The following is a 57,446-nucleotide window of genomic DNA, read 5'->3' on the forward strand; positions in this document are numbered from 1 at the left end:
TTCCAGATCAGTCCCTGCTTGCGGCCACCACCCCACCCGAAACTTCATGGCCTTGCCCTTTGGGGTGCTGCCTCAACGGTGACAATTGGGCGGCGACGCTGTCCAACAGCATCTCCAGGGCCGTCGGATACGCGCTCTCGACCATGCGGGTCGCCAGGAGCGGAGCCGCCTCCGCGATGCGCGGATGGGTGCTGCGGGGCAGGCGGGCGTACGTCGAGCGCCACATCGCCTCGTCGGCGTGCAGGGACGCGCTGGGCAGTGCCAGGGACGCGGCGTCGAGGGCGGCGAAGGCCAGGGTCTGGTCGATGAACGCGTGGTAGATCCGCACGGTGTCCGGCAGCGGGAGGCCGGCCGTGCGCAGGACGTCGAGTACGGCCTCGTCGGCGGCGAGTTCGTTGGCCCGGCCGGTGACGCGGCTCGCCGTGAGCTGGGCGGCCTGCGGGTGGGCCACGTAGGCGGCGTGGATGCGCAGGCCGATCGCGCGCAGGTCGGCCCGCCACTCCCCCGTCCGCTCCCAGCCCCGCAGCGCCTGTCCTACGAGGGCGTCGCCGATGGCCAGGGTCAGTTCGTCCATGCCACGGAAGTAGCGGTAGAGCGTGCTGGGGTCGGCGTCCAGGGCTAGACCGAGGCGGCGGGCCGTGAGACCGGCGCTGCCGTGTTCGCGAAGCATGCGCAGGGCCGTGTCGACGATCAGTTGCTCGGACAGGACGGTCCCGCTCTTGGTGGGACGGCGCCGCCGCCGTTTCTCCTCGGACACCACCGGTTTCGGCATCGCGGCCTCCCTCGCACACTCTTATGCCAACGCCATTGACCTTATCCGGAGGACCGGCGTTGTATCACCGGTGAGATATCGGGCACTGAAGGAGTTCTTGCCATGCGTGTACTGCTCGTGGGAGCCGGTGGTGTGGGTGGCGCGATCACCCGGATCGCGGCCCGGCGTCCGTTCTTCGACGCGATGGTGGTCGCGGACTACGACCTGTCCCGGGCGGAGGCGGCGGTCGCCGCGCTCGGGGACACCGGCGCCCGGTTCCGTGCCGAGCGGCTGGACGCGAACGACGAGGAGGCCGTCGTGGCGGCGCTGCGCGCGCACGAGTGCGACGTGCTGCTCAACGCGACCGACCCTCGCTTCGTCCTCCCCCTCTTCCGCGCGGCACGGGCCGCGGGGGCGAACTACCTCGACATGGCGATGTCGTTGTCCCGGCCACATCCGGACCGGCCGTACGAGGAGTGCGGGGTCAAGCTCGGGGACGCACAGTTCGAGGACGCGGCCGAGTGGGAGAAGGCGGGCGCCCTGGCGCTCGTCGGGATGGGGGTGGAGCCGGGTCTCTCGGACGTGTTCGCGCGGTACGCCGCCGACGAACTCTTCGACGAGATCGAGGAGATCGGCATCCGCGACGGCGCCAACCTCACCGTCGACGGCTACGACTTCGCGCCCTCCTTCTCCATCTGGACCACGATCGAGGAGTGCCTGAACCCGCCGGTCGTCTACGAGGCCGGCCGCGGCTGGTTCACCACGGAACCGTTCAGCGAGCCCGAGGTGTTCGACTTCCCCGAGGGCATCGGCCCGGTGGAGTGCGTGAACGTGGAGCACGAGGAGGTGCTGCTGGTCCCGCGCTGGGTCGACGCGAAGCGGGTCACCTTCAAGTACGGGCTCGGCAACGAGTTCATCGACACCCTGAAGACCCTGCACCTGCTGGGCCTCGACCGCACCGAGCCGGTCACCGTGCCGAGCGCCTCGGGCCCCGTCGCGGTGTCGCCGCGTGACGTCGTCGCCGCCTGTCTGCCCGATCCCGCGACGCTGGGCGACCGGATGCGCGGCAAGACCTGCGCGGGCGCCTGGGTGCGCGGCACCAAGGACGGGGCGCCGCGCGAGGTGTACCTCTACCACGTGGTCGACAACGAGTGGTCGATGGCGGAGTACGGCTCCCAGGCCGTGGTGTGGCAGACCGCGATCAACCCGGTGATCGCCCTGGAGCTGCTGGCCACGGGTGCGTGGACCGGCTCGGGTGTACTGGGCCCGGAGGCGTTCCCGGCCGGACCGTTCCTCGACCTGCTGACGGAGTACGGCTCGCCGTGGGGGCTGCGCGAGCAGTGACCCTGCTCAACTCCCTTCTGGCGAGGGCGAGTCGGGAAGCCTCAGGGTGAAGACGGAGCCCGTGCCGGGTTCGCTCGTCGCCTCGACCGTGCCGTCGTGGGCGGCCGCCAGGTCGCGGACGATGGACAGACCCAGGCCGCTGCCCCCGGTGCGCCGGCTGCGGGACTGGTCGGCGCGCCAGAACCGCTCGAAGACGTGCGGGAGGTCCTCGGGGGCGATGCCGGTGCCGGTGTCCGTGACGGTCAGGACGGCCCGGTCGTCCTCGCGCCAAGCGGTGAGGGTCACCGTGCCGTCGGCCGGTGTGTGGCGCAGCGCGTTGGACACGAGGTTGCCGAGGACCTGGCGCATGCGTACCGGGTCCGCGTCCAGCCAGAGGGTGCGGTCCGCCTTGGTGAGCAGGACGACCCCGGCCGTGTCGGCGGTGACCCGGTACGCGGCGGCGACCTGGTCGAAGAGGTCCTCGACGCGCACGGGTTCGCGGTGCAGCCGCAGGGTGCCGGCGTCCGCGGCGGCGAGGTCCTGGAGGTCGTCGATGACGCGCTGGAGGACCATCGCCTCCTCGTGCAGCGAGCCGAGGAGCGCCGGGTCGGCCTCGACGAAGCCGTCCCGGGTGACCTCCAGCCAGCCCCGGATGTTGGTGAGCGGGCTGCGCAGTTCATGGGCGATGTCGCTGACCATGGCCTTGCGCTGGGCCTCCATGCGTTCGCGGCGATCGGCGAGGTCGTTGAAGGCCTCGGCCAGGATGCCGGTCTCGTCCCGGGTCTTCACCGGTACCCGGACGTGCAGTTCCGGCGGCTGCTGGGCCGCCTCGGTCAGCACGCGCAGGGGTCGTACCAGGCGGGTGGCGACCACGGCCGTCACCAGGACGGTGAGGGCCAGCACGGCCGCTGCGGCGCCGACGACCTTGGCCTTGTTCGCCGGTGAGACGTCGAAGCGGGGCGCGGTGGTGTCGCCGCCGCCCAGGAACAGTTCGGCCACCGGCGCGACGTAGGGCTCGAGTTGAGCGCGGCGGGCGCTGTCGGTGCAGGCCTCCGCCTTGCGGATGTCGGCCGTGTCGCCCAGCTTGGTGTACGCGCCCGTGATGTAGCGGGAGCCGAGGCTCTTGTCGAAGACGTCGACGCCGAAGTAGGGGACCGCGAACTTCAGGCCTTCCTTTTGATAGCAGGGCTGGGCGCGCACGATCAGGTCCTTCAGCGCCTTGCTCTCGGTGACGGTCGGGGCGTTGAGCTTCCCGTCGGCGCATGTCTCGGGCACATAGCCGTTGGCGTCGTTGCCGTCCCCGTCGGTGAGGACGGGGCGGCCGCTCGGCGTCATCGTGATGGTCGTGTCGATCCCTGCCTGGACGAAGCACCGATGCCGGTCCTCGGCCAGCACCTCCAGGCGGGCGCGTTCCTTCGCGGGCAGCCGGTAGGGCCCCACGACCCGGGGGTCGATGCCGCTGAGCTGTGCGCCGGGCTGCGTGTACGTGTCGGTGTGCAGCGGGTCGACGCTCGCGGCGGCGCGGGGCGGCAGTGAGGTGCCGTGCGCCGCGGAGTCGGCGATGAGGGTGCGGTCGGAGGTGGTGAGGGCGATGCGGCGGCCCATCTTCTTCGACAGGGCGACGAGCGTGGGCCGCACGCCATTCCACTCGGGGTGGGTCGCGGCGTATCCGCTCAGCTGCGCGAGGATGCGCATGTCGTCGGCGAGATCCTGGCCCTGTTCCTCCCGGATGGCCCGGGTGGTGGTCTCCACCGCGAGCCATGCCGTCGCCCCGACCGAGCAGAGGGCGATCAGCACGGTGGCGACGAGCAGCCGGACCAACAGCCGCTTGCGCAGCGGTATCCGGGGCCTCACGCGCGACCGCCGCGCAGCTTGTAGCCGACGCCGAACACGGTCAGCAGCCGGGCCGGTTTGCGTGGGTCGGCCTCTATCTTCCGGCGCAGGTTCATGATGTGGACGTCGACGGCCCGTTCCGTGGACGCCCGGTCCAGGCCCCGGGTGTACTGAAGCAACTGCCGCCGGGAGAAGACCCGTTCGGGCTCGGCGGTCATCGCGAGCAGGATCTCGAACTCGGCCGGTGTGCAGTCCACCGGTGTCCCGTCGCAGCGCACCTCGTGCCGCGCGGGATCGACGGAGAGACCTGCCGCCCGTACGACGGTGTCCTCCTGTCTGCTCTCGGAGTTGCGGCCGCTGCGCCGCAGGACCGTGCGGATGCGGGCCATCAGTTCGCGCGGGCTGTAGGGCTTGGTCATGTAGTCGTCGGCGCCGAGTTCCAGGCCGAGCAGGACGTCGTCCTCGGTGGAGCGGGCGGTCAGCATCAGGACGGGGACGTCGTCCTCGCGCAGCGCCCGGCACACTCCGAAGCCGTCGATCACGGGCAGCATGAGGTCGAGCACCACGAGGTCGGGCCGGAGTTTCCGAGCCGCGGCGATGGCGGCGCCCCCGTCGTGGACCACGGTCGCGGTGTGGCCCTCGGTCAGCAGGGAGCGTCGTATCAGCTCGGCCTGCATCTCGTCGTCCTCGGCGACCAGCACATGTGCGCACATTGGGCGGATCCTAGGCGGTCAGCGCGAGAGGGAGACGGCGTCGCCCATGAGGACGACGGGATGCCGGGCCGGGTCGAGGGTGCGCAGCAGTTCCTTCATGTGGCCTTCGGCGATGCTGACGCAGCCGTGGGTGGGGCCGCCGTGGTCGACGTGGATCCAGATGCCGCCGCCCCGGGAGGAGCCGAGGGGGCGGGTCCAGTCGAGGGGGGAAGTGCCGGGCTGCCGGTTGTAGTCGATGGCGATCACGTAGTCGAAGGAGCCGGCCAGCGACTCGCCCTCGAAGCCGGTGCCGGGCGAGACGAAGCCCGAGCCCTGGTCGTACGACAGCTTGGTGCCGGGGTCCTTGAGCAGTCCGCCCGCGTCCGTGAGCGAGTAGACACCGATCGGTGAGCGCAGGTCACCGGCCACGTGGTGGTCCGACCAGCCCTTGAGCGCGTTGTGCGCGGCCCACCTCGCGGTCTGCTGCCAGCCGTCGTCGGTGCGCTCGTACAGGGCGAGGGAGGAGACGGAGGAGTTCGCGCCGCGGCCGGTCACCAGGACGGCCTGTTCGCTGTCGGCCGGTATCTGGGCCAGCATCTTGGGCCCCACGCCCGGGAGTTGGCGGGGTGCGGCCTCGGCGGATATCTCCGACGAGGGCGACGGAGAGGCCGAGGGGGCAACGGCGGGGGCGGGGTCGGACGAGTGGCCCGTCGCCGCCACCGCACCGCCGCCGCATCCCGTCAGAAGAAGAGACACGGCGACGAGTGCGACCGGGGACATACGAGTGATCATGAGTCGACGATGACCGACACATGTGAGGAACTCGTCAGCTCCTACGGCTTGGCCGGCTTGCCTTTCGTGTAGAGCCAGGTGTGGAAGAGGGCATCGAGTCGTGTGCCCGATTTCTGCTCCGCCAGACTGACGAACTCTGCGGTGGTTCCGTGCCCGTAGCGGTGTCCGGCCGCCCAGGCGCGCAGGATCGCGAAGAAGGTCTTGTCGCCGACGGCCAGGCGCAGTTCGTGCAGTGCCATGGCGCCGCGGGCGTACACGGGCGTGCCGAAGATGTTGGCGCCGCTGCCCGGGTCGCCAGGCGGGAAGGCCCACAGGTCGTCGGTCGCCGCGCGGGCGTACAGCGCGTCGAAGGTCTGCTGGGCGGTCTTGCCGCCGTGCTGCTCGCTGTAGAGCCACTCCGCGTAGGTGGCGAAGCCCTCGTTGAGCCAGATGTCCTTCCAGCTGGTGAGGGAGACGGAGTCCCCGAACCACTGGTGGGCGTTCTCGTGCACGAGGGTGCTGAGGTCCGGCGCCGAGTCGTAGATCGGCCGCCCCTGCGTCTCCAGGGCGTAGCCGACGTCCGGGGCGTGGTCGACGATCGACCCGGCCGAGCGGAAGGGGTACGGGCCGAACAGCTTGCTCTCCCACTCCAGTACGGAGGGCAGCTTCTTCAGCACGGGCTCGGCGGCGGTGGCCTCGCGGGGGTCGACGGCGTTGTACACCTTGACGCCGTCCCGGGTGGTGTACTGCTCGACCTTGAACTTCCCGACCGTCGCGGTGGCGAGGTAGGCGGCCATCGGCTCGGGCGCGTGCCAGCGGAACGTGGTCTTCCCGTGAGCCGTCTTCTGGCTCTGGAGAACGCCGTTGGCGACCGCGGTGCGCCCCTGCGGGACGGTGATCGTGAAGTCGTACGACGACTTGTCCTTGGGGTGGCTGTTCGCCGGGAACCAGGTCATCGCGCCCTGTGGTTCGCCCGCCACGAAGGCGCCGTCGTCGGTGGCGATCCAGCCGTCCGCCGAGCCGTCCGGGTCGGTGACCTGCTTGGGTACGCCGTTGTAGGTGACGGCGATCTGGAACTCCTGTCCCTTGCGCAGGGCTTTGCGCGGGGTGACGACGAGTTCCTGTCCGTCGCGGCGGAAGCCGGCCTTGACGTGGTCGACCGTCAGGCCGGTGATCGTCAGGCCCTTGAAGTCGAGGTCGAAGCGGGTGAGCTTCTCGGTGGCGCGGGCGGTGAGGACCGCCTTGCCGTCGAGGTGGCGGCTCGCCGGGTCGTAACGGAGCGTCAGGCCGTAGTGGGCGACGTGGTAGCCGCCGTTGCCGGAGAGCGGGAAGTACGGGTCGCCCACGCCGGACGAGCCGATCGTGGTGGCTCCGGCCGGCGCGGCGGCGGCGAGCAGGGCCGCGACGGCGACGGGGACGGTGGCCACGACGGCGCTGCGGCGGAGGACGGCGGTGCGTCTTGTGGACGGCTGCCGGAGGTGCGTCACATGCGCTCCTACAGAGTGAGGGGTGATCATTCGTCTCAGAGACTAGGCCGCCCGCTCCCTCGGAATCCCTCTCGTAGAGGCAAAGTCGTACAACGGCGTGTCCACTCGCCCGGACCCACCGGACACCGGCCGCGCGCCGGTCCTCGTCCCGGGGACGACGGTCAGTCGCCGAGTACGAGCCGGCTCGTCTCCCCCGGTTGGAGGCAGACCGCGCGGCCGGGCAGCCGCACATCGATCGGCGAGGCCTCGGAGGACGGTACGTCGATGTCCAGCCGGCCCCGCTCCAGCCGCAGCCGCACATCCCAGTGGCCCTGGTAGCGCAGCGCGAATCCGTACGACGACAGTTCCGGCAGCGGCACCGGATCGAGCCACAGTGCCCCGCTGCGGGTCTCCAGTCCGGTCAGTCCCCGCTGCACCAGATCGAGGGTGCCCGCCATGGCGCCCAGGTGGATGCCCTCGCCCGTCGTGCCGCCCTGTACGTCGGCGATGTCACCCTGCAGGGCCTCCTGGCAGAACTTCCAGGCCTCGGCCCGCCGCGCCCGCGCCAGCACCCAGCCGTGGACGAGTCCGCTGAGGGTGGAGCCGTGGCTCGTGCGGCCCAGGTAGTGGTCGACCGTGCGCCGCCAGGTGTCCTCGTCCAGCCGGAGTCCCAACCGGCCGAACAGGCCCTGGAGTTCGGCCGGGGAGAACAGGTAGCCCAGCATCAGGACGTCGGCCTGTTTGGAGGCCCGGTAGCGGTTGACGGTGTCGCCCTCGGCCTCCAGGATCCGGTCGAGGCGCCGGATGTCGCCGTACCGCCGCCGGTATCCCTCCCAGTCGAGTTCCTCCAGGTCGCCGTAGCCCTCGAACTGGCTGATGACGCCGTCGTGGAAGGGGACGTGGAGGGTACGGGAGACGTCCTCCCACTGCTCCATCTCCCCGCCGTCCAGGCCGGTGCGCTCTACGAGTTCGCGTTGCCGCGCCTCGGGCAGGGACCGGAGCAGCTCCAGCGTGCGGGTCAGTACCCAGGCGGCGGTGACGTTGGTGTACGCGTTGTCGTCGAGTCCGGGCGACGCCGCACCGGGATACGCGTCGTGGTACTCGTCGGGTCCGACCACGCCCTTGATCCGATGGCGCCCCAGGCCCTCGTCGTAGACGGCCGCGTCCGCCCAGAAGCGGGCGATCTGCAGCAGCATCTCGGCGCCCTTGGTGTGCAGGAACTCGGTGTCGCCGCTGGCCTCGCAGTACTGCCAGACGTTGTAGGCGATCGCGGAGCCCACGTGGTGCTGGAGGTGGGAGTGATCGGGCAGCCAGCGGCCGGAGTTGGGGTTGAGGTGGAGCCGCTGGGTCTCCTCGCGTCCGTCGCTGCCGCTCTGCCAGGGGTACATGGCGCCCTTGTGGCCCGCTTCCCGGGCTGCGGTGCAGGCCTGTTCGAGGCGCCGGTGGCGGTAGCGGAGCAGGGCGCGGGAGACCTCGGGGAAGTGCAGGTCGAGGTAGGGCAGGACGAACAGTTCGTCCCAGAAGACGTGCCCGCGGTAGGCCTCGCCGTGCAGTCCCCGGGCCGGTACGCCGACGTCGAGGTCGGCGGTGTGCGGGGACAGGGTCTGCAGCACGTGGAAGAGGTGCAGCCGCAGGATGCGGCCGGGCTCGCCGTCCACGTCGAGGGCGGAGCGGCGCCAGAGCTGGTCCCAGGCCGTCAGATGGTCGTCGAGCAGATCGTCGAAGCCGGGTGCCCGGCCGACCCGGTCGACCGCGGCGCGCAGCGGATCGCTGATCGCGGGGTCGCGGGAGGTGTGCAGCACGATCGTCTTGTCCACGGTGACCGTGCGGCCGTCCGCCAGGCTCAGCCGCACGTGCTGCGAGGCGCGCGGCCCCTCGTGGGTTGCCGTCACGGGCGCGTCGGCGTTCAGCCGGGCCGCCATGGCGAGCCTGATGTCCGAGGTGCGGGTGCGGCAGCGCAGCCACACCGTGTCCGGGGCGGCGGTTCCGGTGTGGACGTGGGTGAGATGGCGTCCGTCCAGGTCCCGGTAGCGCGCCACTCCCGCGTTGGTGACACCGCCGTCCAGTGCCGCCTCCACGTCGAGTTCTCCGGAGAAGCCCTCGGCGGTGAACTCGGTGCGCAGCGCGGCCACATGGGGGTCGCCCATGTGCACGAGCCGCTGCTGCCGTACGGACAGCGTCCGTTCCCCGCCGAGGTCGAAGCGGGTCCGCCGCTCCAGCAGCCCGGAGGCCAGGTGCAGGCACTGGCGGTGCTCGATCACCGGCGTGGTGTCCGGGGTGAGCCATGGCCCGCCGCGCAGCCGGAACCGCAGGGGCAGCCAGTTCGGCACGTTGACCATGTCCTCGTTCTCGACCCGGCGGCCGGCCACGTCCGAGGTGAGCCGGTTGTAGCACCCCGCGACATACGTCCCCGGGTAGTGCACCTCGTCCGCGTCGCACTCCGGAAGGGCGCCGCGGGTGGCGAAGTAGCCGTTGCCCAGCGTGCACAGCGACTCCCGCAGACGCTCGTCGGCGGGAACGTAGCCCTCGTACTCCCAGGTCCAGTCCGTCACTTCGGCGATTCCTCCGTGCAGAGCTCTCCGAGATCCCGCACGACGATGTCGGCGCCGTGCCTCAGCAGCCTCTCGCCCGTGCCGGGATCGGCCGCGCGGTCCACGCCGACGACGAGGGCGAACCCACCGAGACGGCCCGCCTCCACGCCGGCCACGGCATCCTCGACGACGGCGGCACGAGAGGCGGGGACGCCGAGACGGCGGACCGCCTCCAGGAAGAGGTCGGGCCGCGGCTTGCCCGGGAGGCCCAGCCGGGCCGCCTCGCCTCCGTCCACGAGCACGTCGAAAAGGTCCAGCACCCCGGCCCGGGTGAGCAGTTCACGGGCGTGCCGGGACGCGGAGGCCGCGGCACGGGGAACACCGGCCCGGCGCAGCGCACGCACCAGCCGCACGGTTCCGGGATACGCGTCGACCCCGTGCCTGCTCAGGTGCTCGGTGAACAGCCGCTCCTTGTCGTCGGCGACCTCCCGCACCGTCCGCGGCGACGGCTCGATGCCGCGCGAGGCGAGGAACGCGGCGGCGCCGTCGGAGCGGGACTTGCCGTCCACGTGACGGAGGTAGTCGTCGCGTACGTCGAACGGCCCGCGCAGGGCCGGATCCTCGGGCGGATGCTCGCGCAGGAACGCGTCGAACGCCGTCTTCCAGGCCGCGGCATGCACTCTGGCCGAGTCGGTGATCACTCCGTCGGTGTCGAAGACGACGGCCCGCACGTCCCCCAGCACGGGGGACGGCAGGTCCTGGAGCGTGGGGGCGGTGGGTGGGCGGCCCATCGTCACACCAGCTGCGGTACGACGGCCACCGGGCACTCCGCGTGGTGCAGCAACGTGTGTGCCACGCGGCCCAGTTGGAGGCCGAAGTGACCGGTCCGGCGCTTGGCTCCGACGATCACGAGGTCGGCGGCGGCCGTCCGGTTCAGCAGCACCCTGCGGGCCGGGCCCTCCACCGTGCCGCGGCGCACCCGCACACCGGGGTGGTCCGCCGCGGGGTCGTGCAGCAGGGCGTCGAGCAGGGCGGACGCCCGCTCCTCGTGGTGGTGCGCCGGGTCCTCGGCCAGCCGCGGGTCGTCGGCGGTCTCGTGCGCCGGGCAGCGCCAGGCGCGTACGACGTCGAGGGTGCACTTACGGGCCTCCGCCTCGCGGAAGGCGAAACGCACGGCTTCCCCGCCCGTGGCGGGTTCACCGGCACCGAGGAGGATCCGTTCGTGGGTACTGTCCAGCGCGGCCCTGTCACCGCGGACGACGATCACGGGGCAGTGGGCGCGGGCGGCCACCGCCAGGCTGACCGAACCGAGGAGCAGACCTGCCACTTCGCCGCGTCCGCGCACTCCGGTGACGAGCGCGTAGGCGTTGTGGCCTTCGCGTACGAGGGTGCTCGCCGCCTCGTCGGGGATCACCTCCGTGGACACCTTCACCTCGGGACGGCGTCGGTGGGCGCGTTCCGCCGCCGATCCGACGGTGTTGTCCGCCATGACCTGCCGGGAGGGGCGCTCCCGGCCGCCCGGCGACACCGCGCTCTCGTAGCGCTCCCACAGGGATGCGTACACCAGCCGCAGCGGCAGCCCGAGCCGGGCCGCTTCCTCCACCGCCCAGTCGACCGCGAGCAGGCTCCCGTCCGATCCGTCGACACCCACGACCAGGGGCAGTTCCATCGTCCTCGCCGCCTTTCGTCGGGCTGTGCAGCCGCACAGCAGAACGGTTCCGCTGCCCAGGGTGCACTCCTCCGTCCTGTCGTAGCAGGGGCGCTTCGGCCCCGGAAGTGGCCGTTCGGCCCATGCGAGGTGCCCGCTCGGCGGGTGGTGACCACCGTGGCCGGGACGTTCCTCCCTCGGCATCGGGACCGGTCGGCCCTGGCGCGGGACCGGCCCGCGTGGTGTGCTGAAGGTGACGGGAAGGGCCCGCAGAGGGACGCGGAGAGGCGGTCTTCGAGCCGCGCACCGCGCAATCAGGATCCGCGAGAAGCGGATGGACCCTTCCCGCCCTTCTGTGCACCCTGCCCGTCCTCGTCCGTTGCACTGGACACGGGGATGGGCCGCCCGGCCACGCCCGTACTCGGCCAAGTCCGGCAGCCGGCTCGCGCGGACCCGCCGACGGCACAGGTTTTCCGACGCCGGCGTACGTCGGGCACGACACGTACGTCAGGCGTCCACCGCTATCCGCCGCCCGGTCATGGCGTCCGGTCGCACGGACACCCACGACTCGCGCTGCCCGCCCGCCCACGGTGTGCTGTACGCCAGCTCCGTCAGCCTGCGGACGGCGTCGGGCTCCGTCACAGCCGTCGCCCTCCCTCGTACGAGTACGCTCCAGCCGGTGCTGAACGCGTCGTCGATACGGTCGACCTCGAAGGCCACCCGGCAGCCGACCGCCCGGGACGTCACGCTGCCGGGATCGGTGCGGAAGACGATGAGGTCGTCGACCACGCTGTAGTTGACGGGAACGATCACGGGCCCGTCCTCGACGGGTATCGCCAGTCGTCCCACGCCGTGCGTGGAGAGCAGGGTGCGGCACTCCTGTGCGCTCAGTTCGACAAATCCGGCACGGCGGTCGGCCTGTTCCGGGCCCGGCGGCAACTCGACGTCGCCGCCCGTCAGATGCGCCAGCGTGGTGTCCAGGACGCCCGCGAGACGGAGCAGGACGCCGGTGCTGGGCGCGGCGCCGTGATGCTCCTCCAGGTATCGCAGATAGCTCGGGGCCACTCCCGCCCGTTCCGCCGTCTCCTTCCGGGTCAGGCCGCACTCCGTACGTCGCTGGACGAGGCGACGCCCCAGGTCGCCCACCGGTGGTCGGTGGGTCGTGTCCGGCGTAGTTCGGTGGCTCATGGTCTGTCACGTCCTCTCGTCGGGCGGCCCGACCACAACGACTTCCTCGTGCCGCGCCCCGCCGAGCACGACCTTGAGGGCACCGGTGTCGGCGGCCTTGCCGAAGACCTCGTACGCCTCCTCCATGCGCTCCAGCGGGAAGGTGTGGGTGACCAGCTGCGAGGTAGGCAGCCGACCGGCCGCGGCCATCCGCAGCAGCGTGGGCGTGGAGTACGTGTCCACCAGACCCGTGGTGACGGTGACGTTCTTGATCCACAGATCCTCGAGATGCAGCATCGCGGGCCTGCCGTGCACACCCACATTCGCGACATGACCACCCGGACGCACCATCCGGGTACACAACTCGAACGTCTCCGGCACACCGACCGCCTCGATGACGACGTCCGCTCCCATCCCGTCGGTCAGATCCGCGACCAGCTGCTCAGGGGCCTCACCGGCATCCGCCACCGCATCCGCACCGAACCGCTTCGCCGCATCCAGCCGGGCACCGGCCACATCCACCGCGACGACCCGCTCCGGCGAGAACAACCGCGCCGTGGCGATCGCCGCCAGCCCCACCGGACCCGCACCCACCACAGCCACCGTGTCACCGGGACGCACCCGCCCGTTGAGCACACCCACCTCGTACCCGGTGGGGAAGATGTCCGCCAGCAGCACCGCGTCCCTGGCATCCAGCGCACTGGGCAGCGGATGGACGGACAGATCCGCGTGCGGCACCCGCACATACTCCGCCTGCGTGCCGTCGATCAGATGCCCCAGAATCCAGCCCCCGCCACCACGGCACTGCCCGTACATCGCCCTGCGGCAGTACACGCAGCGCCCGCAGGCCGTGATGCACGAGACCAGAACCCGCTCTCCCGGCCTCACGCTCCGCACATCCGAACCCGCCTCCACCACCTCACCGACCGCCTCATGACCCAGGACCGTGCCCGGACGCACCTCGGGCACATCCCCCTTCAGAATGTGCAGATCGGTTCCGCAGATGGTGACGGCGTCGACACGCACGATCACATCAGCGGGATCCACGATGCCCGGATCCGGAACGTCCTCCCAGGAAGACCGACCCGGACCGTGGAAGACATAGCCCTTCATGACGTTCCTTCCCTTCTCCCTCTCCCCGAGAGCCGGTTCTCCGGTCGCAGAGACGTGCGCGGCTTCCCCAGGGACGCTCGTCCTGACCGAAATATCCATCAAATCCAGCTTGTCGCGTATTTCAGCCAGGCGCTTGGGCCGGTCGGCCCCATCGGCTCGCCGGGCCCGGCCACGGAGCACCTGGACCGAATGGCTCGCCCAGGGCGCCGGCCTGGTTCCGGTCGGGCCTTGCGTTCCTCCTCTCCAGCCCAGGCCACGGCCGCTCCCAGGCTGCTCACAGCTCCGACGACGTGTTCGCCGAGCAGCGTGCCGAGCGGCACCCGGCTCACGCGGTCCTCCTCACAGCCGACCCCGGCAGCGGCTCGGCGATCGGCGGAACTGACGGAACTGACGGAACTGACGGAAAGATCCTCGCCAACGTCCGCTGGACGACCGCCGACGGTTCCGCACGCACGGGCCGAACGTTGGTGTACACCGGTCAGAAGGCCGGCACCACGGTGGTCGGCCGGGTGGATGCCCGGGGCGGACTCAGCACCGAACCGCCGAACCCGTCCGTGTCCGCCGTCGAGTCGGGCATCCTGGGCGCCGCCGCTCTCGGACTCGTCGGCACGGCGATCGGCGCCGGGGCCGGGGCCGTCGCGGCTCGAGCGGTGGGGCATGGAATGGGACATGGTCGGTCCGCGGTGGGGGGAACAAGACCGGTTGACCGGTGTCACTGGAAGGCCGCGTGGATCTCCTGTTCGGTGGCCGCATGCGAGACGACGAGGAGTTCGTCGCCGCTCCGGAGCCGCATCTCGGGGGTGGGGACGGTGGGCTGGCCGTCGCGGATGACCGTGGCGATGACCGTGCCCGCGGGAAGGGTGACCTCGGCCAGCGTGCGTCCCGAGGCGCGGGACTGCGGTGTGATGGCTGTTTCGATGACGTCGACGCCCGCCTTGCTCAGGCGCAGCAGGGCCACGGTGTCCGTGGCGCCGGTGGCCTCCTCGATGAGCGAGATCAGTGGAGTGGCCGCCGGGACCGCCGTGTCGACTCCCCAGTTGCGGTCGAACAGCCAGGTGTTCTCGGCCTCGTTGACGCGTGCCGCGACCCGGGGCACCTCGAACTGCCGCTTGGCTAGCAGGCTGATGACGAGGTTGTCCTCATCGTCGCCGGTGGCCGCGATGACGAGGTCGGCGGCGAGCACGCCCGCGTGCTCCAGGACGCCGGGTTCGCAGGCATCCCCCGTAAGGAGACGTACGGGGAGACGGCCTTCGAGCCCGGCGACGCGGTCCTCGTCGATGTCTACGAGGGTGACGTCGTTGCGGGCCGCGGCCAGAACCTGGGCGATCTGGGTGCCGAGCCGCCCCGCTCCGGCGATGAGCGCCTTCATGTCCCCAACTCCTTGTCCAGAAAGCCGCGCAGGCGGCCGAGCGCGGTGGCCGCGACAGCGAAGGTGACCAGGTCACCGGGTTCGGCGCGGGTGCTGTGGGCGGGCACGAGCGACCGTCCGCCGCGGGTGACCTCGACGACCCGGATCTCCCCGTCCACGTCGAACTCGGCCAGCCGCCGCCCGCCGAGGTAGCCGGGCAGCTCTGAGCGGAGCAGCAGGGTCTCGCCGTTGCCGAAGGTGAGTTCCGGGGTGAGGTGGCGGTGCAGCAGCATCTGGTGGATCTGGTGCACGGTCCAGCGGACGCTGGCGATGGTGGGGATGCCGAGCTCGCGGTAGATGTCCGCGCGGCGCGGGTCGTAGATGCGGGCGACGACAATGGGGACCCGGTAGGTCTCCTTGGCCGTACGGGCGCTGACGATGTTGCTGTTGTCGCCGGAGGTGGCGGCCACGAACGCGTCGGCGTGCTCGATCCCGGCGGCTTCGAGGACCGTCCGGCTGTAGGCGTTGCCCTCGTGGAACCGACCCGGGAAGCCGGAGGGCAGCAGTCTGCAAGTGGCGGGCCGGCGGTCGATGAGCTGGACGTCGTGGCCCTCGGCGACGAGCTGGACGGCGAGTGCGGAGCCCACCCGCCCGCAGCCCGCGATGATCACTTTCATGACGCTCCTTCCCTTCGGTCTGCGGGCCGGCGGTGCCGCAGCCACCACTTGCGGGTTTCCTCGGCGGCCAGCAGCAGTACGCCGAACGCGGTGAGGACCGCCCAGTCGGAGGCTGCCAGCGGGGCCGTGTGGAAGACCGCCTGCAGAGGTGGCGCGTAGCTGACGGCCGCCATCAGCGCGATGCCGAAGCAACCGGCGGCCAGCAGCCAGGGGTTGGACAGCAGTCCGATCCGGAACACGCTCTGCCGGTCGGTGCGTACGGCGAACGCGTTGAAGAACTGGCTGACCACGATGCCTGCCTGGACCATGGTGATCGCCTCCCGGTAGGCGGTGTCGTGCACGGTGAAGTCGGTGTAGGGGATGCCGGAGGCGTGGATGTGCCAGAAGAACACGGCGCACACGCCGAGGGCCTGGATGCCGCCGAGAAAGAGGATCCGGCCCATCACGGCGGTGGAGAACAGCCGTTCGTTCTTCGAGCGCGGCCGGCGGTCCATGACGTCGGGCTCGGGCGGCTCGGCACCCAGCGCTAGGGCGGGCAGGACGTCGGAGCCGAGGTCGATCGCGAGGATCTGCACGGCGGTGATCGGGACCAGCGGGAATCCGGCGAAGGTGGCCGCGAGGATCGGGACGAGTTCGGCGATGTTGTGGCTGAAGAGGTAGATCAGGAACTTGCGGATGTTCTGATAGACCGACCGACCGAGGCGCACCGCCGTGGTGATGGAGGCGAAGGAGTCGTCCAACAGCACCATGACGGCGGCCTCACGGGCCACGTCGGTGCCGGAGGCGCCCATGGCGACGCCGATGTCGGCGTGCTTGAGCGCGGGTGCGTCGTTGGCGCCGTCGCCGGTGACGGCGACGACCTCGCCGCGCCGCTGCAGGGCGGTGACCACCCGCATCTTGTGCTCGGGGCTGACCCGGCACAGCAGCAGTTCGCCGGACTCGGCGAGCAGGGTGTCCAGGGCTTCGTCGTCGAGGGTGTCCAGGCGGACGCCGGTCACGACGGTGGGCTCCGGCTTCCGGACGATGCCCACCCGGCGGGCGACGGCCTCCGCGGTCAACGGGTGGTCGCCGGTGACCATCACGATGCGGATGCCGGCGTGCCAGCAGGCGTCGACGGCGTCCCTGACCTCGGGACGGGGCGGGTCGAGCATGCCGACGAGGCCCAGCAGGGTGAGGTCCGACTCGGTCTCGTCCTGGGTGGGACGGCCGTCGGGAAGATCCCGCGACGCCGCTGCCAGAACCCGCAGGCCCTGGGAGGCCAGTTCGTCGTTGGCGGCGATCACCGCCGCACGAAGCTCCTCGGTCAGCGGCCGTCTCTCGCCCTTCCAGTCGACGGCGGTGCAGCGGACGAGCAGTTCCTGCGGCGCACCCTTGACGCAGGCGCGGAGAGCGCCGTGCGCGTCGCGGTGCACGGTGCTCATCAGCTTGCGGGTGGAGTCGAAGGGGAACTCCGTGACGCGGGGTGTCGCGGCCTCCTCGGCCACACGGTCGATACCGGCCTTGGCGGCGGCGACGAGTACGGCTCCCTCCGTGGTGTCCCCGAGGATCCGCCAGCCCTGATGGTCGGACGGCGGGACCGTCCGGGCGTCGCAGCACAGTGCCGCCGCACGGAGCAGCTCGCGTACCGGCTCCGGATCGGTGACCTCACCGGTCGGCGCGTACCCCACTCCGGAGACGGAGTGCCGGACTCCGCCCGCCCACACCTGCACGACGGTCATCTCGGCCTGGGTGAGGGTGCCCGTCTTGTCCGTGCACACGACTGTGGTGGAGCCCAGCGCCTCCACTGCAAGCAGCTTCTTGATGAGCGCGTGCCGGGCGGCCATCCGCCGTACACCGATCGCCAGCGACACCGACAGCGTCGCGGGCAGGCCCTCGGGCACCATGGCGACCATCACGCCGAGTGCGAAGACGAAGGTCTCGACGAGCGGCCGGCCGGCGGGCAGCCGCACCGCGAACAGCAGCGCCCCGATCGCCAGCGCCGCGCCCGCCACCCGGCGGGCCATCGACGCGACCTGGATCTGCAGGGGGGTCTTCTGGCGCGGCGCCGCGGACGCGAGCCGGAAGATACGCCCGAACTCGGTCTCCGCGCCCGTCGCGAACACCACGGCCTTGGCGGTGCCCGCCACGACGTCGGTGCCCATGAACACACAGTTGCGGGACTCCAGCACCGGCCCTTCCGCCACCGGCTGGCGGGTCCGGCCGACGGCGTCGCTCTCCCCCGTGAGCGCCGCGTTGTTCACCGAGACCTCGTGCGCCTCCACGAGCCGGCAGTCCGCCGGCACCGCGTCCCCGGCCTCCAGGACCACGACGTCCCCGGGGACCAGATCACCAGCGGGCAGCTCCAGCCGTTCGCCGCCCCGCAGGACCCGGCAGGTATGGGGCACCATCGCCTGGAGGGACTCGGCGGTCCGCTCGGCGGAGTACTCCTGCACGAAGCCGATGCCCGCGTTCAGCAGCACCACGCAGAGGATCGCCACCGCCAGCTGCAGGGTGCCTGTGTCGCGCGGTTCCTGGAGTCCGTACGCCAGGAAGGTGATCGCGGACGCGACGACCAGGACCACCGCGAACAGGTCCGTGAACTGCCCGGCGAGCTCCCGCCACCAGCCCCTGCGCCGGGCCCGCGGCAGTTCGTTGGGGCCGTACCGCTCCCGCCGCGAGGCCGCGTCCGCGGGCTCCAGGCCACGCGGCGAGGTGTCCAGGGCTGCGAAGACGTCCGGGGTGGCCAGGGTCTGCAGCGAGGAGCAACCCGTCGTCACGGCGTGGCCCCGGACACGGCCGTGGACCCGGGCCTCGCGGCCGGGCCTGGGCTGCGGACGTCGAAGGGGGCGGCGGGGCGGGCTGCCATGCACTCATCGTGGAGTCCGACGTTCCGGGTGGCACGTCGTGCACCTGGGATCACGTACGGTGCCCGCTGCGGCACATGCGCGGCGTTCATGCCCCAAGAATCGGTGTTTCCACACCTCGCGGACGCGGGCCGTACGGCTCCTGCACAGGGGCCGTACGGCCCCTGTGGGCAGCCTCGACCGCCCGCGCGTCAGAGGCGTGCCCGGGCTCGACCGACGCCGTGCCGGATGCCGCCGCACAGGGGCCGACCGGCCCTGGCCGACGAGTCGGGAACAGGCGGAGTCTGGCGGACGAGGGGGTGCGCCGTCCGGCCCCCCGCCCGGCGCAGAGAGGGGACACTCGTGCCCACGACCAGGCAGGCCGTATCGCAGTTCCTCGTCAAAGGGCGTGCCGCCGCACCGGAGTGCGCCGGCCTGCCGAGGGGGGTGTGAACCGTGGGACGCGACAGCTCGGCCGGCCGACTGCACAGGATCGACCGATGGCTGTACCGGGGCGGCCGTCCACGACGCCTGGCACGCGTGATGAACCGGCAGTCTGCGCTTGTCGCCTCGGCGGGGCTGGCGCCTCGGCGCCTGGTCGCCCTGGAGGTGCCCGGGCGCCGTACCGGACGACTTGTCTCGCTGCCTCTGGTGGTCGCGGACCACGAGGGCGAGCGCTATCTGGTCTCGATGCTCGGCCCGGACGCGAACTGGGTGCGCAATGTCCGGGCGGCCGGCGGGCGGGCGGTGCTGCGGCACGGCCGGCGCGAGGCGGTACGTCTCGAAGAGGTCGAGGTCGGCAACCGGGCACCTGTCCTGCGCCGCTAGCTCGCCCTGGCGCCGGGAGCCCGGCCGCATCTGCCGGTGGACCGGCGGGCCCCACTGGAGGAGTTCGCCCGGATCGCCGACCGGGTCCCCGTCTTCCGGGTCCTGCCCGACCGGCCGGAGGCGGGCGACGGAAGCCGTTCCTGACCACCGCGTCCGTCACCGCAGGAAGCCCGGCCGCCGCTCGTGAGCATGCGTCGCCGTCTCCCTTCTCGTCTCGCTTCTCGCGGGTGGTGACGACGTTCGGGCCAGGCCGGCCATCTGGAACGGCAACCTGCCGGGACTGCGTCACCTGACCCGCGCGCCGACGGCGACCGGCCCGCTTCGACGTCGGCACCGACCACCTCGGCGAGAGCGAGGGCAAGGCCATGGAGCGTCTCGCCGCATTCGCACGTCACCGCGGCTGTGCCTGAACGGTCCGGCCGGCCCTCCTCACCCGGGCACGACGACCACCGGGCATCCTGCCTGCTCGACCAGCCCCTTCAGCGCGGAGCCGAGCCTGTTCTCCCGTCGCCCCGCCACCAGCAGTTCCGCCCGGCCGGACGCCCGTACGAGTGCCTCACCGGCACCGAAGTGCACCACGTCCTCCAGTACGCGCACACGCGGGTACTTCTCGCGCCACGGGCGCAGCACATCGGACAGGAGCCGCATGTTCTCGTCCTCCCGGGCCGCCCGGTCCCTGCACCGCGTGACGAACGGGAGCGCGGAGGAGCCGGAGTCCGGCATCGTCCAGGCGTGCACCACGCGCAGGCGGGCGTTCACGCGGCTCGCCCTGTCGAAGGCGAAGCCGATGGCCGGCTCGTCCGGCCGCCGCGCGTCCACGCCGAGCGCGACCTTGTCCGTACGCCATCCCGTGCCCGCGCAGGCGGGCCCGCCCGGGACGAGGACCACGGGCCGGGCGGAGCGCTCGGCCACCGCGCCCGCCACCGAACCGACCGGCAGCCCCGCGCACCCTCCGGCGCCACGCATCCCGAGCACGAGCAGTTCGGCCGAGGCGCCCAGGGCGAGCAGCCGGGCTGCCGGCTCACCGTCGACCCGAATCTCATGGACCGTCAACTCGGAGGGCGAGGACATCAGTTCGCGTTCCGCCAGGCCGGGCAGCGGGTCCCCGAGGCCGGAACGCGGCGGCCCGGACAGACCCGTCCCCGGCCGCTCCGACACATGGACCACCTGCAGAATCAGGCCGCACCGCAGGGCCTCCCGGGCCGCCCAGTCCGCCGCCACTCTGCTTCGCACGGAGCCGTCCACTCCGACAACGATCGTCCGTTCCATGCCGGTTCGCCTCCCGCCTGCTTGCGGCACCCCTGTCTGCGTGTCCCACGGTCGTCCCGGGCGGGGAGCTCCGGGCAGGGGTCGTACGGACCAATGTCCGGGACCGGTGGCCCCTCCACCGCGCGGTTGTCCGGCACGACGATGGGGACAGGGCCGAGAAGGACCCACCGGGCGAGAGCCAGGGAGGTGCCCCATGTCACGACCGGTCGTCGTCGGAGTCGACGGATCTCCGGAGAGCCTGGCCGCCGCCGAGTGGGGTGCCCGGGAGGCGGTGCGTCGCGGCCTGCGACTGCACCTGGTGCACACCTCCGACCGGGGGCCGGACCAGGCGCTCTCTCCTGCGGCGAGCGCGATGCGGCACCGTCTGGGCCGGGGTGTCCTGCGCACGGTCGAGGAACGCGTCGCGCGGGCCTGCCCGGAGGCGCTGCTCACCGACGAGCACATCGAGGGCCCGGCGGCTGCCGTACTCCTGCACGCCGCTCGGAACGCCGAGTTGCTGGTGCTCGGTTCGCGCGGGCTGAGCGGCTTCACCGGATTCCTCGTGGGGTCGGTGGCCCAGGCCGTCGTCGCCCGGGCCGTCCGTCCGGTCGTCCTGGTCGAGGCCGGGCAGCGGTCCGCGGACGAGCATCTTCTGAACGGGGACGGCTACGCGTCGCCGTTCACGCCGTACCGTGACGTCGTTCTCGGCGTCGACCTGGGCAAGGCGTGCGACGAGGTGATCGAGTTCGCCTTCGAGGCAGCCGCGCTGCGCGGGGCGCCGTTGCGCGTGCTCCATGCCTGGGACACCTCGTCTGCCGCTCCCCCCGGACCCGGAGACCCCGGACTCGGTGAAGGGCCCCGGCGCGAGGAGGAGTTGCGCGGCCTCCTGGCCGGAGTCCTCCAGAACTGGCGGGACAAATACCCGGGCGTCGAGGTCACCTCCACGGTCGTCAGGGGCAGGGCAGGAGCACACCTGGTCCGCGCCGCCTCGGACGCCGGACTCCTCGTCGTCGGCCGCCATCTGCGCGACCGCCGTCCCGGTCCGCACACCGGTCCGGTCACCCGCACCGTGATCCACCGCGCGCGCTGCCCCGTCGCCGTCGTGGCGCACGGCTGAGTTCCGCGCCCGCAGACATCAACGACGAACGGCGGTGCCCACCATGGAGACAGTCTCCGCTCAGGTCGACCACGCGGCCCACCACCTGGTCCGTGCGGCCGTCAGCGCGCCCTCGGTGCACAACACCCAGCCCTGGCTGTTCGTCGGCCGGGACACCGACCTCGACGTGTACGCGGACCCCACGCGCCGGCTCCTGCTCACCGACCCGGACGGGCGGGAGCAGCTCATCAGCGGCGGCGCGGCCCTGTTCAACGTGCGGGTCGCCATGCGGCACCTGGGCTTCCAGCCCGTCGTACAGCTGCTCCCCACTCCCTGGAACCCGGCCCATCTCGCCCGCGTCGGCTGGGGGCCGTACGCGAGGCCGAGCACCGACGAGAACCTGATGTACCGCGCTCTGTGGCAACGGCACACGCACCGCGGTCCCTTCCAGCAGTCGCCGCTTCCGCAGCCGCTGATCGGGGAGTTGCGTGAGCACGCCCGTGCGGAGGGTGCCGCGCTGTACACGGTGGAATCCCGTGTCGCGCGGCGTCAGCTCGCTGAGCTGGTCCGGTCCGCCGAGGCCGTCCACCGCAACGACCCCGGCCACATCGCCGAGTTGGTCCACTGGACGCGAGGCGCCCAGGACCGACGTCCGGACGGCGTCCCCCTGGACGTCTGCGTCCGTCCCCCGGACCACACCGGTCTCGTCGGCCGCGACTTCCTGGGGCTCACCCGCACCCTGCCGGACGTGCCAGAGGTCTGGCCCCCGGAGACGGGGCTGACCCTCGTCCTCACCACGCGGCACGACACCCGGGAGGACTGGCTGCGCGCGGGGCAGGCCCTCCAGCGGGTCCTGCTGCACGCCACCACCCGCTGGGCCGTGGCCGCCTTCCACACCCAGCCCCTCGAAGTCCCGCGGCTGCGCACCCAGGTCCGCACGACGCTCACGCGCGGAGAGTTCCCGCAGATGATCCTGCGCCTCGGCCACGCCCCCCGCAGCCGCCCGACCCCACGGCGAGGACCCGACACGGTCCTCAGCGCGGAGTGACGAGGCACCCCCCCAAGGCAGGGGGCGCGGCGCTCGTGCGAGCACACATCCGCGATCGGCTCATGGCCGGAAGCCCTGCCACCCGCGCGACCGGGCGTGACGGCGAGACCGCCGGACCGCACCACGAAGCCGGAACCCCGCCCTGTGACATACGCCGGTCGGACTCGGACGGGGTGTCACTCGGGCGCCGCGTACCCGACGCCTCAGCCGGCCGGCGCGGGGACGCCCGCGCAGCAGGCCTTGTCCGATCGCGACACGCACGACGAAGCCTGCCCGGTGGGCCGTTCGGCCCTGGACCGGCTCCGCGGACAGGCGCAGGCTGAGAAGTGGAGGCAGAAGCCGTCGCGCTCCCCCGCAGTCCCGCTCCGGGTCCCTGCGGGTCTGCCCGCTCGGCCCTCGTACCCCTCCGCCCGGGAGTGATCACGATGGAAGCCAAGCAGTGGACCGTACAGATCTACATCACCGAGGACGGCGACGACACTCACGCACGGGCCGTCCTGCGCACCCGGGACACGTCGACGGTCACCGGCCGTGGTGTGGCCCGGCGCAACCCGATCGACCGTGCCGTTCCGGAGATCGGTGACGAGCTCGCCGCCAGCCGTGCTCTGGAGGACCTCGCCATTCGGCTCCACGACGTCTACTCCGACGACTTCGTGGCGCTGGCCGGCCCCGCCGAGCCGTGACGGCCTGCCGCGCCACCGGCCGCCGCAACCAGCCGAACGGCCCCCGACGGGAGCCGTTCGGCACACCTTCCCCACAGATCCGCGACGGACACTGAAAGTGGCGCGGAGGCAGTTCCCCCCGACGCCCCGCGCCGGGAACGTCCCGATGGGTCGGTCCATCGGGACGGCATCCGCCTTGCGCGGGAGCGGGTGGATGCGTGCCCGCCGGTACGACCGACCGAGCCGTGCGGGCACCTTCCCCGACAGTCCAGGGGGAGGAGTGGACCTGCACGTCCGTCCGCGGGCGGACTACCCCCTCCCCCGCACGGCCGCCCGTCTCACGCCCTTTCGGTCTGCCGAACCGGCCGTGGCCACAGTCGTGCCGGACGTTTCGCCGCGCGGTCCTCCGCCCACCCGACCAGCAGTACCGCCACGGCGATGAGAGGCCAGGCGACGAGATACAGGAACCAAGTGGCTCCGAGCGGCAGGGAGTTCCCCAGCGCGGGGACCCGCCACATGCGGTCGATGAGCACCACCCCGAGGACCAGCGCCACCTCGTGCCACAGATAGACCGTGACGGCACGGGCGTTGAGCAGCACCACGGTGTCGTGCAGCGGCCGGTGGCGCCGCACCCAGCGGTCGCTCCGCGGGCCGAGCCGCAGGAGCAGCAGGACGAAGCCGAAGGACCACAGGGCCTGTCCGAGCGGGATCGAGCCGAGGTCGTAGCCCTCCTCGGTCCGGTGCGTCAGCGCGAACCAGCCGCCCACCGTCATGACGGCCGCGGCCACCGCCCACACCCGGGCCGCCGGCAACCGCCGTACGAGCCCGTCGTGGTGGGCGAAGCCCAGGAGCCAGCAGGCGGCGAACGTGGCCAGGTCGGTGAACGGCTCCTCGACCCGGGCCGGCAACGGCAGCAGCTCGAACTGTGCCAGCGCCGCGAGGACCAGTCCCGTCACCACGGCCGTCCAGGGCGCTCTGCGGAACGCCCGCAGCAGCAGCGGCGAGAGGATCACGAACAGCAGGTAGGCGCGGATGTACCAGAGCGGGGCGACGATCTGCCAGGCCCAGTCGGTGTGGGCGAAGGGCGGCTCGCTCACCGGCACGATCCAGAACACCATCCGCGCCCATCCGGACGCACGCCCGCCGCCGCCCTCGTCCGGCCGCCAGCCCGTCAGCAGCATCGCGACGACCATGACGAGGCCGAACAGCCACACCGGCGGCAGCAGTCGGCGCATGCGCGCCCGCACCACCGCCGCCGGAGTGCGGTCGTGACGGTCGAGCGAAGGGGCCATCAGCGAGCCGGCCAGCGCGAACATGACGCCCATGGCCGGGAACGCCAGGGTCAGCCAGGCCCAGTTGAAGGTGTGGTAAGTCACCACGCGGACCAGGGCCACGGCGCGCAGGAAGTCCAGATACAGGTTCCGGCCGCCGTTCTTGCGAACCGCCGCCGGTGGGGCGGCCGTTGTGGCGGTGGCCGTCGATGCCACTGCCCTCGTCGGCGGCCCCGGTGCCTTCACCTGTCCCGTGCGACGCAGCTTGTGCCAGCGCAGCCGGGCGCCGGTGAGCGCCGTGGTGCACGACTGGAGGAGCACCGTGTAGAGGAACTGGCGGTAGAAGAGCTGCTGGAGCGGCAGCGCCCACAGCACCCGCTGCTTCTCGCCGTCGAGCCGCAACGCGTAGGCGGCGCACAGCAGTTGTACGGCGAGCAGCGCGCCCCAGGCGGCCGCAGTGCGCACCGGGTCCTGGAAGAGGAGTCCGTACAGGAGGAACAGGTCGATGAGGGGGGCCAGCAGCGGGGTGAGGACGGTGAACAGCACGACCAGCGCGAGTCCGTATCGGCCGAAGTGTCCCGCGTGGCCCCGCTCGACGACCGCGTGACGGTGCTTCCACATCGACTGGAGGGTGCCGTAGCTCCACCGGTAGCGTTGACGCCACAACTGGCCGACGGTCACCGGCGCTTCGGTCCAGGCGCGGGCGCGCTCCTCGTAGACCACGTGCCAACTGCCCCGGTGCAGCGCCATGGTGAGGTCGGTGTCCTCGGCCAGGGTGTCGTCGCTCAGGCCGCCGACGTGGCGCAGCGCGGTGCGTCGGAACGCGCCGACGGCTCCCGGCACGGTGGGGATGCAGCCGAGTTCGTCGTACATGCGGCGGTCGAGGTTGAGGCCCATCACGTATTCGAGATGCTGCCAAGTGCCCAGCAGACTCCCCCGGTTGCCGACCTTGGTGTTGCCGGCCACCGCCCCCACCCGCCGGTCGGCGAAGGGCTGCACCAGCCGGTGCACGGTGTCCGGCTCGAAGACGGTGTCGCCGTCCATCATCACGATCAGCGGGTACGAGGCCCTGGCCACACCGGTGTTGAGCGCGGCCGACTTGCCGCGGTTGGCCTGTCGTACGACGCTGACGCAGGGCAGCGCGAGTGCCTCCACCGTCTCGGCCGTGCCGTCCGTGGAACCGTCGTCGACCACGACGACCTCGACGGGATGCTCGCTCTTGACCACGGACTGCACGGTGTGGGCAATGCACTTGCGTTCGTTGTAGGCGGGGATCACCACGCTCACGGGTTCGGTGACCTCCGGCCCCCAGGAGAAGCCCGGATCACGGCGCCGCCGGGCATGGCGGCGGGCGAACACCAGCATGGCCGCGAAGCGCAGCAGCATCAGCCCGCCCACCAGGGCCATCAGTGTCGCCAGCGCGGGCACGAGCCACTCGCCGACGGCCACGGCCGCCACGAAGACCCGACCGCTCCACAACTCCGCGCCGGAGACCGGGTGATGGGCGCTGCCCGCGCCCAGCCCTCCGGTGACGGTGGTGAACCGGTAACCCCGGCCGAGCAGTTCGGGGATCAGGGTGTCCAGGGCGCGGACGGTCCGGGAGCGGTCGCCGCCGGCGTCGTGCAGCAGTACCACGGCACCCTGCCCGTGCAGCCTCCCGGTGATGCTGTCCGCGATGTCGGTCGCGCCGGGCCTTCGCCAGTCCTCGGCGTCGATGTCGACGAGGGCGGTGATGTACCCCTTCGCGCCCAACTGCCGGACCACGGACCAGGAGAGGTCGTCCAGGTCCGCCGCGTGGGCCGAGTAGGGCGGGCGGACGAGCGAGCTGTGGATACCGGCCGCTCCCGCCAACGCGAGCTGGGTCTGGGCCAGTTCGCGGTCCGTGCGGGAAGTCGACTGGTACACGAGGTCGGGGTGGGTGAAGGTGTGCACACCGACCTCCTGTCCGGAGGTCACCATCCGGCGTACGAGGCCGGGTTGGCGGGCGGTCGCCGCGCCGGTGACGAAGAAGGTGCCCTTGACGCCGTAGCGGTCGAGCACGTCCAGGATCTTCGGGGTCCAGGCCGGGTCAGGGCCGTCGTCGAAGGTCAGGGCGACGGTGCGGTCCGACATCCGGTGGCTGCGCGGGGTGGAGCCGGTGGTGTCGATCACGGGGCCGCCGTGCAGCACCTTCTCCGGGACCCGGTCGGCCGCCACCGGCGGGTGCACCCGGTGGTCGGCGGCGAACTCCCCGTGCGTGTAGCCGTTCAGGAGCAGGATGCCCGTCATCACGGCCAGAACCACGAGCAGGGACACGATCCGCGGGCGGGAGGCTGTTCCGCGGCGACTCCCTCGGGTGCCGGTGGTGAGCCCCGGCTGCCGCGCGCTCATCAAGTCGCCGCAGGGACAGTGGAGATGCCGGGTGACTCCCCGTCGTCGCCCGAGCCGCTGGGCGTAGCGCCGGAACTCCCGGAGGTGGCATTCGACGTTCCGCCCGAAGCCGTGGGACCGGTGCCGGACGAGCCGCCGGAGCCCGTCGGGCCGGTCGCGGTCGAGGAGGCGGTCGGCGAGGAACTCGCCGTGGGCGCGGGCGAGGTGGCGGGGCCCGTCGCCGGGGCGGAGGGGCTGCCGCCCGAGGGCGGGTCCGTGGGCAGGGCCGTCGGTCCGGGAAGCGCGGACGGTGACGCCGACGGGCCACCGGAGGACGGGGCCACGGACTCAGCCGGCAGATCGCCGCGCGGGGTCTCGGTCACGGTACCGGGCTTCTCGGACGGCAGCCCCGGTACGGGCAGTACGGTGCGCGGGGCGAACGGTGTCGCGCCCATGAAACTGAGCGCCAGTACGCCGGTGTACGCGGCACACAGCGCGCCGGCCGCGTAGGCGACGCGCCGGATGCGCCGTCCACGGCGTCCGCTGGAGTCGACGAAGACGGGGTCGGAGCCGTCCCCCTCCGTGGTCTGGCGGGCCGCGGGGATCAGCGGCACCGTGTCGGTGTTCGGGTGTCTGGGCCGGGACGGCCCCACCCGGGACCGGAACATCTCCTCCCCTCCCCCCTTCCGCGTCCGTCGGTCCAAGCCTTGTGCGGTACCCGGCCGTGCCCAATGGGCCGACCGGCACCACAGAGGGGTCGTCCGGGTCCTGCCGCACTGCCGACTCCCGTTCCAGCCTTGGTCTGGGGAGACGTTCAGGGGAGGAGAAGATCATGGCGTCCGTCACCTTCGACCACGCGACCCGGTGCTTCGCGGGCATGGATCACCCGGCCGTCAGCGACCTCGATCTGGAGATCGCCGACGGCGAGTTCATGGTCCTGGTGGGACCGTCCGGCTGCGGCAAGTCGACCAGCCTGCGCATGCTCGCCGGGCTTGAGGAGGTCGACTCCGGGTCGATCCGTATCGGCGACCGGGACGTGACCCATCTGCCGCCCAAGGACCGCGACATCGCGATGGTGTTCCAGAACTACGCGCTGTACCCGCACATGACGACGGCCGCCAACATGGGCTTCGCGCTCAAGATCGCGCGCATGCCCAAGCCCCGCGTCCAGCAGCGCGTCCAGGAGGCCGCGGCCGTCCTGGACCTGGAGGAGTACCTCGACCGCAAGCCCAAGTCCCTCTCCGGCGGCCAGCGGCAGCGGGTGGCGATGGGGCGCGCCATCGTGCGCGAACCCCGGGTGTTCCTGATGGACGAGCCGCTGTCCAACCTGGACGCCAAGCTGCGCGTCCAGACCCGCACCCAGATCGCCGTGCTGCAGCGCCGGCTGGGCACCACCACCGTGTACGTCACCCACGACCAGGTCGAGGCCATGACGATGGGCGACCGCCTCGCCGTCATGAAGGACGGCGTACTGCAACAGGTGGGCACCCCCAAGGAGGTCTTCGGGCATCCCGCCAACACCTTCGTCGCCGGCTTCATCGGCTCCCCCGCGATGAACCTCTTCCGGCTGCCGCTCACCGCGGACGGGGCCCAACTGGGCGGCCTGGTCGTGCCCTTGACCCGTACCGCGCTCAACGCCGCATCCGCCGACGGCGGTACCGAGATCACGCTCGGCATCCGGCCCGAGCATCTCCAGGTGCTCTCCCCCGACGACCTGGAGACCCCGGCGCTGGACCTGGTCATCGACGCGGTCGAGGACACCGGGGCCATCGCGTACCTCCACGCGACCGCGAAGCTCGGCCAGGACCTCGTCCCGGTCGTCGTCCGGCTCCCCGGTCGCCCCACCCAGAGCAAGGGATCCGCACTCCGCGTCGCGGTGCACGGCGACGCCGACGCGGTGCACTGCTTCTCATCCGTGACCGGCCTGCGGCTCGCCGGGGACACGGGGTCGGTCCCCGCGGATGCGCACACCCCCGGACAGACCGTCTCGGCGGACGGGCCGAGCCCTCAGGACATGGTCTCCGTTCACCCGGCCGGGTCGCCTGCGCAGTCCACAGCGGCGTCCGAGGAGGCCCCTACGATCTGAGCCCGTCCGATTCGTAGGTGAGGTTGTCCGTGATCGCGACGACGCCGTCCACCTGTCCGGCGATCCGCGCCGCGAGCCGGGCGTCGCCGCGTCGCGCCAGGTGGCCCCGCAGCGTCACCACCCCGTCGGCGACGGCGGCGTCCACCTCGTACCGGGGGCAGGCGATCCCCCGGACCACCCGGTCGACGACGTCCCGGCCGATCTCCGTGTCGGGGCGCAGGAAGAGCTTCAGCAGGTTGCCCCTGGTGACGATGCCGACCAGTCGGTCCTCGTCGTCCACCACGGGCAGCAGCGCCACATGGTGCCGATCCATCATCGACGCGGCGTCCGTCACCTGCTGCTCCGGGGCGACGATGAACGCGGGTCGTGTCATGAGCTGCTCCGCGGTCCTGGCCCGGGCCTTGGCCGTGGCCGAGCGCGCGGAACGGGTCGGCCGCAGCACGTGGAAACGCCCGTGGTGATGGTCCGGATCCTGCCGCACCTGGTGGTACAGCAGGTCGGTCTCGGAGATCACCCCGACGACCTTCTCCTGGTCGTCCACCACCGGCAGTCCGCTGATGCGGTGTTCCGCCAGCAGTCGGGCGACTTCCTTGAACGGTGTGTCGCGGCAGGCGCGCACGACCTCCCGGGTCATGACTTCCTTGACCCTGAAACCACCCATGGCCGTTTCCTCCCGCTCTCTTCGGTCGGCTCTGATTCGCTCCGCCGACAACGCCAGCGTCGTCGAAGCGCAGCCCACGCGGCTTGGGCCCAGCGGGGCACCGGTGAGGACAACCAGCCCATCCCCCACCGGAGTCGACACATCCCACTCCTGTCACGGCTCTCCGCGTCCGGGCATGCGGACCGGTCGGCAAGACCTTCCGTATCCTTCACGACGGCTGCCCAGTCACCCTCGACGACTTCCGTTCCATCGGCGAGCGGCTGCGCGAACCGTGCCCGCCCGGACGTAGGCTCACGGCACCACCGCCGCCCGAGGGAGCCCCGCCCGTGACCGTCCGAGTGCGCCGTGTCTACGATCCGCCCGAGCCGGAGGACGGCGTCCGTGTCCTGGTCGACCGGCTGTGGCCGCGCGGCCTGTCCAAGGACGCGGCCCGCGTCGACGAGTGGCCCAAGGCCCTGACCCCGTCGAACGAACTGCGCCGCTGGTACCACGCGGGCGAGGGGTCGTACGAGGAGTTCACCGGCCGTTACGAGGCGGAGCTCGCCGAGCCGGAGGCGGCCCAACTCCTGCACACCTTGGGGAACTTGGTCCGGATGGGGCCGGTGACCCTGTTGACGGCGGTGAAGTCGCCGGAGCGCAGTCACGCCTCGGTACTGGCCCGCCTCCTCGACAGCTGAGGAGACGGGCCGCGGCGTCCGGTCAGGCGGTCTGCCTGGCCGCCGCGCGGCCCGCGGCGCGGCCGGAGAAGAGGCAGCCGCCGAGGAAGGTGCCTTCGAGGGCGTTGTAGCCGTGCACGCCACCGCCGCCGAAGCCGGCCACCTCGCCCGCCGCGTACAGTCCGCCGATCGGCTTTCCGTCGGCGCCCAGGGCGCGCGAGTCGAGGTCGGTCTGGATGCCGCCGAGGGTCTTGCGGGTCAGGACGTGCAGCTTGACCCCGATGAGTGGGCCTGCGGCCGGGTCGAGAATGCGGTGCGGGGTGGCCACGCGGCCCAGCCGGTCGCCGATGTAGCGGCGGGCGTTGCGGATGCCCTGGATCTGGGAGTCCTTGCTGTACGGGTTGGCCAGCTGGAGGTCGCGGGCCTCGATCTGGCGGCGCACCACGGCCGCGTCGAGAAGCGGCTTGTCGGTCAACTGGTTCATTTTCTCGACCAGTTGCTCCAGGTTGCCGGCGGTCACGAAGTCCGCGCCCTTGCGCAGGAAGGCGTCCACCGGGCCGGGTGCGCCCTTGCCGAGGAGCCGGTCGCGCAGCACCGCCTTCTTGTCCTTGGCGGTGATGTCGGGGTTCTGCTCGGAGCCCGACAGCGCGAACTCCTTCTCGATGATCTTCTGGGTGAGGATGAACCAGGAGTGGTCGTGCTCCGCCAAGCCCGCTGTCGTGCGCAGGTACTTGAGGGTGTTGAGGGTGTCGTAGCCCGGCAGGCACGGGTCGGGCAGGCGGCGGCCCAGGGCGTCGAACCACAGGGAGGACGGGCCGGGCAGGATGCGGATGCCGTGGCCGGGCCAGACCGGGTTCCAGTTCTGCAGGCCCTCGGTGTAGTGCCACATACGGTCGCGGTTGACCAGTCGTACGCCCGCCTCGGCGCTGATGTCGAGCATCCTGCCGTCGACGTAGGCGGGGACGCCGGTGACCATCTCGGCGGGCGGGGTGCCGAGGCGTTCGGGCCAGTAGCGGCGGACGATGTCGTGGTTGGCGCCGATGCCGCCGGTGGTGACGACGACGGCCTGTGCGGTGAGTTCGAACTCGCCGATCGCCTCGCGGCTGGAGGAGACTCCGCGCGCCGAGTCGTCCTCGGCGAGGACCGTGCCGCGTACGCCGCGCGCCTCGCCCTCCGCGACGACCAGCTCGTCGACCTGGTGGCGGTAGTAGAAGGTGAGGAGTCCGTCGCGGGCGGCCTGCTTGGCGTAGTTCACGAAGGGTTCGACCACTCCGGTGCCGGTGCCCCACGTGACATGGAAGCGCGGGACGGAGTTGCCGTGTCCGTGGGCGCGCAGGTCTCCGCGTTCCGCCCAGCCGACGGTGGGCAGCAGCTTGATGCCGTGGCCGTCGAGCCAGGTCCGCTTCTCGCCGGCCGCGAACTCGACGTAGGCGCGCGCCCAGCGCACCGCCCACGAGTCCTCGTCGTCGACGCGGTCGAAGCCGGCGCTGCCCTGCCAGTCGCTCCAGGCCAGGTCGAAGGAGTCCTTGATGCCGAGGCGGCGCTGTTCCGGCGAGTCGACGAGGAACAGTCCGCCGAAGGACCAGAACGCCTGCCCGCCGAGGTTGGCGGCGTTCTCCTGGTCGACGAGCGCGACCCGGCGGCCCCGGCTGGTCAGTTCATGGGCCGCGACCAGACCGGCCAGCCCGGCTCCGACGACGATGACGTCCGCATCCATGGCGACCGTTGCCTTTCTCATTCGGGGGCGCGGCTGCCGTCGGTCAGCAGCGCGGTGAGGAGTTGCTTCAGCCAGACGCGGGCGTGCTCCACGTCCTTGTCCAGCAGGAGTTGGGTGGTGACGCCGTCGTACGCGGCCACCACTGCGTACGCCGCCGCGTCCAGGTCGCCGAGTACGGCCGGGAGTTCGGCGAGACCCCGGGCGCGGGCCAGGCGGTGCGCGATCGCTCCGCGCAGCCGGGCCCGGTGTCCCAGCAGGGTCCCCGCCACGGTGGCGTCCCGGGCCGCGTGCACCAGGAAGTCGGTCTTCACCAGGAGCCAGTCCAGGTCGAGGAGCAGCACGTCGGTGACGCGGTCCACGGCGGCGGGGACGTCGAGGTCGGGGCCGTCGAGGGCGAGTGCGTCGGCCACCTGCTCGGCGATCAGCTCGGCCCGCTCCTGGTAGAGCGCGAAGAACAGCCCGTCCAGGCTGTCGAAGTTCGAGTAGAAGGCGCCCCTGCTGTAACCGGCGGCCTCGCAGACCTCCTCGATGGAGACCCGCCCGAAGCCTTTCGCGGCGAACACGGCGAACGCGGCGTCCAGCAGATTGGCACGCGTGCGCACCCGCCGCCTGGTCACCCGCTTGGCCGTCGCCTCCGTCACCATGCCCGGACCTCCGCGTCCCGATGTTCGATACGTGAATGTATCCGATACATCGATGTATCGAAAGAGCCGCGTTCTCATGGGAACAGATATTCGAATAAGGGGTACGCTGGTCCCATGACCGCGCACCACCTCCAGGGCTCCCTCTTCGACCAGACCGACCGGCTCCGGCTCGGCCCCCTCCACGGGATCCGGCGCACCACGCTGGGTCTCGGCGCCTGGATCGACGTGCTGCCCGGGTGGCTGAGCGGCGCCGACGCCCTGTTCGAGGAGCTGGCCGTCGACGTGCCGTGGCGCGCCGAGCGCCGTCAGATGTACGACCAGGTCGTGGCCGTACCCCGACTGCTCGCCCACTACGGTGCGGACGACGCACTGCCGCATCCGGTGCTGGCCGAGGCCCGGGACGCGCTCTCGGCGTACTACGCACGGGAGTTGGGCGAGCCCTTCACCACGTCCGGGCTGTGCTACTACCGGGACGGGCGGGACAGTGTCGCCTGGCACGGTGACCGGATCGGGCGGGGTGCCCATGTGGACACCATGGTGGCGATCCTCTCCGTGGGCGCGCCCCGCGACCTGCTGCTGCGTCCGCTGCGCGGCGGCGCGTCGGTGCGGCACGCGCTGGGGCACGGCGATCTGATCGTGATGGGCGGCTCCTGTCAGCGGACCTGGGAGCACTGCGTCCCCAAGACCACCCGAGCCGCGGGGCCGCGCATCAGCGTGCAGTTCCGCCCGCACGGCGTGCGCTGAGGCGGAGAGGCGGCCGCTTCGGACGCGCGCGGGGGCCGCCTCCGGCGGACGGTGCCGGAGGCGGCTTCCCCCGCGCGCGCAAGGACTGTACGCGTCTGGTTGGCTGGATCCCGAACGACTGGCCGGATCCGAAGAGCACCACCAGGCAAGGAACGATCATGCGGGCAGAAGTACGTCAAGTCGCCGACGCCGTCTACCTCGTGCACGGCAGCAACACCAACTGGGTGATCCTCACCGACGGCGACACGGCCACGCTGGTGGACACCGGGTATCCCGGGGACCGCGGGCTCGTGCTCGACTCCCTTGAGCAGGTGGGGAGTTCAGCGCAGGCGGTCACGGCGGTGCTCCTCACCCACGCCCACAACGACCACCTCGGCTCGGCGGAGTTCCTGCACAGCGCCCACGGCACGCCCGTCTACGCGCACGAGGCCGAAGTGCCGCACGCCCGCAGGGAGTTCCTGCAGCAGGTGACCCTGGGCAAGGTGCTGAAGAACGCCTGGCGTCCCGGCGTACTGCCGTGGGCGGTGCACACGATCCGCGCCGGAGGCATGGAGCAGCATCCGGTCTCCGCGGCCGAGGCCTTTCCGGCCGGGGACGGCCCCCTCGACCTGCCCGGCCGGCCCGTCCCCGTGCACACCCCCGGCCACACGAACGGGCACTGCGTCTTCCATCTCCCGGACAGCGGGATCGTGATCTCCGGGGATGCCCTGGTCAGCGGCCATCCCACCTCGCGGATCAAGGGCCCGCAGCTGCTGCCCGGCATGTTCCACCACGAGCGCGAGCGGGCCGTCGCCTCGCTGGACGCCCTCGAAGCGCTCGATGCCGACACCCTGCTGCCCGGCCACGGCCCCCTGCACACCGGTCCGATCCGTGAGGCGACGCAGCGCGCCCGCGAACTCGCGCTCTAGGGTCACCTCATGGCACTGCAGATCAACGCGACCAACCCCGAGCATCCGGTGCTCCTGCTGGAACTGCCCTGGGACGTTCCGCTGGAGGAGTGGCCCGACGAGTACCTGGTGCCGCTGCCGCGCGGCATCTCCCGTCACGTCGTGCGCTACGCCCGCGCCGGCAGCGAGGTCATAGCCGTCAAGGAGCTGGCGGAACGGCCCGCACTGCGCGAGTACGAGCTGCTGCGCGACCTGGACCGGCTCGGCATCCCCGCCGTCGACCCCCTCGCCGTGGTCACCGGACGCGCCGACACGGCCGGCGAGCCGCTGGAACCGGTGCTGATCACCCGGCATCTGGGCGGCTCGATGCCGTACCGCTCGATGTTCGAGACGACGCTGCGGCCGGCCACCATGCACCGGCTGATGGACGCGCTGGCCGTGCTGCTGGTGCGGCTGCACCTGGCCGGGTTCGCGTGGGGCGACTGCTCGCTGTCCAACACGCTGTTCCGGCGGGACGCCGGCGCCTACGCCGCCTACCTCGTGGACGCGGAGACCGGCGACCTGCACGCGCGGTTGAGCGACGGGCAGCGGGAGTACGACCTCGATCTCGCCCGCGTCAACATCAGCGGGGAGCTGCTCGACCTGGAGGCGTCCGGGGCGCTGCACCCGTCCGTCGACCCGATCGAGTTCGGCATGGAGATCTGCGCCCGCTACCAGGGGCTGTGGGAGGAGCTGACCCGCACCTCGGTGTACCCGGCGGGCAAGTACCACTTCATCGAGCGCCGGATCCGGCGCCTGAACGAACTCGGCTTCGACGTGGCCGAGATGCAGATCGAGCACTCCTCGAACGGCGACACGGTCACCTTCGTGCCCAAGGTCGTCGACGCGGGCCATCACCAGCGTCAACTGCTGCGTCTGACCGGCCTGGACGCCGAGGAGAACCAGGCGCGGCGGCTGCTCAACGACCTGGAGAGCTGGATGGCCACCCAGGACGACTACGCCCCGGGCGATCCGCTCGCCGCCCGGCCCGAGGTGCTCGCGCACCGGTGGGTGCGGGACGTGTTCCGGCCCACGGTGCGCGCCGTGCCGCTGGAGCTGCGCGGGTCGATGGACCCGGCCGAGATCTACCACGAGCTGCTCGAACACCGCTGGTATCTGGCCGAGCGGGCGCAGCACGACATCGATCTGGACACGGTGGTCGAGGACTACATCACCAACATCCTGCCGAAGGTGCGCGAGACCCTGGAGCCGGCCGCGCCGGAGTAGCGGGATCAGCCCGTGCCGGGCGCGCCCGTGGTCCCGCGGACCACCAGGCGCGGTGCGACGACCTGTTCGCCGTCCGGTACGGCCTCGCCGTCGAGGCGGGCGATGGCGCGGCCGACGGCGAGTTGCGCGAGGCGGGGGATGTCCTGGGCGACGGTGGTGAGGTCGATGTGGGCGAGCCGGGACAGGGTGGTGTCGTCGAAACCGACCACGGAGATCTCGCCGGGGACGGCGACACCGGCCCGCAGGAAGGTGTCGAGGACGCCCGTGGCGCAGCGGTCGTTGAAGGCGAGGACCGCGCTGGGACGGGGTTTCTCCGCGAGCAGGGTTCTGGCGGCGCGTGCGCCGTCGTCCTCGGTGAGCCCGCCGGGCAGGACCCGGATGTGTTCGTCGAGGCCGTGGCGGCGCATCGCGGTGCGGTAGCCGCGGCGGCGGTCGGCGGCGCCGGGCGCCCGGCCGCCGTCGATGTGGGCGACGGCCCGGTGGCCGAGCGCCACCAGGTGGTCGACGGCCTGGCGGGCGCCCTCGTCGTCGGCGGTGCGGACGACGTCCACGGCCGGCGGGGCGGGCCGCAGCCGCCGGGCCACCGAGACGACCGGGACCTGGGTGGCGAGGTGCGCCAGGCGGGTGGCCGGGACCTCGGGGCCGAGCAGGACCAGCGCCTCGCAGCGGTCGGCGAGCAGCGCCTCCACGGCCTGCCGCTCACCGCGCGTGGGCGCCACCGCGCTGAGCGCCACCTGATAGCCGGCGGGCTCGGCGGCGGCGTAGATGCCTTCGACCAGGTCGGTGTGGAAGGGATGGCGCAGCCCGAACTGCACGCCGAGCAGTCGTGAGCGGTTGCTGCGCAGCACCCTGGCCCGGGTGTCGGGCCGGTAGCCGAGCTCCTCGGCGGCCTTGAGCACCCGCTCCCGGGAGGCGGCGCTCGCGCCGTAGGCCCCGCGCATCACGATCGAGACCAGCGCGACGGAGACTCCCGCCCGGGCCGCGACATGGGCCAGGGTGGGCCGCTTGCCGTCGGGGAGCTCGGGGGTGGCCGGCACGGAGGTCCTTACGGTCGGGGGGTCGTCACCTGTCGAGATCCTAGCTGTTCGGGAGGGTTCTGCAACGTTCTAGAAGCATCCCTCGCGAAGCCTTGACACACACATCGGGCAGTGGCGTACTACTGCCATCTAGAACGTTCTAGATGGCAGCTGGAAGGGCGAGCGATCATGTACACGTTGGCGGTCTGTGCCGAGATGGTCTTCCGGGACCTGCCGATCCACGAGCGGGCGCGGCGCATCCACGAAGCCGGTTTCCAGGTCGAGATCTGGGACTGGACCCGGCACGACCTGGACGCGCTCACACGCACCCCGGCCGAGTTCTCGTCGATGACGGGCTACATCCGGGGCAGCCTCACCGACGAGGCGGGTGCCGCCGAACTCCTGCGCACCGCCGAGGAATCGGTCAAGGCCGCCGACCAACTCGGCTGCCCGCGCCTGAACTTGCACGGCACCGGCCTCAACTCCGAGGGCCTGCCGGTGATTCCGGTTCGCGGCGAGCCCACGGGCCCTATGTGGATCGCCGCCCACCGCACCCTGACCCGCCTCGCCGAGCTGGGCGAGAGAGCCGGCGTCACCTTCACGCTGGAGAACCTCAACTCCGCGGTCGACCACCCGGGCGTCCCGTTCGCGACGGCCGCCGACACCCTGGCGCTGGTCAAGGCGGTGGACCGCCCCGGTCTGCGGATGAACCTGGACCTTTACCACGCGCAGATCGGCGAGGGGAACCTCATCGAACTCGTCCGCAGGGCACACCGTTTGGGCCTGATCGGCGAGATCCAGGTGGCGGACGTACCCGGCCGCCAGGAGCCCGGCACCGGCGAGATCAACTACCCGGCGATCGCCCGCGCCCTCGCCGACATCGGCTACGACGGCACGGTCGCGATGGAGGCGTGGGCCTCGGACGCCGACAGCGAACGCGCCCTGGACCGCTTCCGCACCGCGTTCAGGGTCTGAGCCGGCACCGCCCCCGCACCGCGTTCACGATCTGCCCCGCCACCGCTTCCCACGGCCTCACAGAGGACCGCATGACCACCCAACTGCCCCTCTCCGTCGGCCTCGTGGGCGCGGGCCGCATGGGCTCCTTCCATGCCGAGACCCTCGCCCGCCGACTGCCCGGCGTCCGCCTCGCCGCCGTCGCCGACCCGGCCCCGGGGGCTGCGCGGAAGCTGGCCGACCGGCTCGACTGCCCCACCGCGTACACCGGGATCGCCGACCTGTTCGCGGACCCGGCGGTAGACGCCGTGGTGATCGCGACACCGGCCCGCACCCACGCCGACCTGGTCGAGGCGGCGGCACGCGCGGGCAAGGCGGTCTACTGCGAGAAGCCGATGGCAACGACCCTCGCCGACGCCGACCGCGCCATCGCTGCCGCCGCCGAAGCGGGCGTACCGCTCCAGGTCGGCTTCAACCGCCGCTACGACGCCGGGTTCCGGGCCGCGCACGACAAGGTCGCCGCGGGCGCCATCGGCGCCCCGCAGCTCCTGCGCTCGCTCACCCGCGACCCGAAGCTGGCCGACCCCTCCCCCGTCCCGCCGTGGACGATCTTCCTGGAAACCCTCATCCACGACTTCGACACCCTGCGCTACCTGAACCCCGGCGCCGAACCGGTCGAGGTCTTCGCCATGGCCGACGCCCTGGTCCGCCCCGACTTCAAGGACCGCGGCCTGCTCGACACGGCCGTGGTCACGATCCGCTTCGACAACGGCGCCCTCGCCACCGCGGAGGCCAACTTCCAGGCGGTGTACGGCTATGACGTGCGCGGCGAGGTCTTCGGCTCGGCGGGCATGCTGACGATGGGCGACATCCGGCGCACCCATCTGACGTCCTACGGCGCCGACGGCATCGCGGCCGAGACGATCGCCTACGACCAGGACCTGTTCCACGAGGCGTACGTCGCCGAGCTGGCCGACTTCGCCGACGGTGTCCGCACGGGGCGTACCCCGTCGGCCACCGGCGCCGACGCCCGCGCCGCGCTGACGATCGCGCTGGCGGCCATCAGGTCGGTGGAGAAAGGCGTACCGGTACGCATCGAGGACATCTGAGGTCAAGGAGTGGGCACCACGGCCACCGGGCACTCCGCGTGGTGCAGCACCCCGTGCGCGACCGAGCCGATCCGCGCGCCCACCGCCCTACGGTGGGCGCGCCGCCCGACGACCATCAGCTGCGCCCGCCCGGCCACCGACAGCAGCACCTGCCCCGCGCTGCCCATCTCGATGTGCTCGACGACGGCCACGTCGGGGAAGCGCTCCCGCCACGGCTCCAGCGCCTCGGCGAGAGCCTTCTTCTCGTACGGCTCCAGACCGCCCGCCTCGTCGAGGAGCTTCATGGAGCCCGGGCTGTAGGCGAACACGGGCGGCAGGGTCCACGCCCGCACGGCCCGTACCGTGGCGCCACGTGCCGCCGCCGTCTCGAACGCGAAACCGAGAGCGGCGGCACTGTCCTCGGCGTCTCCCTGCTGCCCCACGACGATCTCGCGCCCGCCGGCCTCCCCGGACGCCTCGTCCCCGGCACGCACGAGCACGACGGGCCGTACGGCGTCGGCGATCACCTGCTGTCCGACGGACCCGAGCAGGAAGCCGACGACGGGCCCGTGCCCGCGCGAGCCGAGCACCAGCAGTTCGGACTCGGCAGCGGCGGCGGTCAGGGTGTCGACGGGGTCGCCCTCCAGGACGTCGGTGGTCACGTCCAGGCCCGGGTGACGTTCGGCGAGCGTCCGGGCGGCCTCGGCCGCCGCGTCCCGCACCCAGCGGTCCTGCGTCTCCCGGTCCCCCGTGTCGAGGGCGTGGTGCTCCTCGTACCGCCACACATGCGTCACGCGCAGCGCCAGCCCCCGCCGTACGGCTTCCCGGCCCGCCCAGGCGAGTGCGGCGAGACTCTCCGCCGATCCGTCGACCCCTGCCGTGATCGGGCGTGTCATTCCGTGGCCTCCCTGTGGTGCGGTCACCTGTGTCGGGCCCAGTCTTCACTACCCTGCGCGCATGACCTTGGAGTGGGAGCAGATGGTCGTGGACGCGGCCGAGCCCGTCGCGCTGGGACGCTGGTGGGCCGAGGCACTCGGCTGGGTGGTGGTGGGCGAGGCCCCGGACGAGTTCGAGATCCGCCCGGAGCCGGACCGCCTGCCCGGGCTGCTGTTCGTGCCGGTGCCCGAGCGCAAGACCACCAAGAACCGGCTGCATCTGGACTTCCGGCCCGACGACCAGGAGGCCGAGGTGATCCGGTTGCTGGCCCTGGGCGCGCGGACCGTGGACATCGGGCAGGGCGAACAGTCGTGGGTGGTGCTGGCGGACCCGGAGGGAAACGAGTTCTGCGTGTTGCGCTCCCGGAGTCGCTGAGCCGCCGGTCTCGGACGTAGCGAAGCGCACCGGGGCGATCGAACATACGATGATGGGGAGCCGGCGCGGTGACAACGGCGCCGCCGTGCCGTGAAGCCGACCACTCGGGGTGGGAGACGTATGGCACAGGCCGCCGAATCCGCGCGGACCGTCATCATGACCGTGGACGACGATCCGGGAGTCTCCCGTGCCGTCGCCCGTGACCTGCGGCGGCGCTACGGCGAGTCGTACCGGATCGTGCGCGCGGAGTCGGGCGAGTCCGCGCTCGACGCGCTGCGCGAGCTGAAGCTGCGCGGGGATCTCGTCGCCGTGATCCTGGCCGACTACCGCATGCCGCAGATGAACGGCATCGAGTTCCTGGAACAGGCCCTCGACATCTATCCGGGCGCCCGCCGCGTGCTGCTGACCGCGTACGCGGACACGGACGCCGCGATCGACGCGATCAACGTCGTGGACCTCGACCACTATCTGCTGAAGCCCTGGGACCCGCCCGAGGAGAAGCTCTACCCGGTCCTCGACGACCTCCTGGAGGCCTGGCGGAACAGCGACTACCGGCCCGTGCCCGCCACGAAGGTGGTCGGGCACCGCTGGTCGGCGCGCTCCTCGGACGTACGGGAGTTCCTGGCCCGCAACCAGGTGCCGTACCGCTGGTACTCGGCGGACAGCCCTGAGGGACTGCGGCTGCTGTCCGCCGCCGGACAGGACGGGCAGCGGCTGCCGCTCGTCATCACCGCCGACGGGTCGGTGCTGGTCGAGCCGGAGGCGCCCGAGCTGGCCGCGAAGGTGGGGCTCGCGACCACGCCGACGGCCGACTTCTACGACCTCGTCGTCATCGGCGGCGGTCCGGCGGGGCTGGGCGCGGCCGTGTACGGGGCCTCGGAGGGGCTGCGGACGGTGCTTGTGGAGCGGTCCGCGACCGGTGGGCAGGCCGGGCAGAGTTCGCGGATCGAGAACTATCTCGGTTTCCCGGACGGGGTGTCCGGGGCTCAACTCACCGACCGGGCACGGCGGCAGGCCACCAAGTTCGGTGCCGAGATCCTCACCGCGCGCGAGGTCACGGGGCTGGAAGCCAATGGGTCGGCTCGGGTGGTGCACTTCGCGGACGGTTCGGCCGTCGCCGCGCACGCGGTCATCCTGGCGACCGGTGTGTCGTACCGGCAGTTGGAGGCGCCCGGCACGCCCGATCTGACGGGCTGCGGGGTCTACTACGGCTCGGCGCTGACCGAGGCCGCCTCCTGCCAGGGGCACGACGTGTACATCGTCGGCGGCGCCAATTCGGCGGGCCAGGCGGCGATGTACCTGGCCCGGGGCGCCAAGTCGGTGACCCTGCTGGTGCGCGGACCGTCGCTGGCCGCGTCGATGTCGTACTACCTGATCCAGCAGATCAACGAGGCGGAGAACATCTCCGTGCGCACCGGCACCGTCGTCGACGCGGCGCACGGTTCGGACCATCTGGAGCAGCTCACCCTGCGCGACACGGAGACCGGGGCGACCGAACTCGTCGACGCGCAGTGGATGTTCGTGTTCATCGGCGCGGCTCCCCTGACCGACTGGCTGGATGGCGCGGTGCTGCGCGACGAGCGCGGGTTCATCCTGGCCGGGCCCGACCTCGGCGCGGACGGGAAGCCGCCCGCGGGCTGGGAGTTGGACCGGTCGCCGTACCACCTGGAGACCAATATTCCCGGCGTGTTCGTGGCGGGCGACGCGCGCGCCGAGTCCGCGAAGCGCGTCGCGTCCGCCGTCGGAGAGGGAGCCATGGCCGTGATGCTCGTCCACCGCTACCTGGAGCAGTCATGAGCGGAAAGGTGCTGCCCTGCAGCCCGCAGGAGATCGGCACGCTGTTCCTGTTCGAGAAGCTGACGCCGGAGCAGCTCGGCAGGCTGTGCTGCGACGGTCAGGTGGAGCAGTTCGAGGCCGGGCCCGTCTACACCGAGGGCGATCCCGCGACCTGCTTCTACGTGATGATCGAGGGCACCGTGGTGCTCTCGCGCCGCGTCGGCGAGGACGACGTGGAGGTCGCGCGCACCTCGCAGCGCGGCGTCTACACGGGCGCGATGCAGGCCTACATCGGGGACCGGGTGCAGCAGGTGTACCTCAACTCGATGCGGGTGACGGAGACGACGCGGTTCTTCGTGCTGCCCGCCGAGACCTTCGCGGCCATCATGAGCGAGTGGTTCCCGATGGCCGTCCATCTGCTGGAGGGCCTCTTCTTCGGCCAGAAGAGCAGCCAGTTGGCGATCAGCCAGCGTGAACGGCTGCTGGCGCTGGGCTCGTTGTCGGCCGGGCTCACGCACGAGCTCAACAACCCCGCGGCCGCTGCCGTCCGGGCCACCTCGACGCTGCGGGAGCGGGTGGCGAAGATGCGGCACAAGCTCCGCGTCATCTCCTCGGGACCGTACTCGCGGGAGGACCTCGCCAACCTCATCGACATCCAGGAGCGCACGGCCGAACGGGTCGCCAAGGCACAGACGTTGAGCCCGCTGGAGGCCTCGGACCGCGAGGACCAGCTCACGGACTGGCTCGACGACCACGGTGTCACGGAGTCCTGGCAGATCGCGCCGACGTTCGTGCAGGCCGGCCTCGACGTCGAGTGGCTCGACCAGGTCGCGGCGGCCGTGGACGAGGAGATCCTGCCGGGCGCGATCGGCTGGCTCAACTACACGGTCGAGACAGAGCTGTTGATGTCGGAGATCGAGGACTCCACGACCAGGATCTCGAATCTGGTCGGCGCCGCGAAGCAGTACTCGCAGCTGGACCGTGCCCCGTACCAGGTCGCCGATGTGCACGAACTCCTCGACAGCACACTGCTGATGCTCGGCGGCAAGGTCGGCGACCGCATCAAGGTCGTCAAGGAGTACGACCGCACACTCCCGAAGATCCCGGCCTATCCGGCGGAGCTCAACCAGGTGTGGACGAACCTGATCGACAACGCTGTCTCCGCCATGAACAGCACGGGCGGGGAAGGCACGTTGACGGTGCGGACGGCGCTGGTGCGCGATCAGCTGATGGTGGAGTTCCGTGACACGGGGCCGGGTGTTCCGGCGGAGATCCGTAGCCGTATCTTCGATCCGTTCTTCACCACCAAGCCGGTGGGCGAGGGCACGGGCCTGGGTCTGGACATCTCCTGGCGGATCGTCGTGAACAAGCACCACGGCACGCTCCAGGTGGAGTCGGTGCCGGGCGACACCCGCTTCCAGGTCCTGCTTCCGCTCACCGCCACGGACAACGAGACGCCCGAGGAGTCCGCATGACCGACATCACCGGAATCGACCCCAGTGTCCCGCCGAGCGGTGCAGGCTGCGTGGAGTGCGAGGCTGCCCAGGGCTGGTGGTTCCATCTCCGGCGGTGTGCGCAGTGCGGTCATGTGGGCTGTTGCGACGACTCCCCCTCCAAGCACGCCACGGCCCACTACCAGTCCACGGGCCATCCGTTCATCCAGAGCTACGAGCCGGGCGAGGACTGGTTCTGGAACTTCAGCACCTCCGAGCTGTACGACTCCGGCCCCGAACTCACCGCCCCGGTGAGCCACCCCAAGGACCAGCCCGTGCCGGGTCCGGCGGGCCGCGTCCCGGCGAACTGGGCCGAGACACTGCGCTGACCCCGGCCACCGGGCGGGAGGTGCCTTCCGCCCGGTGGCCAGGTGCGTTGTCGGTGGCGCGTGCCAGGATGGGGGCGTGTCGCAATCCGTAGCAGCAGCGCCGCTCATCGGCCGGGACGAGGAGGTCGCCCGCCTCGCCGGTGTACTGGAGCGTGCCCGCGCGGGCACGGCGGGGGCGGTGCTGATCGCCGGGGACGCGGGCGTCGGCAAGACCCGGGTCCTCGACGAGGTGGCGGCGCGGGCGGCGGACGCCGGCATGACCGTCCTGACCGGGCACTGTGTCGACCTCGGTGACGTCGGTCTGCCCTATCTGCCGTTCACCGAGATCCTCGGAGCGCTGGCCGGCGACGACCGTTTCGCCGCCGCCCTGGCCGCGCATCCGGCGGTCGACCGGCTGCTCGGCGCCGGCACGGACGCGGCCCGGGACGCGGGCGGCAGACTGCGCCTCTTCGAGGGCATCGCCGGACTGCTCGCCGACCTCGCCGACATCGCTCCCCTGCTGCTGGTCCTGGAGGATCTGCACTGGGCCGACCAGTCCTCCCGCGACCTGCTCCGCTTCCTGCTCAGCCGGGGCATCCTCCAGCGCCCGGCCGGCGGTGCGCCCACCCACCGCCTCGCGGTGTTCGCGTCGTACCGCGCGGACGACCTCCACCGCCGCCATCCCCTACGGCCCCTGCTGGCCGAGCTGGTGCGGCTGCCCGCCGTGGAGCGGCTGGAGCTGCGGCCCATGGGGGACGCGGAGGTCGCCCGGCTGGTGCGCGCGCTGCGCACGGGCCCGGTGCCGGACGGCACGGTCCGCCGGATCGTCGAGCGCGCCGAGGGAAACGCCTTCTACGCCGAGGAGTTGCTCGCGGCCACCGACATGGAGGCCGGCGGTGTGCCGAGCGGTCTGGCCGACGTCCTGCTGATCCGCTTCGAGCAACTCTCCGACACCGCCCAACAGGTGCTGCGCACCGCCGCCGTCGCCGGGCGCCGCGTCGAGTACGACCTGCTGCGGGACGCGGTCCAACTCCCGGAGGACGAGCTGGAGTCGGCGCTGCGGGAGGCCGTCGAGCGCCAACTCCTGGTCCCCGGGCACGGCGACACGTACTCCTTCCGGCACGCCCTCGCGCGGGAGGCGGTGTACGCGGATCTGCTGCCCGGCGAGCGCTCCCGGCTGCACGGCTCGTTCGCCCGCCTCCTCGCCGGACGCGGTCACCCCGCCGAGAGCGCGGCCGAGCGCGCCCACCACTACCGCGAGAGCCACGACCTCGCCGAGGCGCTGGCCGCCTCCCTGGAGGCCGCCGACCACGCCGAGCACGTGGGCGCGCCCGCCGAGGAGCTACGGCATCTCGAAACAGCCCTCGATCTGTGGCGGTCGGTCGATCCGGCGGCCCGGCCTTCCGGCGAGGGCGTCGACAGCGTGACCCTCACCCTGCGGGCCTCCGCTGCGGCGGCGCACGCCGGGGACGCACACCGCGCGGTGTCCCTCACCCGGTCCGCGCTGGCCGGGATCGGCCAGGACACGGACGCCGAGCTGGCCGCCCGGGTCCGGTACACCCTGGCCGGCAATCTGATGGGCGTCGACAGCCTCACCGCCGCGTTCGCCTACAGCAGCGAGGCCCTCGCGATGATCCCCGCCGAACCGCCCTCGCGGACCTGGGTGTGGGCAGCGGCCACGCATGTACTGACGGCTCGTCAGGTCGGTGAGGACGAGATCGCCCTGCGGGTCGCCCGGCAGGCCCTGCGCATCGCCGAGGAACTCCAACTGGTCGACGCCCGAGCCGATCTGCTGATCTCGCTGGCCACGCTCGAAAAGGGCGGCCGGCGCACGAAGGAGGGCCGCGAGCGGCTCGCCCAGGCCCGCGAACTGGCCCGGCAGGCCGGGCACGCGCCCGTGGAGATGCGCGCCCTGTTCCATCTGGCCATCGGCAACTTCGAGTCCGGGCACCTGGAGGAGTCGCTGCCCTGGCTCACCGAGGGACTGGACCGGGCCCGTCGCGCCGGACTGCTGTCCTCCCCGTACCCGCTGGAGATGCGCTACCTCCAACTCCTGGTGCTGTACACACTCGGTCGCTGGGACGAGTGCGAGAAGGCCGCCACGAGCGACGCGAAGGTGTTGCCGCGAATGGGCGGCTTCACCATGGGACCGGCACTGTATGTGGCGCTGGCGCGCGGCGACTTGAGGGCCGCGGACCGGGCGCGTGCCCTGCTGGAGGGGCCGTTCGACTGGATGGCCGCCATGGTGGCGGGCATCGCGCTGACCGACGCCGGTGGCCTGCGGGACGATCCGGAGGCGGCCGTGGAGACGATGCGTACGACGGTCACGGCACTCACCGACGACTCCGGCCGGCGTCCCGACCTCGCGGTCCGGCTCGCCGCCCTCGCCCTCGCCCCGGTCGCCGACCGGGCCGCCGCACTGCGGCTGACGGGCGACGAGGCGGGGGTGCGCCGCTGGACGGAGACCGCGACGGAACTCGTCGAGTTGGCGCGGGCCGTGGCGGAGGAGGGCGACGGCCGACGGCCGCAGGGGCCGGAGGGAATGGCCTGGCTGGCGCGCGCCGAGGCGGAGTGGACGCGGGCGGCCACGGGACCCGACGCGGCGGCCTGGGAAAAGGCGGTGACCGCGTTCGACTACGGCGATGTCTACGAACGGGCGCGCTGCCAATTCCGTTTCGCCGAAGCCCTGTTGGCGGCCGACCGGCGCGAGGAGGCCGCCGTCCAGGCACGTGCGGCCCGGGAGACGGCCACCCGGCTCGGAGCCGCGCCCCTGCTCGCGCGGCTGGACACGCTCGTCCGCCGCGGCCGCCTCGGCGACCCGGCCGCGGACGGCGGGGACGCCGGGGAGCGCCCCTCGCCGCTGACGGCCCGCGAGCAGGACGTGCTGCGGCTGCTGGCGCTGGGCCGCAGCAACCGCCAGATCGGCGAGGAGCTGTTCATCACCGGCAAGACGGCGAGCGTCCACGTCTCCAACATCCTCGCGAAGCTGGGCGCCGCGAGCCGTACGGAGGCGGTGGCGATCGCCTACCGGCAGGGGCTGATCACCCCGGAGGCGACGGCGTCCGGCTGAGGTTCACCGGTCGCAGTCGAGTCCGGCGAGGTCGACCGCGTCGGCCATGGCCTGCATTCCCTTGTCGTTGGGGTGCAGATGGTCGCCGCTGTCGAAGAAGGGCAGCATCCTTTCCTGGTCGTAGGGGCTGCGCAGGATGTGGTCGAAGTCGGTGACGGCGTCGAACTCCCCGCTGCCCTTGATGAATTGGTTCACCTCCTGGCGTACCGTCTCGCCCGCCGGGTCCCATTCGGACCAGCCCTCGTAGGGTCCGACCGTGGCACCGACGACACACTTCCCGGCCGCGTGTGCCCGGGCGATGATCTCGCGGTAGCCGGCGATCAGGTCCTGGGCGGTGACCCCGCTGTGGGCCTTGATGTCGTTGACCCCTTCGAACAGGAACACCGTGCGGACACCGGGCTGCGACAGGACGTCCCGTTGCAGCCGGTTGAGGGCGCTCTGCCCGGCGCCGTCCGCGAGCACCTTGTTGCCGGAGATCCCTTCGTTCGCGACTCCCTTGACGGTCGTGCCGGCGCGCTGGAGCCGTCGGGCGAGGTAGTCGGGCCAGCGCCGGTTCTGGTCGGTCGTGCTCGCCCAGCCGTCCGTGATGGAGTCGCCGAGGGTGACCACGCCGCCGGTGTCCGCGCCGGTCCGTACTGTGACGGCGTCGAGGTAGTACCAGGAGCCGATGGTGTCGGTCCAGGCGGCGCCGCTCTCCTCGGCCGTGTGGTCGCCCTGGGTCGCGTACGACGTCTGCATGGCGAGTCCGTGACCGGTGGCCGGGCCCGCCGCGTCCGGGCTGTGGATGCTCACCACCAGGTCGGTGGCGGCGGGCAGTGCGCCGGTCAGCGGGTCGCTGTACGCCGTCGCCCCGGCGGGGACGGTGACCGACCGTCCGCCGCCGAAGGTGAGCCGCCGGTTGGAACGGGGCACCAGCGCGGCACCCTCCTTCTGCACGCCCGCGTAGACGCTGTCGAAGGTCATCGGCCGGTCGCCGAAGGCGTTGGAGAGCCTGATCCGCAGCTCGCCGCCCGCGACACTGGTGTGCACGATCAGGCGGTAACTGCGGCCGGCCACCCCGTCACCCATGCGGTCGGCGCTCGCTCCCCAGGTGACGACCGTGTGCGAACCACCCGAGGCCGTCACCGATATCGGCGTCTGTGTCTGCGCCTGCGCCTGAACGGTGGGCTCCGGCCGCGCCTGTGCGGGCATGGTCTGGAGCGCCACCACCATTGTCAGAAGAGCCAGCCCACGGCCTAACCGCGCCCGTCGGCCCGTCACCGGGCGAAGTCCCGCAGCGTGACGGACTCGCCCGGGGTCAGCCGCACGGTCTGCGTGCTGGTGCCGAAGGCCACTGTCGTGGTCCGGCCGTTGACGCTGTGGATCTTCACCTCGGTCGGCTTCCCGTTCTTCCAGTGGAGGTCCACGACGAAGCCGCCGCGAGCGCCGACACCGGTGACCGACCCGGACGCGGCCCACGCGTCGGGCAGGGCGGGGAGGAGTTCCAGATGCCCGGGGCGGGAGTAGAGCAGCATCTCGATCATCGCGGCGGGGGTGCCGAAGTTGGCTTCGATCTGGAAGATGCCGCGGCCCACCTCGACCTGGTAGATGTCGAAGAGGTTGGAGGCGGTGCCGTTGCTGCCGTCGGTGGACGGGCGGAGGTTGTTGACCACCAACTGGTAGGCGTTGTCGGCATTCTTGAGCCGTGCCCAGCACAGGCTGCGCCAGGCGTTGGCCCAGCCGAAGCTCTCCATGCCACGGGCGGTGAGCAGGGCGGTGGCGCCGTCGACGATGTCCTTCGGGGTGGAGCCGTCCGGGCGGATTCGGTCGCCGGGGAAGAGTCCGATGAGCGGGGACAGGTGCCGGTGCGTGGTCTCGCCGAGGTTGTCCGGGGACATCCACTCCTCCAGCCAGCCCGTCTTGGGGCTGACCACCGGGAGGTACAGCTTCTTGCGGAGCCCGGCGATCGTGCCCGCGTAGCCGGTGTCCTTCTTCAACTCGGCTGCCGCGACGCAGTAGTTACCGAACAGCGCCCACACCAGCTCCTGGGCGTAGGTGATGCCCTTCGCGTCGAGCGGCCCCTGTTCGGGCGACCAGTCGCTGTCGGCGATCAGCACCTCCTTCGAGCTGCCGGGCAGGGTGGTGGTGAGCAGCCGCGCCTCCCAGAACTCGACGGCGCCCTTGAGGAGCGGGTAGATCTTCGCGAGGTGGGCGCGCGAGCCGGTGAACTCGTAGTGCTCCCAGAGGGTGTTGCTCAGCCAGGCGTTACCTGCCGGGTGCCACCACCAACCACCGCCGCCGTAGGGGTTGGTGGAGATGGCGACGGTCCAACCGGCGTTCTTCCCGCTGGAGTTGCGGTAGCGGTTGCGTGAGTCGTTGAAGAGTCTGCGGGTGAGGTCTGTCCAGTCGGGGAGCTGGGCCACGCAGTAGTCGGTGAAGGCGTCGAAGCACTGGGAGAGTCCGGCGCGGTCGGCCATCCAGTAGTTCATCTGGATGTTGATGTCGGTGTGGTAGTCACCCATCCAGTCCGGGTCGTTGCCGTCGAGCCAGTTCCCCTGGAGGCCCATCGGCAGACTCCCCCGGGAGCCGGCGATCATCAGATAGCGGCCGAACTGGAGGTAGGAGGCTTCGAGTTCGGGGTCGGGCACGCCGTCGCGGGCGCGGGCCTGGACGCGCTCCCAGGTGTCCAGGGCGCGCTGGTCGGCGGACGAGGGGCCGAGCGAGATGCCCAGCTGCCCGAACAGCGCGCCGTGGTCGGCGACATGGGTGTGCAGCAGGGTGTTCGCCGAGTGCTTGGCCGCCGCGCTCACCTTGGTGCGGGCCAGCTTCTGTGGGTCGAGGGACGGATCGCGGTAGTGAGCAGCCGCCTTGGGCGCGTAGTTGGTGCCGCCGCTCAGCACGACGGTGACGTCCTTGCAGCCGGAGAAGGCGACGTGCGAGCCGGTCACGGTGACGCTGCCGCCGGTGCCGTACGCCGTCACGGCGGCGCCGTAGCGCAGGCCGTTGGCCAGCGTGCCGCCGAACGAGCGGGCGTCCGTGGCCGGTTCGCCGTGCGTGCCCGCCAGGTCGACGGTGCCGGTGTAGCGTCCGCCGCCGTTCTGGGTGAAGTGCAGGACGATCACGTCGTCGGGACGGCTGGCGAACAGCTGCCGCTGGTACGTCACTCCGGAGCGGACGTACGAGGTGGTCGCCACGCCCTGTTCCAGGTCGAGGGTGCGGCGGTAGAAGGAGACCGCGCCCAGGTCGTGGTCGGGGATGTCGACGGTGAGCCGGGCCAGCAGGGTGAGGGAGCCGAAGTCGGCGCGGCCGTACGGGAATTGGCCGTCCGCGTCGAGGGTGTCATTGAGGCCGCCGGTCCACATGGTGGCGTCGGTGACGAGGAGGACCTCGTGGCCGGGGTCGTTGCTGGCGAGGGCGCCGAGCCGGCCGTTGCCGACGGGGAGGCCCTGCACGATCATCGAGTTGTCGTCGGCCGGGGCCTGCCACCACAGGGTGTTGCGTGAAGTGCCGCTGCTGTACGAGGTGTTGGTGGGCCGCTCGGGTGCGGCGGAGGCGGTGAAGGCGGGCAGGCCGGCGAGGGCGCCGGTGGCCGCGGCGAGGGCGAGCAGATTGCGTCTGGGCAGGTCGGGCAGTGCACTGGACATGATGGGTCTCCGCAAAGGTCGGCTCAGGAGGAGGACTTGGGCACGTCGATCCGGTCGATGTCCGGTGCGTAGCTCGAACCGCTGTCGAAGGTGATGGTGTTCGCGCCCGCCTTCAATGTCACCGGCACGCTGACCGATCCGACGGTCCCCCAGTCGCCGGTGGACGGGAACTTGTGGCTGGTGGCGCCGTTGCCGTTCGCGGAGATCGCGACCGAGCGGGAGTCGCCGCTGACATAGGCGATCTTCACCTGGTAGGTGCCGGCCTTGGCGGCGACGACGTTGTTGACGGTGAGCTTGCCGCCCAGGTAGAGGTTGCCGACCTTGTGGGCACCCGAACAGGCCGAGCAGTCAGCGATGTCGGCGTTGCCGGTGAGGGTGTTGGTGGTGGCCTCGGCCTCGTAGGCGGTCGCGGTGACGGCGCTGCCGTGCGGGGTGACGGTGAAGAGGCGGGAGCCGTGGGCGGGCAGGGCCTCGGTCACCTTGTTGGTGAAGGAGCCGAGGTCCTCGTGGTTCCAGAGGTCACGGACGTCGGCCTTGCCGGTGAAGCCGAGGGTCGTCCAGTTCGCGGAGACGGCGGCGGGGGCGCTGGCGAGGTTGAACAGGGCGACGGTGTAAGTGCCGTTGGGGTTCTTGGCGGCCCACACCTGCTGGGCGTCGGACGGGGTGACGGGGCGGGCGGGCGGCGCGTCGCTCTGGTCCACGGCGATGACCTCACGGTTGGTGAGGAGGGAGAGGCCGTAGTCGTCGAGCTTGGTGAGGTCGTCACCGGTGAACAGCGGGGACTTGGCGACGGCCCACAGGGTGGCGTAGCTCTGGCGTTCCGCCTTGGTCAGGCCGTCCATCGCGCCGTTGCCGACGTCGAGGGAGTCGAGGTCGTTCCAGCCGCCGGGGCCCGCCTTGTCGGTCCAGGCGGGGGCGTCGTCCCAGCGGTCGTCGACCGAGTTCTCCCAGCTGACAAGGGTGTTGCAGTAGCACTCGACGTCGGTGTCGATGCGCCAGCCGTTGGAGTACTTCTTCCAGTCGGCGGCGTGCCCGTAGTCCAGGGACCAGGAGAGTTCCAGGTGGATCGGACGTCCGGTGGCGGTGATGGCCTTGTTCCAGGCGGCCACGTCGGCAACGTTGTCGTACTGATCACCGCTCTTGCCCGAACCGGGGCCGACACCGTCCAGCTTGAGGAAGTCGTAGCCCCAGCCTGCGATCAACTGCGCCTGGGAGTCGATGTACTTCTGGGCGCACGGCCGTGAGAAGTCGATCTTGTACGCGCTGTCCCAGCCGTTGGTGGTGCGCAGATCGCCGTAGACGATGTCGGCGGTGGTACAGCCGTCGGCGTTCCAGATGGGCGTCTTCCCGTCGCCGTAGGCCCCCTTCTCCAGGCCCGCGGGCAGATAGATGCCGGCCTTGAGGCCCTTGGAGTGGATGCGGTCGGCGACGGCCTTCATGCCGCTGGGGAAGCGGACCGGGTCGGCCTTCTGGCGGCCGTACTCGTCGAATCCGGACTTCCAGGTCTTGTCCATCCACCAGCCGGCGTCGATGTTGACGTGGTCGTAGCCGTACTTCTTCAACTTGTCGGCGAGCGCGTCCGTCTGCTTGTCGACGTTCGCCTCGGTGAGGTAGCTGTAGTCGCCGTCCGGGTTGAGGCCGGGGTACTTGGACGACTGCATGCTCCAACTCGACCAGCCCATATAGGGCTTGGCCGCGACGGCCGGCGCGGTGTCCGCGTGCGCGGAGGGGAGGTGGGTGGCGAATCCGGCGGTGAGGGCCAGGACCACCATGGCTCTCAGGGCGCGAACGGGCGTGAGGGAGTACATCGTTGGGCTCCTCGTGCGGGTCGGAGGGAAATCGTGCGGGCTAGTCGGCGGCTCGGATGAAGGACTGGATCGCGGTGGCGGCGGCCCCGCGCGCCCACTCGTCGAAGGGCAGCGGGCGGGTGCGTACGTCGCAGCGGGCGGCGGAGCCGAATGCGGCCTCGGCGAAGGAGTCGCGGATCTGCTCGGCGAACAGGTCGTAGGCGGCGAGGCCTTCGCCCGAGATGATCACGCGCTCGGGGCCGAGCAGGTTGGCCACGGTCGCGATGCCCCGGCCGATCGCCTCCCCGGCCCGCGCGTAGACCTCGCGCGCTCCGGCGTCGCCCCGGTGGGCGAGGGCAACGGCTTCTGAAGTGTCGGCGACCTGAACGCCCGTCACCTCGCGGACGCGGGCGACGATCGCGGCGTCCCCGGCGATCGCCTCGACGCAGCCGCGGTTGCCGCAGTGGCAGGGGGGTCCGGCGGGATCGACGACGACATGGCCGATCTCGCCCGCGACGCCGTGGGCGCCGGCGACGACCCGGCCGTGCACGACCAGTCCGCAGCCGATGCCCGCGCCGACGGTCACCACGGCGAAGTCCGTGAGACCGGCCCCTGCCCCGAACCACTGCTCGGCGACGGTCAGCGCACGGACGTCGTTGTCGACGGTGACCGGCAACCCCGTTGTCATGGCGGCCAGTTCGGCGAGCGGTACGTCCCGCCACTCCAGGAACGGCGAGTAGCGGACGACCCCTTCGCCGCGGTCCACGTCGCCGGAGACCGCGAGGCCGAGGCCGACCACCTGGATGCCCAACTCGTCCGCCTCGGTGCGGAGTTCCTGGGCCAGGTCCGCGATCGAGGCGAGCACCGCCCGGGGGTCGCGGTCGGTCAGCGGCACATGACGGGCGACCCGGATGCGGCAGCACAGGTCGGTGAGGACGCCGATGATCTCGTCGCCGGTCACCTTGACCCCGATGAACAGCGCGCGCCCGCCGTCGACCCGTACGAGGTTCGCGGGCCGCCCCAGCGCCGGGGCCGCGTCCTCGTCGGCGCCCTCCGTCAGATACCCCGCCTCCATCAGCGGCCGGACCGCCTTGGTCACGGCCGCCGCCGACAGCCCCGCCCGGCGGGCCACCTCAAGTCGGGTGAGGGGGCCGTGGGACAGGACGGTCGTGAAGACCTGTGAGGCGGCCGGTGTGTGGGCCGGGAACGACTCGGTGTGGGGGATCGAGCGCATGGCCGGAACCTAGATGCCTTCTTTTCCGTCGTCAATGAAAGAAGCAGGATTCGCCCGGACCAAGTTGACGACAGGTCCAACGGAGCCGCCCGCGGCCGGAGTCGCGTTGTCAGTGCCGGGCGGCACAATCGCCGTATGACGACGATCGATTGGTCCGCGCTGACGCACGCCTACGGCAGCGCGGAGGACATCCCCGGCCTGTTCGCGCGCCTCGGCGGCTCCGAGGACGACGCGGTGTGGCAGGAGTTGTGGGGTTCGCTGTGCCACCAGGGGTCGGTGTACGAGGCGAGCTGGGCGGCGATGCCCGTACTCACCGACATCGCACTGGAGCGGGCACCGGGCGGGCCGCTGCAGGCGGTCACCATGGCCGGGCTGATCGCCACGGACCCCGACGAGGAGTGTCAGCGGCGCTATGCGCGCGAGATGGGCCAACTGCTGGATGTCGCACGCCGGTTGCGCGCCGATCCGACGCAGGACGCGCACACCTTCATCTATCTGCAGATGGCCGTGCTCGCCTTCGAGGGCGGCGGGGTGTGGGCCGAGGCTTTGGAGGGTGTGAACAGCGAGGAGTACGACCTCGAATGCCCCGAGTGCGAGGAGGGCCTGTACGTCGCGTTCGGTTCGTACGGCTTCTTCACCTCGGCCGGCGACTACGTGTTCGCCACGGGCAAGGAGGAGAACACCGAGGGGCGGACGGAGTTGATACCGGCCGCGCCCGACGCGCTCGACGGCATCGGTGCGCGGCTGCACGGCGAGGCGGTCGAGTCCGGGCAGACGGAGGTCGCGACCGCGTTGACGTATGTGTTCGGGAAGGCGAACTGCCCCTCCTGCAAGGCCGGGTTCACGGTGTCCGAGGAGGTCGAGAAGCAGTGGATCTGAGCCGGCCGGACGTCCGGGTGCCCCGCTCGTGGCCGGGCACCCGGGCGGTCATCAGCGCCTGGCCGCAGGGGTGTTGGCGGCCGTGACGTTCACGGCGGCCCAGGCCTTGTCGACGGTCTGGTACGCCGTGCTGTTCGCGCCGTAGAGGTCCGCCGCCGCCTTGAGCGTGGCGAGGCGCGCGTCGTGGAAGTCGGTGGTGGACACCATGTAGCGGGTGAGCGCGCGGTAGAAGATCGCGGTGGCCTTGGCCCGTCCGATGCCGGTGACCGTGGACCCGTCATAGGTCGGCGAGTCGTAGGCGAAGCCTCCGATCGTCTTGCGTCCGCTGCCCTCGGCGAGCAGGTAGTACGCGTGCGAGGAGACACCCGAACCCGCGTGCACCTCGGCGTCGTAGGTCTGCGGCGACCAGTAGTCGATGGTGCCTTCGAGCTTGTCGAGGGAGGGGCGGTCGAGGCGGCGCAGGAACTTCTGGGCGAGGCCGAGCTTCTCGCCGACGAGGTAGTTCGGCGGGTTCTTCGCGTTGTTCGCGCTGAACTCGACGTTGGAGCCGAAGATGTCCGCGAGGGACTCGTTCAGCGAGCCCGCCTCGCCGTACTGGTTGCCGTCCGCGTCGACGCGGGTCGGCTCCAGCTCGGCGGTGGCGTCCACGACTCCGTGGGTCAGCTCGTGTCCCGTGACGTCGAGGACGACGAGCGGCTTCTTGAACATGTCGCCGTCACCGTCGCCGTAGAGCATGCAGTCGCAGGTCGAGTCCCAGAACGCGTTGGCCACCTTCTTGCCGAAGTGGACCATGCCGCGGGCGGCCTTGCCGTCGTTGGCTATGCCCTTGCGGCCGAAGGTCTTCTTGTAGAAGTCCAGGGTCTGGGTGATGCCGTACTGGGCGTCGACGGCGGCGCTGTCGCGGTGCGAGACGGTGCCGTTGCCCCACTTGTCGGTGGTGCTGGTGAACGCCTTGCCGCGCGCGAAGCTCTCCAGTTCCTGCCCCTTGGCGTCACGCGTCTCGGTGCCCCAGCGCGTCGGGTCCTTGAGGAGGTAACTGGTGCGTGCCGTCTGGGTGGTGGTCAGCGGCACCTTGCCGACGAAGAGGGAGGTACCGGTGCCCGAGGCGGTGACCGGGTAGTGGACGGCGCGTGTCGCACCGGCCGCGGTGAGCGCGGCCTGCTGTACAGCGGTGCCGATACCGGTGGCGGGGTTCAGGGTCTCTCCGCTCTCGCGCAGGGTGTCGAGCAGTTCGGGTGAGAGGAACTCGTCGCTGTCGGGGGTGTTGCTGCGGACCGTGCCGGTGACCGCGTCGATGACGACGGTCCGGGTGCCGGTGGCCTCGGCGGTGTCGCTGTCGCTGACGGGGACCTGATAGGCGAGGGCGGCCCGGCCGTCGCGGGCGTCGACCACGAGTTGGGCGGTGCCCGCGTCGCCCTTGGCGACGGCAGCGGCCTTGGTCTCGGCCTCCGCCGCCGTCAGCTCGGGCCGCGTGGTGGCGGGTTCGACGCTGTGGTCGGCCGCCCTGGTGACGCCGGTGTAGGTCAGCTGACGAGACAGGTGGACGACGAGGTCGCCGCCGAGGACCGGCATGCCCTGGTGCGTACGGATGAACCGGACATGACGCGCGCCCTCGGGGTCGATCATCACGTCCTTGGCCCGGAGTCCGTCGCCCTGGACGACGCCGGTCGCCGCCGCGTGCGCGAAGGCGGCGGCACGGGCGGCGGTGACGACCGACGCGGCGGTGGTGCCGGCGGCCGCCACCGCGTGGTCCGTCCCCTCCGCCGGTCCCGCGAAGGCCGTTCCGGCCAGTCCCGTGGCGGCCGTCGTCACGGCGACGGCGACCGCCAGGCCGCGTATGTGGGATCCACGCATCGGTGGGGGCTCCTCGCTTCGAGACGGCCGGGATCGCCAACCGCCTTGAGACCGGGCGCTGTTGGCGGCGCCCAGGGGGCTGGTCGGGCCCCGAGGCGAAACCCTTGCGGATCAGTCATGTACATGTAAAGCCGAAATGAACGGTTTTCGTCACTTTCATGGCAATACTTTGCGAATCCGCGTCGCCCAGTGATCAGCGAGTGACCAACTGTGCGTCACCTGTGGAGATGTGACGGGCCGCGAGAAGGTTGCCTCGCGCGACTGTGACCGATCTCGCACACAAGAGAAACGGGAGAGAACCGGATGGTCTCAAGAACGGTGCGCAGGGCCACGGCGTCGGCGGCGGTGCTGCTGACGCTCACGGCGGTACCGGCGCAGGCCGCGACCCCTGGGTCGGACACCACGAGAACCGGCAGCACGTCCGCGCTTCCGGCCCCCGACATGGCGGGCCTGCGTGCCGTGCTGCGCACGCTGACGACACAGGGCGCGCCCGGGGCGATCGCCCGGATCGACGACCGCGGCAGCGTCCGCACGGCCGCCGCGGGCATCGGCGACCGCGCGACACGCCGGGCCATCGACAACGCCGACCGCTTCCGCATCGGCAGCGTCACCAAGTCGTTCTCCGCCGTCGTCCTGCTCCAACTCGTCGACGCCCACAAGCTCGACCTGGACGCCTCGGTAGACCGCTATCTGCCCGGCCTGCTCCCCGACAAGCGGATCACCGTGCGCCACCTGCTGAGCCACCGCAGCGGCCTGTACGACTACACCAACTCCATGTTCGCCAGCTCGGTCTCCGGCTTCGAGGCCGTACGCGACAAGGTCTTCACCTACCGGCAACTGGTGCGCCTGTCCCTGAAGCACCCGCGCACCAACGCGCCGGGCGCCGCGTACTCGTACTCGAACACCAACTTCGTGGTCGCCGGGATGCTCATCGAGAAGCTGACCGGCCACTCCGTAGGGACCGCGTACCGCGACCGCATCATCAAGCCGCTCAAGCTGCGCGACACCTTCTACGTCCACCCGGACACGAAGATCCCGGGCCGCCACGCCCACGGCTACCTCACCCAGGACCGGGCGGGCGCGAACCCGGTCGACGCGACCGACCAGACGGTGTCCTGGGCGCAGAGCGCGGGCGCGCTCATCTCCACCACCCACGACCTGAACACCTTCTTCTCCGCACTGCTCTCCGGCAGGCTCACCTCCGCCGCCGCGCTCGGACAGATGGAGCGGTGGACTCCGGTCAACAGCACGACGCGGTACGGCCTCGGGCTGCGGCGGCGCGATCTGTCCTGCGGCGTCTCCGTGTACGGCCACACGGGCGCGGTCCAGGGTTTCTACACCTACTCCTTCACCTCGAAGGACGGCCGGCGCAGTCTCACCGCGCTGGCCAACACCTCCAACAACGGCACGGTGCTGAACACGATGGCGGCCACCCTGGAGTCCGCGTTCTGCGGCAAGCGCACGAGGACGATCGAGGGTTCACCGCTGACCGGCCGGGGTTCGCACGTCACGGAACGGCGCACGGCCTACGAGGACATCGCACCGGCGATCGCCCGGGACTGAGCGCGCTGCACGGTGGGTGCCGGGCGGCCTCGCGCACCGGCACCCACCGCACCGTGCGGGAACCCTCCTGCCGTGACGGGACGTTGAGTGGAGGACGAACTCCCCCGCCGGGCACTCCCCGGGCACGAACAGCGAGGGCGGTGCCATGAACGAGCTGGTGCCGGGCGGCAATCTGCCCCTCCCGG

Annotated in this window: 45 protein-coding genes and 1 pseudogene (1 of these 46 running past the window's edge); 20 read left to right on the top strand and 26 right to left on the bottom strand. The window is 71.5% G+C overall.

Annotation, left to right across the window (positions count from 1 at the left end; translation table 11 throughout):
* Nucleotides 1-7: 7 nt before the first annotated feature.
* The gene (locus ACWDEW_RS33450) at nt 8-772 is read right to left on the bottom strand and encodes a TetR/AcrR family transcriptional regulator (protein WP_450517796.1); all 765 of its coding nucleotides are present in this window, start codon (nt 770-772) and stop codon (nt 8-10) included.
* 102 nt (nt 773-874) lie between these two features.
* Between ACWDEW_RS33450 and ACWDEW_RS33455 the strand changes: the two genes are divergently transcribed.
* Entirely contained in the window at nt 875-2,095 is a 1,221-nt protein-coding gene (locus ACWDEW_RS33455) for a saccharopine dehydrogenase family protein (protein ID WP_450517798.1), read from the top strand.
* A gap of 6 nt (nt 2,096-2,101) precedes the next feature.
* On the opposite strand, the gene ACWDEW_RS33460 is transcribed toward ACWDEW_RS33455, so the two are convergent.
* The 12 genes from ACWDEW_RS33460 to ACWDEW_RS33515 all read right to left on the bottom strand — a co-directional run bounded on the left by ACWDEW_RS33460 (nt 2,102) and on the right by ACWDEW_RS33515 (nt 18,076).
* Nucleotides 2,102-3,928 carry an ATP-binding protein gene (locus ACWDEW_RS33460; protein WP_450517800.1) on the bottom strand — a complete coding sequence of 609 codons (1,827 nt, stop codon included), beginning with the start codon at nt 3,926-3,928 and terminating at the stop codon, nt 2,102-2,104.
* Nucleotides 3,925-4,620, bottom strand: a complete 696-nt coding sequence (locus ACWDEW_RS33465) for a response regulator (protein ID WP_450517802.1) — start codon at nt 4,618-4,620, stop codon at nt 3,925-3,927. Before ACWDEW_RS33465 ends, ACWDEW_RS33460 begins: the two co-directional genes overlap by 4 nt.
* Before the next feature lie 18 nt (nt 4,621-4,638).
* Nucleotides 4,639-5,391 (bottom strand): L,D-transpeptidase family protein, encoded by a 753-nt coding sequence (locus tag ACWDEW_RS33470; protein ID WP_450517804.1) that lies wholly within the window; start codon nt 5,389-5,391, stop codon nt 4,639-4,641.
* 41 nt (nt 5,392-5,432) lie between these two features.
* Nucleotides 5,433-6,857 carry a M1 family metallopeptidase gene (locus tag ACWDEW_RS33475; RefSeq protein ID WP_450517806.1) on the bottom strand — a complete coding sequence of 475 codons (1,425 nt, stop codon included), beginning with the start codon at nt 6,855-6,857 and terminating at the stop codon, nt 5,433-5,435.
* A 161-nt stretch (nt 6,858-7,018) separates the two neighbouring features.
* Nucleotides 7,019-9,388: a glycoside hydrolase family 65 protein gene (locus tag ACWDEW_RS33480; protein WP_450517808.1), complete on the bottom strand. Its 2,370-nt coding sequence runs from the start codon at nt 9,386-9,388 to the stop codon at nt 7,019-7,021.
* Nucleotides 9,385-10,158 (bottom strand): HAD family hydrolase, encoded by a 774-nt coding sequence (locus ACWDEW_RS33485; RefSeq protein WP_450517810.1) that lies wholly within the window; start codon nt 10,156-10,158, stop codon nt 9,385-9,387. The genes ACWDEW_RS33480 and ACWDEW_RS33485 overlap by 4 nt, the downstream gene beginning before the upstream one ends.
* Nucleotides 10,159-10,160: 2 nt before the next feature.
* Nucleotides 10,161-11,036 carry a universal stress protein gene (locus ACWDEW_RS33490; protein WP_450517812.1) on the bottom strand — a complete coding sequence of 292 codons (876 nt, stop codon included), beginning with the start codon at nt 11,034-11,036 and terminating at the stop codon, nt 10,161-10,163.
* 486 nt (nt 11,037-11,522) lie between these two features.
* A complete protein-coding gene (locus ACWDEW_RS33495) occupies nt 11,523-12,203 on the bottom strand; it encodes a helix-turn-helix domain-containing protein (protein ID WP_450517814.1) in 681 nt (226 codons plus the stop codon).
* 6 nt (nt 12,204-12,209) lie between these two features.
* Nucleotides 12,210-13,295 (bottom strand): zinc-dependent alcohol dehydrogenase family protein, encoded by a 1,086-nt coding sequence (locus ACWDEW_RS33500; protein ID WP_450517988.1) that lies wholly within the window; start codon nt 13,293-13,295, stop codon nt 12,210-12,212.
* 712 nt (nt 13,296-14,007) lie between these two features.
* Nucleotides 14,008-14,664, bottom strand: coding sequence for a potassium channel family protein (locus tag ACWDEW_RS33505; protein ID WP_450517816.1), 657 nt, complete (start codon nt 14,662-14,664; stop codon nt 14,008-14,010).
* Nucleotides 14,661-15,320, bottom strand: coding sequence for a potassium channel family protein (locus tag ACWDEW_RS33510; RefSeq protein ID WP_450517818.1), 660 nt, complete (start codon nt 15,318-15,320; stop codon nt 14,661-14,663). The genes ACWDEW_RS33505 and ACWDEW_RS33510 overlap by 4 nt, the downstream gene beginning before the upstream one ends.
* The gene (locus tag ACWDEW_RS33515; protein ID WP_450517819.1) at nt 15,317-18,076 is read right to left on the bottom strand and encodes a cation-translocating P-type ATPase; all 2,760 of its coding nucleotides are present in this window, start codon (nt 18,074-18,076) and stop codon (nt 15,317-15,319) included. Before ACWDEW_RS33515 ends, ACWDEW_RS33510 begins: the two co-directional genes overlap by 4 nt.
* Nucleotides 18,077-18,598: 522 nt before the next feature.
* On the opposite strand from ACWDEW_RS33515, the gene ACWDEW_RS33520 reads away from it, so the two are divergent.
* Nucleotides 18,599-18,970, top strand: a complete 372-nt coding sequence (locus tag ACWDEW_RS33520) for a nitroreductase/quinone reductase family protein (RefSeq protein ID WP_450517821.1) — start codon at nt 18,599-18,601, stop codon at nt 18,968-18,970.
* Nucleotides 18,971-19,399: 429 nt separating this feature from the next.
* Here the strand turns inward: ACWDEW_RS33520 and ACWDEW_RS33525 are convergent, their stop codons facing one another.
* On the bottom strand, nt 19,400-20,239 hold the full coding sequence (locus ACWDEW_RS33525; protein ID WP_450517822.1) for a universal stress protein: 840 nt from the start codon (nt 20,237-20,239) through the stop codon (nt 19,400-19,402).
* A 193-nt stretch (nt 20,240-20,432) separates the two neighbouring features.
* Between ACWDEW_RS33525 and ACWDEW_RS33530 the strand changes: the two genes are divergently transcribed.
* From ACWDEW_RS33530 to ACWDEW_RS33540, 3 genes are all read left to right on the top strand, one after another.
* Nucleotides 20,433-21,335: a universal stress protein gene (locus ACWDEW_RS33530; protein WP_450517824.1), complete on the top strand. Its 903-nt coding sequence runs from the start codon at nt 20,433-20,435 to the stop codon at nt 21,333-21,335.
* 43 nt (nt 21,336-21,378) lie between these two features.
* Nucleotides 21,379-22,362 (top strand): Acg family FMN-binding oxidoreductase, encoded by a 984-nt coding sequence (locus tag ACWDEW_RS33535; protein ID WP_450517826.1) that lies wholly within the window; start codon nt 21,379-21,381, stop codon nt 22,360-22,362.
* 425 nt (nt 22,363-22,787) lie between these two features.
* On the top strand, nt 22,788-23,045 hold the full coding sequence (locus ACWDEW_RS33540) for a DUF1876 domain-containing protein (protein WP_450517828.1): 258 nt from the start codon (nt 22,788-22,790) through the stop codon (nt 23,043-23,045).
* Between the two features lie 317 nt (nt 23,046-23,362).
* On the opposite strand, the gene ACWDEW_RS33545 is transcribed toward ACWDEW_RS33540, so the two are convergent.
* Both ACWDEW_RS33545 and ACWDEW_RS33550 read right to left on the bottom strand, forming a co-directional pair.
* Nucleotides 23,363-26,665, bottom strand: coding sequence for a glycosyltransferase (locus ACWDEW_RS33545; RefSeq protein ID WP_450517830.1), 3,303 nt, complete (start codon nt 26,663-26,665; stop codon nt 23,363-23,365).
* Nucleotides 26,665-27,312, bottom strand: coding sequence for a hypothetical protein (locus ACWDEW_RS33550; protein ID WP_450517831.1), 648 nt, complete (start codon nt 27,310-27,312; stop codon nt 26,665-26,667). Before ACWDEW_RS33550 ends, ACWDEW_RS33545 begins: the two co-directional genes overlap by 1 nt.
* A gap of 164 nt (nt 27,313-27,476) precedes the next feature.
* Here ACWDEW_RS33550 and ACWDEW_RS33555 point away from each other — a divergent pair.
* Nucleotides 27,477-28,580 (top strand): annotated as a pseudogene (locus ACWDEW_RS33555) (ABC transporter ATP-binding protein); the annotation flags it as partial.
* Between the two features lie 139 nt (nt 28,581-28,719).
* Here ACWDEW_RS33555 and ACWDEW_RS33560 read toward each other — a convergent pair.
* The gene (locus ACWDEW_RS33560) at nt 28,720-29,391 is read right to left on the bottom strand and encodes a CBS domain-containing protein (protein WP_450517833.1); all 672 of its coding nucleotides are present in this window, start codon (nt 29,389-29,391) and stop codon (nt 28,720-28,722) included.
* A 326-nt stretch (nt 29,392-29,717) separates the two neighbouring features.
* On the opposite strand from ACWDEW_RS33560, the gene ACWDEW_RS33565 reads away from it, so the two are divergent.
* The gene (locus tag ACWDEW_RS33565; protein ID WP_450517835.1) at nt 29,718-30,068 is read left to right on the top strand and encodes a DUF488 domain-containing protein; all 351 of its coding nucleotides are present in this window, start codon (nt 29,718-29,720) and stop codon (nt 30,066-30,068) included.
* 22 nt (nt 30,069-30,090) lie between these two features.
* Here the strand turns inward: ACWDEW_RS33565 and ACWDEW_RS33570 are convergent, their stop codons facing one another.
* Nucleotides 30,091-31,764, bottom strand: coding sequence for an FAD-binding dehydrogenase (locus tag ACWDEW_RS33570; RefSeq protein ID WP_450517837.1), 1,674 nt, complete (start codon nt 31,762-31,764; stop codon nt 30,091-30,093).
* Between the two features lie 17 nt (nt 31,765-31,781).
* Nucleotides 31,782-32,408, bottom strand: coding sequence for a TetR/AcrR family transcriptional regulator (locus tag ACWDEW_RS33575; RefSeq protein WP_450517839.1), 627 nt, complete (start codon nt 32,406-32,408; stop codon nt 31,782-31,784).
* Nucleotides 32,409-32,522: 114 nt separating this feature from the next.
* On the opposite strand from ACWDEW_RS33575, the gene ACWDEW_RS33580 reads away from it, so the two are divergent.
* The 3 genes from ACWDEW_RS33580 to ACWDEW_RS33590 all read left to right on the top strand — a co-directional run bounded on the left by ACWDEW_RS33580 (nt 32,523) and on the right by ACWDEW_RS33590 (nt 35,305).
* Nucleotides 32,523-33,152 (top strand): alpha-ketoglutarate-dependent dioxygenase AlkB, encoded by a 630-nt coding sequence (locus ACWDEW_RS33580; RefSeq protein ID WP_450517840.1) that lies wholly within the window; start codon nt 32,523-32,525, stop codon nt 33,150-33,152.
* Nucleotides 33,153-33,310: 158 nt separating this feature from the next.
* Nucleotides 33,311-34,060 carry an MBL fold metallo-hydrolase gene (locus ACWDEW_RS33585; protein WP_450517842.1) on the top strand — a complete coding sequence of 250 codons (750 nt, stop codon included), beginning with the start codon at nt 33,311-33,313 and terminating at the stop codon, nt 34,058-34,060.
* 9 nt (nt 34,061-34,069) lie between these two features.
* Nucleotides 34,070-35,305 carry a DUF4032 domain-containing protein gene (locus ACWDEW_RS33590; RefSeq protein ID WP_450517844.1) on the top strand — a complete coding sequence of 412 codons (1,236 nt, stop codon included), beginning with the start codon at nt 34,070-34,072 and terminating at the stop codon, nt 35,303-35,305.
* 5 nt (nt 35,306-35,310) lie between these two features.
* On the opposite strand, the gene ACWDEW_RS33595 is transcribed toward ACWDEW_RS33590, so the two are convergent.
* Nucleotides 35,311-36,342: a LacI family DNA-binding transcriptional regulator gene (locus ACWDEW_RS33595; protein WP_450517845.1), complete on the bottom strand. Its 1,032-nt coding sequence runs from the start codon at nt 36,340-36,342 to the stop codon at nt 35,311-35,313.
* 168 nt (nt 36,343-36,510) lie between these two features.
* Here ACWDEW_RS33595 and ACWDEW_RS33600 point away from each other — a divergent pair, with 168 nt between their 5' ends.
* Nucleotides 36,511-37,296 (top strand): TIM barrel protein, encoded by a 786-nt coding sequence (locus ACWDEW_RS33600; protein WP_450517847.1) that lies wholly within the window; start codon nt 36,511-36,513, stop codon nt 37,294-37,296.
* 71 nt (nt 37,297-37,367) lie between these two features.
* The gene (locus ACWDEW_RS33605; RefSeq protein WP_450517849.1) at nt 37,368-38,384 is read left to right on the top strand and encodes a Gfo/Idh/MocA family oxidoreductase; all 1,017 of its coding nucleotides are present in this window, start codon (nt 37,368-37,370) and stop codon (nt 38,382-38,384) included.
* 2 nt (nt 38,385-38,386) lie between these two features.
* On the opposite strand, the gene ACWDEW_RS33610 is transcribed toward ACWDEW_RS33605, so the two are convergent.
* Entirely contained in the window at nt 38,387-39,259 is an 873-nt protein-coding gene (locus tag ACWDEW_RS33610) for a universal stress protein (protein ID WP_450517850.1), read from the bottom strand.
* Between the two features lie 61 nt (nt 39,260-39,320).
* On the opposite strand from ACWDEW_RS33610, the gene ACWDEW_RS33615 reads away from it, so the two are divergent.
* The 5 genes from ACWDEW_RS33615 (at nt 39,321) to ACWDEW_RS33635 (ending at nt 46,321) form a co-directional block, all read left to right on the top strand.
* Nucleotides 39,321-39,674, top strand: coding sequence for a VOC family protein (locus ACWDEW_RS33615; protein WP_450517852.1), 354 nt, complete (start codon nt 39,321-39,323; stop codon nt 39,672-39,674).
* A 120-nt stretch (nt 39,675-39,794) separates the two neighbouring features.
* Entirely contained in the window at nt 39,795-41,471 is a 1,677-nt protein-coding gene (locus tag ACWDEW_RS33620) for an FAD-dependent oxidoreductase (RefSeq protein ID WP_450517854.1), read from the top strand.
* Nucleotides 41,468-42,925, top strand: a complete 1,458-nt coding sequence (locus ACWDEW_RS33625; protein WP_450517856.1) for an ATP-binding protein — start codon at nt 41,468-41,470, stop codon at nt 42,923-42,925. The genes ACWDEW_RS33620 and ACWDEW_RS33625 overlap by 4 nt, the downstream gene beginning before the upstream one ends.
* Nucleotides 42,922-43,272 (top strand): UBP-type zinc finger domain-containing protein, encoded by a 351-nt coding sequence (locus ACWDEW_RS33630; RefSeq protein ID WP_381239874.1) that lies wholly within the window; start codon nt 42,922-42,924, stop codon nt 43,270-43,272. Before ACWDEW_RS33625 ends, ACWDEW_RS33630 begins: the two co-directional genes overlap by 4 nt.
* Nucleotides 43,273-43,348: 76 nt before the next feature.
* Nucleotides 43,349-46,321 (top strand): helix-turn-helix transcriptional regulator, encoded by a 2,973-nt coding sequence (locus ACWDEW_RS33635; RefSeq protein WP_450517858.1) that lies wholly within the window; start codon nt 43,349-43,351, stop codon nt 46,319-46,321.
* A 3-nt stretch (nt 46,322-46,324) separates the two neighbouring features.
* Here ACWDEW_RS33635 and ACWDEW_RS33640 read toward each other — a convergent pair whose 3' ends face one another.
* From ACWDEW_RS33640 to ACWDEW_RS33655, 4 genes are read right to left on the bottom strand one after another with little or no spacing between them, the layout of a single operon-like run.
* Nucleotides 46,325-47,581: an SGNH/GDSL hydrolase family protein gene (locus ACWDEW_RS33640; RefSeq protein WP_450517860.1), complete on the bottom strand. Its 1,257-nt coding sequence runs from the start codon at nt 47,579-47,581 to the stop codon at nt 46,325-46,327.
* Nucleotides 47,578-49,944, bottom strand: coding sequence for a glycosyl hydrolase family 95 catalytic domain-containing protein (locus tag ACWDEW_RS33645; protein ID WP_450517862.1), 2,367 nt, complete (start codon nt 49,942-49,944; stop codon nt 47,578-47,580). The genes ACWDEW_RS33640 and ACWDEW_RS33645 overlap by 4 nt, the downstream gene beginning before the upstream one ends.
* Before the next feature lie 23 nt (nt 49,945-49,967).
* Complete coding sequence (locus tag ACWDEW_RS33650; RefSeq protein ID WP_450517864.1) at nt 49,968-51,752, bottom strand: alpha-galactosidase D; 1,785 nt, start codon at nt 51,750-51,752, stop codon at nt 49,968-49,970.
* A gap of 40 nt (nt 51,753-51,792) precedes the next feature.
* Nucleotides 51,793-52,965: an ROK family transcriptional regulator gene (locus tag ACWDEW_RS33655; RefSeq protein WP_450517866.1), complete on the bottom strand. Its 1,173-nt coding sequence runs from the start codon at nt 52,963-52,965 to the stop codon at nt 51,793-51,795.
* A gap of 135 nt (nt 52,966-53,100) precedes the next feature.
* On the opposite strand from ACWDEW_RS33655, the gene ACWDEW_RS33660 reads away from it, so the two are divergent.
* On the top strand, nt 53,101-53,844 hold the full coding sequence (locus ACWDEW_RS33660; RefSeq protein ID WP_450517868.1) for a hypothetical protein: 744 nt from the start codon (nt 53,101-53,103) through the stop codon (nt 53,842-53,844).
* A gap of 51 nt (nt 53,845-53,895) precedes the next feature.
* On the opposite strand, the gene ACWDEW_RS33665 is transcribed toward ACWDEW_RS33660, so the two are convergent.
* Nucleotides 53,896-55,698, bottom strand: coding sequence for a M4 family metallopeptidase (locus ACWDEW_RS33665; RefSeq protein WP_450517870.1), 1,803 nt, complete (start codon nt 55,696-55,698; stop codon nt 53,896-53,898).
* Between the two features lie 303 nt (nt 55,699-56,001).
* Here ACWDEW_RS33665 and ACWDEW_RS33670 point away from each other — a divergent pair, with 303 nt between their 5' ends.
* Both ACWDEW_RS33670 and ACWDEW_RS33675 read left to right on the top strand, forming a co-directional pair.
* Nucleotides 56,002-57,261: a serine hydrolase domain-containing protein gene (locus ACWDEW_RS33670; RefSeq protein ID WP_450517872.1), complete on the top strand. Its 1,260-nt coding sequence runs from the start codon at nt 56,002-56,004 to the stop codon at nt 57,259-57,261.
* A gap of 145 nt (nt 57,262-57,406) precedes the next feature.
* Nucleotides 57,407-57,446, top strand: partial view of a CAP domain-containing protein gene (locus ACWDEW_RS33675; protein ID WP_450517873.1) — the start only. 1,283 nt of this gene lie beyond the right edge of the window; the window shows 40 of its 1,323 coding nt (coding positions 1-40); it begins with the start codon at nt 57,407-57,409; its stop codon lies off the right edge, out of view.

This window comes from Streptomyces sp. NPDC001100 (genome assembly GCF_053598575.1).

Bases quoted from the DNA above. Each gene is read 5' to 3' on its own strand.
- ACWDEW_RS33470 (WP_450517804.1), bottom strand. From the start codon at position 5,391: ATGATCACTCGTATGTCCCCGGTCGCACTCGTCGCCGTGTCTCTTCTT.
- ACWDEW_RS33510 (WP_450517818.1), bottom strand. From the start codon at position 15,320: ATGAAAGTGATCATCGCGGGCTGCGGGCGGGTGGGCTCCGCACTCGCC.
- ACWDEW_RS33605 (WP_450517849.1), top strand. From the start codon at position 37,368: ATGACCACCCAACTGCCCCTCTCCGTCGGCCTCGTGGGCGCGGGCCGC.
- ACWDEW_RS33670 (WP_450517872.1), top strand. From the start codon at position 56,002: ATGGTCTCAAGAACGGTGCGCAGGGCCACGGCGTCGGCGGCGGTGCTG.
- ACWDEW_RS33490 (WP_450517812.1), bottom strand. From the start codon at position 11,036: ATGGAACTGCCCCTGGTCGTGGGTGTCGACGGATCGGACGGGAGCCTG.
- ACWDEW_RS33465 (WP_450517802.1), bottom strand. From the start codon at position 4,620: ATGTGCGCACATGTGCTGGTCGCCGAGGACGACGAGATGCAGGCCGAG.
- ACWDEW_RS33600 (WP_450517847.1), top strand. From the start codon at position 36,511: ATGTACACGTTGGCGGTCTGTGCCGAGATGGTCTTCCGGGACCTGCCG.
- ACWDEW_RS33580 (WP_450517840.1), top strand. From the start codon at position 32,523: ATGACCGCGCACCACCTCCAGGGCTCCCTCTTCGACCAGACCGACCGG.
- ACWDEW_RS33585 (WP_450517842.1), top strand. From the start codon at position 33,311: ATGCGGGCAGAAGTACGTCAAGTCGCCGACGCCGTCTACCTCGTGCAC.
- ACWDEW_RS33645 (WP_450517862.1), bottom strand. From the start codon at position 49,944: ATGTCCAGTGCACTGCCCGACCTGCCCAGACGCAATCTGCTCGCCCTC.
- ACWDEW_RS33650 (WP_450517864.1), bottom strand. From the start codon at position 51,752: ATGTACTCCCTCACGCCCGTTCGCGCCCTGAGAGCCATGGTGGTCCTG.
- ACWDEW_RS33500 (WP_450517988.1), bottom strand. From the start codon at position 13,295: ATGAAGGGCTATGTCTTCCACGGTCCGGGTCGGTCTTCCTGGGAGGAC.
- ACWDEW_RS33505 (WP_450517816.1), bottom strand. From the start codon at position 14,664: ATGAAGGCGCTCATCGCCGGAGCGGGGCGGCTCGGCACCCAGATCGCC.
- ACWDEW_RS33630 (WP_381239874.1), top strand. From the start codon at position 42,922: ATGACCGACATCACCGGAATCGACCCCAGTGTCCCGCCGAGCGGTGCA.
- ACWDEW_RS33575 (WP_450517839.1), bottom strand. From the start codon at position 32,408: ATGGTGACGGAGGCGACGGCCAAGCGGGTGACCAGGCGGCGGGTGCGC.
- ACWDEW_RS33625 (WP_450517856.1), top strand. From the start codon at position 41,468: ATGAGCGGAAAGGTGCTGCCCTGCAGCCCGCAGGAGATCGGCACGCTG.
- ACWDEW_RS33620 (WP_450517854.1), top strand. From the start codon at position 39,795: ATGGCACAGGCCGCCGAATCCGCGCGGACCGTCATCATGACCGTGGAC.
- ACWDEW_RS33550 (WP_450517831.1), bottom strand. From the start codon at position 27,312: ATGTTCCGGTCCCGGGTGGGGCCGTCCCGGCCCAGACACCCGAACACC.
- ACWDEW_RS33660 (WP_450517868.1), top strand. From the start codon at position 53,101: ATGACGACGATCGATTGGTCCGCGCTGACGCACGCCTACGGCAGCGCG.
- ACWDEW_RS33530 (WP_450517824.1), top strand. From the start codon at position 20,433: ATGTCACGACCGGTCGTCGTCGGAGTCGACGGATCTCCGGAGAGCCTG.
- ACWDEW_RS33655 (WP_450517866.1), bottom strand. From the start codon at position 52,965: ATGCGCTCGATCCCCCACACCGAGTCGTTCCCGGCCCACACACCGGCC.
- ACWDEW_RS33570 (WP_450517837.1), bottom strand. From the start codon at position 31,764: ATGGATGCGGACGTCATCGTCGTCGGAGCCGGGCTGGCCGGTCTGGTC.
- ACWDEW_RS33610 (WP_450517850.1), bottom strand. From the start codon at position 39,259: ATGACACGCCCGATCACGGCAGGGGTCGACGGATCGGCGGAGAGTCTC.
- ACWDEW_RS33665 (WP_450517870.1), bottom strand. From the start codon at position 55,698: ATGCGTGGATCCCACATACGCGGCCTGGCGGTCGCCGTCGCCGTGACG.
- ACWDEW_RS33495 (WP_450517814.1), bottom strand. From the start codon at position 12,203: ATGAGCCACCGAACTACGCCGGACACGACCCACCGACCACCGGTGGGC.
- ACWDEW_RS33535 (WP_450517826.1), top strand. From the start codon at position 21,379: ATGGAGACAGTCTCCGCTCAGGTCGACCACGCGGCCCACCACCTGGTC.
- ACWDEW_RS33590 (WP_450517844.1), top strand. From the start codon at position 34,070: ATGGCACTGCAGATCAACGCGACCAACCCCGAGCATCCGGTGCTCCTG.
- ACWDEW_RS33540 (WP_450517828.1), top strand. From the start codon at position 22,788: ATGGAAGCCAAGCAGTGGACCGTACAGATCTACATCACCGAGGACGGC.
- ACWDEW_RS33485 (WP_450517810.1), bottom strand. From the start codon at position 10,158: ATGGGCCGCCCACCCACCGCCCCCACGCTCCAGGACCTGCCGTCCCCC.
- ACWDEW_RS33450 (WP_450517796.1), bottom strand. From the start codon at position 772: ATGCCGAAACCGGTGGTGTCCGAGGAGAAACGGCGGCGGCGCCGTCCC.
- ACWDEW_RS33560 (WP_450517833.1), bottom strand. From the start codon at position 29,391: ATGGGTGGTTTCAGGGTCAAGGAAGTCATGACCCGGGAGGTCGTGCGC.
- ACWDEW_RS33455 (WP_450517798.1), top strand. From the start codon at position 875: ATGCGTGTACTGCTCGTGGGAGCCGGTGGTGTGGGTGGCGCGATCACC.
- ACWDEW_RS33615 (WP_450517852.1), top strand. From the start codon at position 39,321: ATGACCTTGGAGTGGGAGCAGATGGTCGTGGACGCGGCCGAGCCCGTC.
- ACWDEW_RS33545 (WP_450517830.1), bottom strand. From the start codon at position 26,665: ATGAGCGCGCGGCAGCCGGGGCTCACCACCGGCACCCGAGGGAGTCGC.
- ACWDEW_RS33525 (WP_450517822.1), bottom strand. From the start codon at position 20,239: ATGGAACGGACGATCGTTGTCGGAGTGGACGGCTCCGTGCGAAGCAGA.